The organism is Micromonospora jinlongensis (genome assembly GCF_013410645.1).
Lineage (GTDB): Bacteria > Actinomycetota > Actinomycetes > Mycobacteriales > Micromonosporaceae > Micromonospora > Micromonospora zamorensis.
This window is the reverse complement of the sequence record NZ_JACCHK010000001.1, coordinates 2,685,437-2,741,397: the sequence shown is the minus strand read 5'-3', so window position 1 is coordinate 2,741,397 and position 55,961 is coordinate 2,685,437. Positions and strand designations below refer to the sequence as shown.

Below are 55,961 nucleotides of genomic sequence, written 5' to 3'. Positions count from 1 at the left end.
CGACCGAGCAGTGGGTCGGTGAAGAGCCGGTTGTGCAGCGCCTCGTAGGCGGCCCCGGCGGCCCGGTCGGCGTCGCGGTCGCCGAGCACCCGCACCGGTGAGTAGTTGTTGGCGATCGCCACCGGGCTGGCGGTGCGCGCCCGCAGCGCGGCGACCGCGAGCCCGTGCCCGAGCAGTTGGTGGTGGGCGACCGGAAAGGCGTCGAAGAGCATCATCCGACCGGGAGCGTGCACGCCCATGCCGTACCCCATGCTCATGTGGACGAACGGCTCGTTCAGGGTGATCCAGAGCCGGACCCGGTCGCCGAGTCGGGCGGCGGCCAGGTCTGCGTACTCGGCGAATCGGGCGGCGGTTTCGCGGTGCAGCCAGCCGTCGGCGTCCTCGAGGGGTTGGGGCAGGTCCCAGTGGTAGAGGGTCGCCACCGGGTCGACGCCGGCGGCCAGCAGCTCGTCGACCAGCCGGTCGTAGAAGTCCAGGCCGGCCGGGTTGGCCGGACCGGTGCCGGTGGGCTGCACCCGGGGCCAGGCGATCGAGAACCGGTACGCGGAAACGCCCAGCCCGGCCAGCAACGCGACGTCCTCGGTGTGCCGGTGGTAGTGGTCGCAGGCCACCTCGCCGGTGCTGCCGTCGCCGATCCGGCCGGGGGAGCGCGCGAACGTGTCCCAGATGGACGGACCGCGCCCGTCGACCGCTGTGGCGCCCTCGATCTGATGGGCCGATGTGGAGACACCCCAACGGAAGCCGGTGGGGAACTGGGGCATCGGTGCGGTCGACATGCGCCCTCCCGGTCAACGTGAAACGTGCTCGGGACTTTAGGGCGCTCTCGATGAATGCGCCATAGGCCGGCTTGGCGCAATCCGCAATGGTTGATCGGCGTGTCTTTTTCCAAACCCGTCCAGGTAAGTCCGATTTAGCGCATAGAGTGCCGATATCGTGGGATGTCCTCACCGGAGGAAGACGGAAATGATCCTCGTTGAACGCAGTGCGCACGTGGCGGCGCCAATTGAAGTGGTCTGGGATGTTGTCCAGCGGGCCGAGCAGTTGCCGGCCTGGCTGGCGGGTGTCCGCGCGGCCGAAGTGCTCTCGGGAGAGGGCTTCGGCCGGCGACAACTGGTCCAGGCGGGGCGCGGCTCGGCGCACGAGGCCGAGGTGATCGCCTACCAGGAGCCGACGCTGATCGGCTGGCGGGAACGGGCCAAGGGTGCCGGTGCTCGTGCGGAGGCGCGCACCGAGATCTACGTCCAGCTCACCACCGACGAGGAGGAGGGCGGGACCGTCGTGCGGCTCATCGTCGTCCGCTGGCCGGCCGGCCCGGTCAAGGCGGCCCTGCTGCGCCTCGGACTACGTCGGGTCGGCGCCGATCTGGAGGACTCGCTGGCCCGGCTCACCGACCTGGCCGCCGTCGGCTGACGAGCGCCCATCCTCCCGGCGTCACCCGCGACGGCGGTGGTCCGGATCCCCGCCAGGGACCCCGGACCGCCGCCGCTTCCGGCTCCCGGGGGTGGGTCGTACCGAAAGAAGGGCCCGGCGCGTGTGCGCCGGGCCCTTCCTCGATCGTGCTGGATCAGCTGTCGCCGCCGGTCTCGCCGACCGGGGCGGCGTTGACGTCGTCGATCGCGTACTTCTTGGCGGCCTCGGCCGGCACGGTGGCCGCCACCGCGCCGCTGCGGACAAGCTGCCGCAGCGTGGCCACCACGATCGACTCCGCGTCGACGTGGAAGTGCCGACGCAGCGCGTGCCGGGTGTCCGACATGCCGAAGCCGTCGGTCCCGAGCGACGTGTAGTCGCCGGGCACCCAGCGGGCGATCAGATCCGGCACCGCCCGCATCCAGTCGCTGACCGCGACCTTCGGCCCGTCCGCGTCGGCCAGCTTCTGCTGGATGTACGGAACCTTCGCCTCGGCGCCCGGGTTGAGGAGGTTGTACTCCTCGGTCTCCACAGCGTCGCGGCGCAGCTCGGTCCAGGAGGTCACCGACCAGACGTCGGCGGCCACCCCCCAGTCCTGGGCGAGCAGCTGCTGGGCCTTGAGCGCCCACTGCATGCCGGTGCCCGAGGCGAGCACGTTGGCCTTCGGGCCGTCGACCTGCGGCGCGGGGGAGTAGCGGTAGATGCCCTTGAGCAGGCCCTCCACGTCCACCCCGGCCGGCTCGGCCGGCTGCAGGATCGGCTCGTTGTAGACCGTCAGGTAGTAGAAGACGTTCTCCTGCGCGTCCCCGTACATCCGGTGCAGGCCGGCTTCCATGATGTGCGCGATCTCGAACGAGAACGCCGGGTCGTACGCGACCACCGCCGGGTTGGTGGCGGCGATCAGCATCGAGTGGCCGTCCTCGTGCTGGAGACCCTCACCGTTGAGCGTGGTGCGACCGGCGGTGGCGCCGAGCAGGAAGCCCCGCGCCATCTGGTCCGCCGCCGCCCACAGCCCGTCGGCGGTCCGCTGGAACCCGAACATCGAGTAGAAGATGTACATCGGGATCATCGGCTCGTCGTGCGTGGCGTACGCCGAACCGGCCGCCGTGAACGAGGCCACCGAGCCGGCCTCGTTGATCCCCTCGTGCAGGATCTGACCGGTGGTCGACTCCTTGTACGACAGGAACAGCTCCCGGTCGACCGAGGTGTAGCGCTGGCCGTGCGGCGAGTAGATCTTCGCGGTGGGGAAGATCGAGTCGAGACCGAAGGTACGGGCCTCGTCCGGGATGATCGGCACCCAGCGCTTGCCGAACTCCTTGTCCTTCATGATGTCCTTGAGCAGGCGGACGAAGGCCATCGTGGTGGCCACCTTCTGCTTGCCCGAGCCGCGCTTGACGTCGGCGAACCGCTCCGGACCGGGGATGGTCAGCCGCTTGGTGCTGGTCCGCCGGGACGGCAGGTAGCCGCCGAGCTGCTCGCGCCGCTCCTTCAGGTATTGAATCTCCTCGGACTTCTCACCCGGGTTGTAGTACGGCGGCAGGTAGGGGTTGTCCTCCAGCGCCTTGTCCGGGATGTCCAGGTAGAGCCGGTCGCGGAAGGTCTTCAGGTCCTCCAGCGTCAGCTTCTTCATCTGGTGGGTCGCGTTGCGGCCCTCGAAGTGCGACCCGAGCGTCCAGCCCTTGATCGTCTTCGCCAGGATGACGGTGGGCTGACCGGTGTGCTCGGTGGCCGCCTTGTAGGCCGCGTAGAGCTTGCGGTAGTCGTGCCCACCTCGCTTGAGGTTCCAGATCTCGTCGTCGCTGAGCGGGTCGACCATCTTGCGGGTCCGCGCGTCGCGCCCGAAGAAGTGCTCCCGCACGTACGCGCCCGACTCCGCCTTGTAGGTCTGGTAGTCGCCGTCGGTCGTGGTGTTCATGAGGTTGACCAGCGCGCCATCGGTGTCCGCGGCGAGCAGCGGGTCCCACTCACGGCCCCAGACGACCTTGATCACGTTCCAGCCGGCGCCCCGGAAGAACGACTCCAGCTCCTGCATGACCTTGCCGTTGCCCCGGACCGGGCCGTCCAGCCGCTGGAGGTTGCAGTTGATCACGAAGGTGAGGTTGTCCAGCTCCTCGCGGGCGGCCACACCGATGGCGCCCAGCGTCTCCGGCTCGTCCATCTCACCGTCACCCAGGAACGCCCACACGTGCTGCTGCGAGGTGTCCTTGATGCCGCGGTGCTGCAGGTAGCGGTTGAACCGGGCCTGGTAGATCGCGTTCAGACCGCCGAGACCCATCGAGACGGTGGGGAACTCCCAGAAGTCCGGCATCAGCCGCGGGTGCGGGTACGACGGCAGCCCGCCGCCGGGGTGCGACAACTCCTGGCGGAACCCGTCGAGCTGGTGCTCGCTGAGCCGCCCCTCCAGGAACGCCCGCGCGTACATGCCGGGGGAGGCGTGGCCCTGGTAGAAGATGTGGTCGCCGCCGCCCGGGTGGTTCTTGCCCCGGAAGAAGTGGTTGAAGCCCACCTCGTAGAGCGAAGCCGAGCTGGCGAAGGTCGAGATGTGCCCGCCGACGCCGATCTCCGGGCGCTGCGCCCGGTGCACCAGCATCGCGGCGTTCCACCGGACGTACGCCCGGATCCGCCGCTCGACGTGCTCGTCACCCGGGAACCACGGTTCGCGTTCCGACGGGATGGTGTTGATGTAGTCGGTGGTGGTCAGGGGCGGAACCCCGACCTGGCGCTCACGGGCCCGCTCCAGCAGGCGCAGCATCACGTAGCGGGCGCGTTTGGCGCCGCGTTCGTCGATGACACCGTCAAGCGACTCGACCCATTCGCTGGTCTCTTCAGGGTCGATGTCCGGAAGCTGGCTCGGTAGGCCGTCGCTGATCACCGGGCGCTTGCGTTCCGTAGCCACAGGCGTTCCCTCGGTTGTGTGTGGGATAGGTCTCTAGCGCCATCCTGCCCCCTGGTGGCACCTGTCGTCACGTCTAGGGGCCCCTGACGCGACGCTCAACACAGGTACCCGTCGGTAACTTAGCGCGACGGTCCGTCAAACCGCCCTCTTGTCCGGCCCCGCTACCGTGCAGGACATGAACGGGCGACGGGTGGTGGCCGGCGGCACACTCCTGGCGGTTGGCACGCTCGCGGCAGCCCTCGCCGCGCCGGTGCTGCTGGCCGGGGGCCTCGCCACACTGCCGATCATGATTTTCGGGGGTGGGGCCGCCGTGTTCGGTGCGGTCTGGTTACGCGACGGGCTCCGGGCTCCGGCGTCACCCCGGGGAGCACGCGCCGTGCCCGGCCCACGTCGAGGGCACGCCGACACCAGCATCCCGTCGACGTACTACGGCGACTCGAACGGCTGGGACTGGTCCGGCGGCGACTCCGGTGGCGGCTCGTCCGGTGGAGGCGGCGACTCTGGTGGCGGTGGCGGCGGGTCCTGACCCGCTCCGGCAGAATGCGACGTATGCGCAGCGACGTCATCACCGTCCGAACCGGGTCCCGCCCGAGCGTCCACGACATCACCGCAGAGGCCCAGCAGTTCGTCTCCGGTGAGGGCGACGGCCTCCTGCACGTCTTCGTGCCACACGCCACCGCCGGCCTCGCGATCATCGAGACTGGCTCCGGCTCCGACGACGACCTGCTGACCGCCATCGACGCGCTGCTGCCCACCGACGACCGCTGGCGGCACCGGCACGGCTCGCCCGGCCACGGCCGGGACCACGTGCTTCCGGCGTTCATTCCGCCGTACGCCACGCTGCCGGTGCTCGGCGGCCGGCTGGCCCTCGGCACCTGGCAGTCCGTCTGCCTTGTCGACACCAACGGTGACAACCCCACCCGCCAGGTCCGCTTCTCCTTCCTCCCCGGCTGACCGCGCCCCGCGCCCCGCGCCCCGCGCCCCGCGCCCCCGCGCCCCCGCGCCCCCGCGCCCCCGCGCCCCCGCGCCCCCGCGCCCCCGCGCCAAGATCGTGCTCGATCCTGGTTGTAGTGGTGTCGGTCGCGCGGGATGCCACTACAACCAGGATGTTGCGCGAGGCGGAGGCCCATCGCCCCGTCCCTGCCGGCGGATCGCCTCTTCCGCCGCCGTCACGCCCTCACGATCCGCGCAACTTCCCTGAAGGTGCTGCCTCGACGCGCGCCGAGGTAGCACTCTCCCTGATGTTGCGCGGATCTTGACGCTTCGGTCGGGGTCGGCGAAGGGCTTGCCTCCTCCGGCCGGGATTCAGTCCATGCCGAGTAGTCGGCGCAGCTCGCCGGGCGGGTGGCCGAGGTGGGCGCAGCGTTCGGGTCAGGCGTCGGCCCGGTGGGGGCGTGCCCGATCCTGATCGCTGACCTCGACGACCGGCGCCGTGCGTACGATGTGGCCGTGACGCAGAAGGTGGGTTCCGCAGCAGGTGGGCCGGTGGATCGGGCTGGTCTCGCCGCCGATGTGCTGCGCCGGATGGCCCACGTGAGCGACGCTCTGCGGCACCGGCAGGGCTCCGCGTTCGCCGAGTTGGGACTCACCCCGGCGGCGGCCCGGGCGTTGCGCGAACTGGACCCGGACCACCCGCTGCCCGCCCGTGACCTCGCCGGCCAACTGGGCTGCGACCGGTCGAACGTGACGGTGCTGGTCGACAAGCTGGAGCAGGCCGGGTTGGTCGAGCGCCGCACCGACCCGGCGGACCGCCGGCAGAAGACGTTGGTGGTGACCGAGAAGGGGCGCGTCGAACGGGACCGGGTGACCGAGGTGATGTCCGACTCCCGACTCCTGTCGGGGCTGACCGACCGGGAGCTGAGCACCCTTCGTGACCTGGTGTGGAAGGTGTCCGACGGTGGCTTCCCGGAGCCCTGCGGGCCGGAGTGAGCCGACCCGCCCCAGCCGTGTCCCACTGGGCGAGGCGGCCTCCCGTCGGTAATGCTGTCCGACGTGACCACCCCGCAAGACCTCGACGACCGATTCCGGGAGACGCTGGCGGCGCTGCCCGCCGCACAGCGACGGCGTGATCCCGCTGACCCGGTCACCGACGACGCCCCACTGACCGGCGCGCAGGTGCTGGACCTGTTCGAAGCGCAGGTGACCAGCCGGCAGCTCGACCTGGCCGGCCGCTGGCTGCGTAGCTTCGGGGAGGGCTTCTACACGATCGGCTCGGCCGGGCACGAGGGCAACGCCGCGGTCGCCGCCGCGCTACGTCCCACCGATCCGGCGCTGCTGCACTACCGCTCCGGCGCGTTCTACTGCCAGCGTGCCGCGCAGGTCGCCGCCGAGGCGACGCCGGCCGACCAGGCACAGCCGGCCGACCACACACAGCCCGCCGCCGGCACGCAACCAGTCACCGGCACGCAGCCCGCCGTGGACCCGCAGCCCGCCGTGGACCCACGGCCCGCCGCCGAAACCGAGGCCGCCGACCAGCCCGAGCCGTCCGAGCCGTCCGGGACCGAGCCGCCCACGGGTGGGTTCGCGGCGTACGCGGACGCGGCCCGGGACGTGCTGCGTGGCATGGTCGCCTCCAGTCAGGAGCCGATCGCCGGCGGCCGGCACAAGGTGTTCGGCCGGGCCGACCTGGCCATCGTGCCGACCACCTCCACCATCGCCTCGCACCTGCCCCGCGCGGTCGGCATGGGACTGGCCGTGGAACGGCTGCGCCGGCTGGACAGCGCCGGGAGGCGTACCGGGGCGGGGGTCCGGGTCGGCAGCGGCGCCGGCGCCGAGCACGCCCCCTGGCCACCGGACGCGATAGTGGTGTGCTCGTTCGGCGACGCCTCGGTCAACCACGCCAGCGCCACCGCCGCCTTCAACACCGCCGGCTGGTACGACCACGCCAAGCTGCGCATCCCGGTGCTCTTCGTCTGCGAGGACAACGGGCTGGGCATCAGCGTCCGTTCACCGGAGGGCTGGGTCGAGGCGACCCTGCGGGCCAAGCCGGGCATCCGCTACTTCAGCGCGGACGGGGCCGACCCGGTGCAGACGTACGCGGTGGCGGCGGAGGCCGCGGCCTGGGTTCGCCGTACCCGGCGGCCGGCCGTGCTGCACCTGCGCACCGTACGGCTGATGGGGCACGCCGGGGCGGACGCCGAGTCGGCGTACCGCAGCCCGGCCGAGCTGGCCGAGGACCTGGACCGGGACCCGGTGGCCGCCACCGCGCGGCTGCTCGTCGATGCCGGTGTGGCGACCGGCGAGGAGCTGCTGGCCCGGTACGACGAGATCGGCTGGCAGGTACGCCGGCTGGCCGAGGAGGTGCTGGGCGAGCCGAAGCTGGCCTCCGCGGCCGACGTGGTGTCGGCGTTGGCGCCCCGCCGCCCGGTGCGGGTGGCGCGGGCGGTGGCCGACGCCGCGGCGCGGGCCAGCGGCCCGGGCGCGGGTGCCCGGGCGGAGGCGTTCGGCGGCAAGCCGCCGGAGCTGAGCGGGCCGATGACCCTGGCGCAGAGCATCAACGCGGCGCTCGCCGACGGGATGCTCGACCACCCGCAGATGGCGATCTTCGGTGAGGACGTGGCCGCCAAGGGCGGCGTCTACGGGGTGACGAAGGGGCTGCGCGACCGTTTCGGGGCGGCCCGGGTCTTCGACACCCTGTTGGACGAGACGTCGGTGCTGGGGCTGGGCCTGGGCGCGGGACTGGCCGGGATGCTGCCGGTGCCGGAGATCCAGTACCTGGCGTACCTGCACAACGCCGAAGACCAGCTGCGCGGCGAGGCGGCCACCATGCGGTTCTTCTCGCAGGGGGCGTTCCGCAACCCGATGGTGGTGCGGGTGGCCGGGCTGGCGTACCAGGAGGGGTTCGGCGGGCACTTCCACAACGACAACTCGGTGGCCGTACTCCGGGATGTGCCTGGTCTGGTGGTCGCGGTGCCGGCGCGGCCGGACGACGCCGCGCCCATGCTGCGGACCTGCCTGGCCAGCGCGGCGGTGGACGGCAGTGTCTGCGTGTTCCTGGAGCCGATCGCGCTCTACCACACCCGCGACCTGTACGCCGATGGCGACGGGGAGTGGCTGGCGGGATACCCGGAGCCGGGGGCGTGGGTGGCCGGGCACGTGCCGATCGGCCGGGCCCGGGTCTACCGGGTCGGTTCGGCGGACGACCTGACCATCATCACCTTCGGTAACGGGGTGCGGATGTCGCTGCGGGCAGCGGCCGTCCTCGCCGAGGAGGGGGTGGGCACCCGGGTGGTGGACCTGCGCTGGCTGGCCCCCCTGCCGGTGGCCGACATCATCCGGGAGTCCTCGGCGACCGGCCGGGTGCTGGTCGTGGACGAGACACGCCGCTCCGGCGGTGTCGGCGAGGGGGTGATCGCCGCGCTGGTCGACGCCGGATATGTCGGTGCAGCGCGACGAGTGGCGGCAGTTGACTCGTTTGTACCATTAGGTCCGGCAGCACGTCACGTACTGGTCTCCGCGGAAGCCATTACCGACGGTGCCCGTACGCTGCTGGCACGGTAAATTCCGTTCCACCCGGTGCGCCACTTGCGCGCAGCCCAACAACTGTGTGGACTTTGCCTGACGGCGTCGCACCGACGCCGCGAGCAGGGACGAGATGAGGAGGCACGCGACAGTGAGCGCGACCGCTGGTCAGGCCGCCGACGGGGTACGCAGCCTGGCGGACCGGTTCGGAATCGAACCGGGGATGGTCGTCATGGAGATGGGGTACGACGACGACGTCGACCAGGATCTCCGAGACGCCCTGACCGACCGCTGTGGAGATCTGGTCGACGAGGACACCGACGAGGTGGTCGACGCCGTGCTCGTTTGGTACCGCGACGGCGACGGTGACCTTTTCGAGCTTCTCGTCGACGCCCTCGGCCCGCTGGCCGACAACGGGGTCGTGTGGCTCCTCACCCCGAAGGCGGGGCGTGACGGGCACGTCGAGCCGAGTGAGGTCGCGGAGTCCGCGCCCACCGCCGGCCTTCAGCAGACCTCGACCGTCAACGCCGGCCGGGACTGGAGCGGCGCGCGTCTGGTGCTGCGCCGAGGGGCCAAGGCCAAGAAGTAGCCCGTGCCGCTTCGCACGCCCGGCGGTCCGCACCGCCGGGTGGGCAAGCCGGTGCCGTTTTCGTGACCCGACCCGAGGAGAGTTCGCATGCCCATCGAGGTTGGTGCCGAGGCACCGGACTTCGTGCTCAAGGACCAGAACAACCAGGAGGTCCGGCTCTCGGACTTCCGGGGCAGGCGCGTCGTCCTGCTGGTCTTCTACCCGCTCGCCTTCACCGGCACCTGCCAGGGTGAGCTGTCCGAGATACGGGACAACCTCGACGAGTACGTGAACGACGACGTCCAGGTGCTGACCATCAGCGTCGACTCGGCCTACAGCCACAAGATCTGGGCTGACCGCGAGGGCTACCAGTTCCCCATGCTGGCCGACTTCTGGCCGCACGGCGGCGTCGCCCAGGCGTACGGGGTCTTCAACGACGTCGCCGGGTTCGCCAACCGGGGCACCTTCGTCATCGACAAGACCGGCGTGGTCCGCTTCGCCGAGATGAACGGCCCTGGCGAGGCTCGCGACCAGCAGGGCTGGCGCAAGGCCATCACCGAAGCGACCATCTGACCGGGGTACGCCGTGCGCCCGGGCCGGTGGCGAGCAAGGTAAGCTTGCCCACCACCGGCCCGCCGCCTAGGCGATCCGGGCGCGTAGCTCAGTGGGAGAGCACCCGCCTTACAAGCGGGGGGTCGCAGGTTCGAAACCTGCCGCGCCCACACTCCGACCAGTAAGCGAAGAGGGCCACCGGATCACCGGTGGCCCTCTTCGTCTCAGTTGTCGTCTCAGTCGGCCTTCCAGAGCAGTCCGGCGACCTGTCCGGCGATGCCCTCGATGAGTTGCGGCGCTAGGTGCTGGTACCTCGTCGTCATGGCCATCTGGGACCAGCCCATCACTTCCATGACGGCGCGGGTTGGCACGCCGAGAACTAGGAGCATGGTCGCCGCTGTGTGTCGGGCGTCGTGCAGCCGTGCGTCCCGCACGCCTGCTTCCGTAAGCAGCGCCTTCCAGGAGTCGTGGTCGGCGCGCGGGTCGATTGGCTTGCCGTTCGGTTGGGCGAACACCCAATCGCCTTCCTGCCAGAGTTGGGCCGCCGTCTCTCGTTCTTTCGTCTGCGCCTCACGATGCTGTTTCAGTGCCTCGACTAGCGGAACCGGAATGCCGACGGCGCGTCGACCAGCGCGGGACTTCACGTCCACCTCCCGCAAACCGCCGGCCTGACGCTTTGGGCACTTGCTCGCGTGCTGTTGGCAGTCGGACGGGCACGGCGGGGGGCACACGCGTTGGTGACGTTTACAGCCTGGAGAGCAAGCGGATGTTTTGTGCAGGCGCGCGCCGCAGCGGTGCGGGTCGTCGCAGCCGTGCTGCCATTTGTGCCGCTGCAATTGTCGAGGCGTGCGCAACATGCCTTTTTCCAGGTCAACTCGACGCCACTTCAACCCAAGCGCTTCGCCCTTGCGTAGCCCTAGTGCGAGAGCCAGCGCGAAACGCACGCCGTTTCGCTTGGTCGCTGCTACCTCAAGGATTCGTTGCGCCTCTGCAAGGGTGAACGGCTCAATCTCCTGTTCATCGATCCGAGGTGCCTTTGCGAGCTGGGCAACGTTGCGGGACAGGTGGCCACGCCGGACCGCGACGTTGAGCGCCGTCTTGACGGTGCGGTGTGTCTGGTGGGCAGTGCCGGCCGCGCTCCCGCCTCGGATCATCTTCGCGTAGAGCCGTTCAAGGTGCTCCGGTTCAAGGCGATCCAGCCGGTGAGCGCCGATACCGGGAATCAGGTGTCTGTAGACAGCGGTGCGATATCCGACCAGCGTGTTTTCGCGGACGGACGGCGCGGCGATCGTCTCGACCCAGTGAGTCAGCCATTTTTCGACGGTCCACCGTGGTCCGGTCTTGCGGACCGTTCCACTGTCGCGCTCACGTTCGAGCGCCCGCACTTTCTTGGTTACCTCTGCCTGTGTCGTCGCCTGGACGTGGCGACGATCCGGCTTGCCGTTGTCCTTGGCACCGATCGTCACACGGCCGTGCCAGTAGCCGTCACCGCCCTTGTAGATACTTGATGCGCCATTTGGCTTTCGTCCCATTGTCTTGATTCCTTAGGCTGCGTTTTCGAGTGAGGTTGGTTGGATCAAGAGCCTTTGCACGTACTCGTCAAGGCAGAAGGAGGGCACTCGCCGCAGCCGGCCGATGGTGACCGTTCGGATCTGGCCGGATTTGACGAGGGCGTACATGGTGGTTCGACCGATGCCGAGGCGCTGTGCAGCTTCTTCGATGGTCAGGACGACGCGGTGGTCGGTGGTGGTCACGGTGTCCTCCCCGTTGCGGTGCGGCGGTGGGGTGTCTTCGGAGCGCTGAGGGCCACGGTGAGTGGCGCGCAGGGCATCCGAGGCTGTTTCGGTGGGTCGGGTAGGCGTATCGACGGAAGCCGCTACAACAGCCCGTTGAGAGCGCCGTACAGCCAAGATCTCCGATGGGTTGGGGTAAGGCCATGCGCGACTCTGGCTGTGCGGCTCTCAGCGGGTCGCGGTCGCGGGTCGGCGGCGGGCGGCCGGTGGTTCTGCGTGAGAGGGGCTGAACCATCTCCGCATCTCCGCATCTCCGCAAACATGGCTCTGAGCTGAGCAAATGCTCGCGGAGATGGTCGGAGGTGGTGAGGGGTCATCTCCGCAAAGAGGTGGGATCTCCGCAGTGGGTTGCGGAGATGCGGAGATTGATGATCCTCTTGGTTCTGATCTCCGCAGGGTGTTTTCCCTGGTGGTAGGGGGGTTGGTGCGGCGTTGCGGAGATGCGGGGATGGTTCAGCGGGTTTCACCCCTCGTGCCGCTCGACCCAGAACACGGACCGGTCGCCTCGGTCGTTGCGACCGGCACGGATGACGTGCTCACCGCGCCACCGTCCGGCCTGCCCGGTGAGCAACCGGCCGAGTTGCAGCGGGTTGGGTAGGCGGCCGTTGTGGGTGGTGATGAACTGCCCGTCCCACGGGTCGTGGGCGTCGCTGCCGAGGTGCATCGGCTCGCCGTCTTGCCGCAGTTCGGCGGCGGTCATCGCACGGCCGCCGTGGCGGTCGTGCCAGCAGGTGAGGAACGCGCGCCAGCGCGTTTCGTCTTCATCGATCTCACGGATATCGGCCGCGTTGGTCAGGAACCCGTCGATGCCGTGATGCGCCAGGAACCCGCCGAGGGCTTGCGCCCACGGGGTGAACTGCCGCATCGACAACCCCGACACCCGAGGTGCGCCCCGCCGAGTCCAGTCGAGCACCAGCACGAGCAGGTGCCACAGCACGGTGAGCTGGTTGGCCGGGTCGGTGATCCACTGGTCGAGGTGGGGAATGCCGAACCCGCGCTGGTCGCGCAGCTCGGGGCGGGGCATGTCCGGGTCGAGGCGCACCCGCACGGTGCGGGAGGCCATGTCCCCGCCGACCTGGAGGTTGTTGCCGGTGGCCATCCACAGCCGATCGTTGACGGTGGCGACGTTGCGCGACGCGCCCAACTGCCGGTCGGACCAGACGCCGGAAGTGACGAGCTGGGCGAGCACGGCGGAGTCGATGACGGTTCCCTCGGCCAGGTTGTCCCAGATCACCACACCGACCTGCTCGGCCAGCACCGCCGTGATGGACTTGCGCAGCTCTTCGTCCGAGTAGGCCCAGGTCATGACCCGCTGCCCGTAGAGCATCCCCGGCCCAGCGGTGAGGATCGTCTTACCCGATGACGGCATGGTCGCGTCGATCAACGCGAACGGCGTCAAGCTGCGGGTGAAGTGCCGCAGGATCGGCGTCGCCAGCAGCGCCACGTAGTTCGCCCGGTCAGCGGCGGATGCCCATGGGAAGTCGCGCAGGAACCGGCCGAGCAGGAACGTGCGCGCCTCGTCGACCTGCTCCGCGGTGGGTTCGTCCGGCACGGGCGGCAGCGCCACCTTGGACGCCAGGTACAGGCCGGTCGCCGGGTCGTAGCCGGGCTGCTGCAACAGGGTGCCGTCACGGCGCAGCACCGGAGCGCCGATGATCCCGCGCAGCGGCGGCACGCCCGGCCACGTCTTCCCGGCCAGCACCGACGACAGGATGTCCCGAGGTGGGGTCACCTCGTCTTCGTAGACCTCGGGGTCGCCGGTATCGCTCTTGCGGGTCTTGAGCCGGTACACGTAGGCGTGCTCGGCCAGCAGCCCGGCCAGCCCGGCGGGGTTGACCATGCTGGCCGACACCGGCAGCGGCGAGTCCTCATCGGCGGCGGTGGCCAGGCCACCGGAGACGGCTTCCATGTGCACGAGCGCCCCGGCGGACACGTAGGTGTCGGGGAGCAAACCGTCGACCAGCGCCGCTTTGAGCACGCGGATCGTTTCGGGGCCAGAGCCGATCTGCAACCGGGTGCTCATGCCGCAGCCCTCCCCACCCCGGCGAGAGTGCGCGGGTTGTTCGCCCCGGTCCGCAGGCCGGATGCGATCGTGCGGGCGACTTCCCCGGCTGGCAGGCCGAGCGACAGCGCGGCGGGTTCCAGGACGGCGCTCACGTCGGCGTCAGTGAGCGCGCCCCCGGCCACGAGCTGGCCGAGCGCCACCGCCGAGGCGAACAGGGCGTGATTGCGCTGCCCCTCCGGGGCGGCGGTGAGGTGGCTGACCTGCCGCCGGATCGCCGCTGCCAGGTACGCGCCGCGCCGATCCGGCGGCAGTGCCGCCGGGGCGGGCCGGTACGCGGTGCGCGGGGCCGGGGCGAGCAACCCGCCCACCCACGCGGGCAGCGGTGCTGCATCGCAGTCCAGCGCCACCGCGTAGGGATGACCGGCGGCGGTGCTTGCGGCGCCCACGACGTAGCCGCCGTGGGCGCGGGTGTCGACCTTCCAGCCCAGCCCGCCCCGGTCGCCCGTGGTGTTGCGCAGCCGCGGACCGGCGGGGTGGCGGTAGTAGAGGTGACTGCCGCCGCTGGCCGTGGTCACGGTGTACGTGGCGTCGATGCCGCCGTGCCGGTTGGCGAGGGTGGCGAACACGTCCAGGCCGTCACAGGCCCCGGCCCACTGTGGCGGCGGGGTGTCGTCGGCGTGCTTGGGCACATCGAGGTCGACCACGACCAGCCCGGAGGGGCCGCAGGCGATGCCAATGCCGTAAGGGCGGGTCGACCACGCTCGGCGGATACGGTCGGGGTCGGTGGTGGCGCGTTCCTCCCAGCCGACGTGACGGCCGGCGGCGCGGCAGCGCGGGTCGGTGCGGGGGCAGTGCTCGGCGGTGCAGCGGTTGGGAAACGCGGGCCGTTTGGCGTGGTCGGGGTTGTCGGGTCGGTCGTCGGGACGCAGGGGGAAGACGTGCCAGCCGCGCGCGGCGTGCGCGAGCGCGGCGGTCAACAGGTCAGACATGGGGCATCTCCCAAGGTTCGCGGGGATGGGTTAGGCCGGGCGGCGCTGGGCGCGGGCGGCGGCGAGGTCGATCAGCGCGCCACCGGAGGCGTCCGGGGTGCCGATGGGCCGCTGCCGGCCAGCGGTGACGCTGAGGCGCAGATAGAGCCGGTAGCGGCCGGCGTCGCTGCCGGTCAGCGGCCGGCGGGTGCCGCGCTGGGTGAGGTGCCCGGCGTCGACCAGCGCGGCGGTGGCGGCGTCTAGCTCGGCGGGCGTGCCGGTGAGCCACACCTCCAACCCGGACAGCCGGGCGTCACGCGGGGATGGGCCGTCGCGGCGCGCGGCGGGCATCAGGCGGCCCGCCTCGGTCGGGGCCGACCCGCGATGGCGGCGCGGGTCACGGCCTGGCGCAGGTCACCGAGCAACCCGACCAACTGCCGCCGCGCCGCCAGCTCGGACGGCGCGAGCGCAACCCTGACGCGCACCTCGGCGTGCTCCCGCCCGGTGGCGGTGCGCACCCGCACCAGCACCGCACGGGAGCGGCCAGCAACGTCGACCAAGATTTCGTCGGATCGGTGCTCACCGAGGTTGCAGCGGTGGTCCATGCCGCACCACTCGGTGTGTCCGGCGGCGCGGCGCTTCATGGGTGGCCGTCGCGATACTCGGCACGGATGAAGTCGATCAGCCGTCGACCGGCGCGGACGCGGATGCCGGTGCCGTCGCAGCGGCGGCAGTCGCGGCGGGTGCCGATCGTGGTGCGGTGGTAGCGGGCACCGTGGCAGCGTCGGCAGCGGCCCCACGGGGACGCGGCACACACCGCCAGGTAGCACGCTGCGTAACCGAGCATGGTGAGGCTAGCGAGCAGCAGGATGGGGGTCATGGAATGCCTCCACAGGCCGGAATGTGGGCGCGTAGCGCTGACGCCGCTAGGAACTAGGGCGCTGGCCAGGATTGGGAATGGTTGCTAGCGGGGCCGCTAGGTCTAGCGGAGGGTGGTGCTAGACCTAGCGGCCGATCGCTGTCCGCCTTAGGCGGCTTTGTCGCCCCGACGCTTGTTACGCTCCGCAACCGCGTCGGTGATGTCGGTCCGGTCGATGCCGCGCCGGTTCGCGCCCTTGCCGGTGGCCGGGTCGGTGCCCCACACCTGCCCGGTGGTGATGCCGTAGGGCTTGAGCGCGGCGGTGAGCTGATCGCGGGTCAGCTCCCCGTACGCCTCGGCGTTCAGCTCGGCCAAGCGCTCCGTCAGCGTCTCGGCCCACACCTTCGCCTCCGTCGCCGGCAGCACGGTCAGAATGTCGTCGAGCAAGGTGTCTCGCCGCGCCGCCGGGGTGGCCGGGGTCTGCCCGATCGCGTGCCCGGTCAGGGTTCCGGCCGCTTCCCGCAGGGCACGTGCCCGGTCGGTGATCTTCTCGGCGGTCGGTCCGTCTACGTAGAACGTGCGCACGATCTGCGCGTCGTCGGCCGCGCCAACGAGGTACCCGACGCCCTTGTCCTTCTTAGCGAACATGGTCGCCCGGATGCCGTTCTTGTACGCCGAGGTGCCGAGGATCATGTCGTTCTCGATCTGGCCCATGACCCGCAGGCAGAACCGCGTCCCGGCGTTCGCGCTGACCCCGGTGGGCAGGCTCTTGGCGTCCGGCCGCTGCGTGGCCACGACGAGGATCACGCCCAGGGCGCGGCCGAGCTTGATGATTTTCTCGGCCAGCTCGCCGGCTTCCTTGCCGAAATCCGGGTGGCTGAACAACTCTTGCACCTCGTCGAGGGCCACCACCAGCCAGTGAAGTCCCAACTTCTTGCGCCGGGCCAGCTCGGGGGTGACCTTGTTGTCCGGGCACACCGCCTTGGGTAGGCCTTTGATGATCGCGGCGCGGCGCTGGCACTCCTTGCGCAGCTCCCGCAACGCCATCAAGCCCTCTTCGGCGGTGTCGTCGTCCTGCCCCGACGCGTACCGGGCCGATACCTTCTCCAAGGGATCGAGGCCGCCGGTGCCCTTGAAGTCGAAGCACCACAGCTCCGCGTACGGATCGAGCGCGGCGGCCAGCATCGGGACCTGCGTCGCGGCCGTCTTCCCGTAGCCGGGAATCGACCCGATCAGCACGTTGGTGTAGGGCAGCTCGAAGGAGATGACCCGGCCGCGCGGGTCGGTGCCGAACGGCACCGGCCGACCGAGGTCGAACCCGCCGGATGCCTTGAGCAGCGGCCACGCGGCCGGCTTCGTCGCGGCCATGTCCTGATCGCCCACCCAGAGCAGCAACCGTCCGGGGTGTACCTCCGGCTGCCCCTCGGGCCATACGCACCCGAGGGGGCGGGTGAGGCCGGCGGCGAGCCGGTCGCGGCGCTCGATCACGTCCCCGGCCGTGACGCCGGGGGGCAGGTCGATGTCCGCCCGCCAGCCGGGGCCATCGCGCACGATCGGCGCGGTGAAGCCGATCGCCCGGTGGCCCTGCTTCGCGATGGCCTGGCTGATACCGGAGATGCCCAGCACGGCCAGGGCTCGCACCACCACATCGGAGGTAAGCCGTGCCACGCGTGGGACGACCACGGCGGTGTCCAACAGCGGCTTGTCGGCCGGCTGCCCGAGCAGCCCGCACACCGTGACCAACATCGCCAGCACCGCCCACCGCGCCCACAACGGCGCGAGCGCCACCGCAACCCCACCAGCCAGCATGACCGCGAGGGAGAATGTGACCACGATGCCGCGCCACCGCACCCGCCGGTCCCGCTGCTTGGACAGCTTCAAATACAGCTCCCCATCCTTGGCCGGGGAGGTGGCCTGCCGGTGCGGTTCACCCTCCCAGTCGAACAGCCACCGGGTAGCCCCGGACACCAACCGCCACGCCCCGCCCGGGGCGCGGAACGCCAGCTTGGCGGCGTACTTCGGCAGCCGCGTCGCGTGGTAGCCGGTGGTGTGCAGCAGATGCCCGACCGCCCAGCGCATCACGTCGCGCAGCTCGGCGCGCGAGCGCATCCACGCTGGCAGGATCGGACGCCGCTGGCCGGCGCGAACGCCGTCGAGGGTGAACCGCGGGGAGCGCTGCGCGTCCGGCGAGTCGACCAGCAGCGGCCCGCCGTCGTCGTCGGGGTCGGGGGTGCGGGCGGCGCGGGCGGCGTCGAGGTCGAGCACCTCGGCGTCCGGCGCGGCCGGGTCGGTCAGGTCACGCTCGGCGGCGTGCCAGTCGAACCGGTCGTCTCCGTTGGGGGAGGTCATGATGGTGTTCCTCCATCTGATCCGTATGGGTCGGGGTTGAGGGCCGGCGGCGCGGCCGGGTTGTCGAGGCCGTGAGGCCGCGCCGCCGGGCGGGGCTAGGTGTCGGTTGCGCCGCAGCAGCGGCAGGTCTTGCCACGGTTGACCGGCGTGCAGGCGCAGCCGCAGGAGAGGCAGCCGCGTCCCGGGATGCCGCCGGAGTGGGCGTGCATGCACCCGCAGGCGGGGCAACGGGCCGCCATCAGCGGCCCTTCTTGCCCTTGCGGCCGATCGCGGTCGCGCCGTTGCCGATCGCGGATTGACCCTTGACCTTGACGCTGCCGGTGTTGATCGATCCGTTGTCGGAGCGGCTGCCGGGGTCGAAGTTGTAGTGACCGGCGGTGCATATCGCGAGGGTGCCGGTGCTGTCGATGGAAACGTTCTTGAAGCCCTTGCCGCAGGTGGTGCAGGACGACATCGCCACGGGGTTTCCTCCTTGCCGTGGCTGCCAGCAGGTCTGGCAACCTCCGCACCTCACCGGGCCGCCGCGTGGAGGTCGGGCCGGTGGGGGCGGGGGTGGTCAGACCGCGCAGAACAACGCGGCGACGAACAGGAACCCGATGTGCCAGGACTGGTCTAGGGCGTAGGCCCCGGTGCCGAGTGAGGGGTTGTCGTCGTGGCCGGGGCGGGGTGCGCCGAGGGTGTAGAAGCGGCCCGCGCCGAGGGTGTTTGCGATGCGCCGCAAGGGGGTGCGCCGGTCAGCGATGTAGTGCGACACCGCCGAGACGGTCAGTCCGACCGTCACGCCCCACGGGTCCAGTCGCAGGCCCGTTGCCAGCAGCATGGCGGCCAGCGCAACGGCGGCGGTCAGGGTGTAGGTGGCGACGTGGGCGGCGCAAGCGAGCCGGCCGAGCCAGCCGGGCTGGCCTTTGGCATCGGCCTGCCACTGGGTTTGCACCCAGTGGTCGGCGATCTGGTGGGCGACGTAGAGGGCGGCGAACACGGCAGCGAACGCGCCAGCGTGCGCGCCGGTCGGGTCTGCGAACATGGGTGGTCTCTCCCGGAAGTCGATGGCTGAGGGGTTGAGGGCCGGCGGCACGGCACGGGTTTCCAGGCCACTAGGGCCGTGCCGCCGGGCGGCGCTAGTCGTGAGTGCGGACGAGGTGCGCGAGTGCGGCGCCCATGCCGAGCACCGCCACCGGCAGGCACGCCACGGCGGTGGTGATCCACCACGGGGCCGAGGTGACTCCGGCGGCCTCCAACAGGTGGTAGGCGACCTGGCCGAGTGCGCCGATGGCGAGGGAACCGAGGGCGGACCACTTGGCGAACCGGCGTGCCCGCTCGGGTACCCGACCGGACAGCCACACGTAGAGCGCGTACGCGCCGTAGGTCTCCACCCCGATCGGCAGGGTGATCGCCGAGTTGATGGAGAAGCTGTCCCAGATCCCCGGTAGCGGGTGCACGATGCCGAACCCGGTGAGTCCGCCGAGGCCAACCCACCCGGACCAAATCGCGACGAACGCCGGCAGGGCCAGCAGCACCACCGGCCACACCACCGCCGAACGGACCGGCGCGGCCGGCGCGGGCGTGTCCGGGCGACTGACCGGCGCGACCTGCTCGACCGGCTCGGGCGGCGTGATCTCCGGCTCGGGCGTCGGGCCCGGCTCGACCGGCGGCACGGGCTCGGGTGCGGCCGGGGCGGGTGCCGGGTCCGGGGCGGCCGGGTCGGTGGTGTCGGTCGGCGGGGCGGCGGGCGTGGTCTTGAGCAGCGCGAGCAGTTCGCCAGCCTTGGGTGCGCCGATGCGGAACTCCCGCATGAGCCGATTCCGCGAGGGGAACACCTCCCCGTCCGGCAGATCCAGCGTGCGGGCGGCGGCCAACAGGTCCTCAATGGGCTGCGGGTAGCGGGTGCCGTTGATGGTGGGGGCGGTCATGCTGCGTCCTCCTGGGGGTAGGCACAGTCGACGCACTCGCCGAGCGAGCGCGGGATGAAGTAGGGCCGAACCGTGTGGCAGGTCGGGCAGGTCCGGCGGGCCGTGAGTGCCTTGCCGATCGCGGCGCGCTGCGCGGGGGTCGCGGTGCGCTTCGGCGCGGCCAGGTCGACCCGGTACAGGTAAGCGGTGCGGGTGCCGCCGACGCCGCGCCAGAGCACCTGAGCGGCGACCGGCTGACCACCGGGGCGCAGGTCGGCGGCGGTCAGTTGGCGGCGGGTGGCGTAGCCGGGCGGGGCGCCCTTCCACCAGTAGGTAGGGATGCCGTACCGCGTGCCGTCCGGGTCGTGAAAGGCGGCGCGGATGCGGGCCATCAGGCCGCGCGGCGTGGGTCGGTGCGGGCGGTCGTCTCGGTGGCGGCGCGGGTGACGCGGGCCTCGGCCCGGCGCAGCCGCCGCCAGTCCAGCGGAGACGGTCCGCCGTGGTCTTCGGCGTAGAGAAGCGTGATCTCGGCGTCCAACACGTCCAGTTCGGCCGCGATCAGCGGCCACTCAGCGTCGATCGCGGCGAGTTCGGCGGTTGTCGGTTCGGTGGTGACGGGGGCATGGTGCATGCGCACGGGGGAACCTCCGGTAGTCGATGAAGTGGGGGAAAGCCCGGGGCGCGACCAGATCGGCCGCACCCCGGGCGAACAGGTTCAAGTGGCAGAAGCAACCGCGCGCCAGACCCGGCCCGCTCGCCCCGCTCGCCCGGGATCTACCGGGGTCGGCCACCGTGTGGCTCAAGGCGGGGATGCCGCAGACGGATCTACGCGGCGCTTCTGCTGTGAAGTTCTCAATGAACGACCACACGACCGGCTCGTGAGCGCGCAGCGCAAAGCGCCGCCTTCCCCGGGTTCCGCTCGGCTTGTCGTACCTGGCTAGCCAAGTCCGACGAGATGAACGTAGGCCGGCTTGGCTAGTCAGGTCAAGGGGGCGCGGCGAACTTTCCTAACTTGGCTAGTCAGCGCTACCGTGAGCGGGTGAGCGAGAACCTTGACTTCCTCGGCGAGCTGGATCCCGACGACCCCAAACAGGCCTCGCAGCAGATCGCAAACAAGCTGCGGGCGGCCATCCTCACGCGCCGACTCGCGCCCGGCGACAAGCTGCCGTCACAGCCCGACCTGGCCACCCGCTACGGGGTGGCGCGAGAGACGGTCAAACGAGCGTTGGACCTGCTCCGGGCCGAGCGGCTGATCGTGTCGCGGCAGGGCAGCGGCGCGTTTGTTCGCGCGCAGACACAACGAGCGGTTGAGCTGCGACCGCACATCGAAGCCTCGTTCGACCGACCCCACGTCACTATCGACTTCGCCGGATTCTCCGGTGAGACGCTGCGCGACGCGCTCGCCGAAGCACTCGACAAAGTACGCGTCGGCCGGCTTGCGCCCGAGACGATCGCGGTACGGGTTCTGATCTCCGACATGGCCGTGCCGATGGCGCTGCCGTCGCGGGCAGAGACACAGGCAGACGACCCAGCAGTACGTGAACGCGCGGAGCGGATCACCCGCCGGTCGGCAGACGGCATCATCGACCAGGTCGCCGAGCTGGGCGACCTCGGACTAATCCGGTCAGCCACTGTTGATGTGCGGCTGCATCGGGCGTCTCCGCTGTTCAAGCTCTACATCCTGAACGGCGAAGAGGTCTTCTACGGCTTCTACCCGGTTGTTGAGCGCACCGTCTCGATCAAGGGTGAGCCGATGGCGATCTACGACCTGATGGGGAAGGACGTTCCGCTGTTCCACTACGCGGTGACCGACGACGACGCCTCGCACGGCACGCAGTTCGTGGAGGCTTCCCGCCAGTGGTTTGACTCGGTGTGGTCGACCATCGCCTACCGGTACGACGGATGACCGCCGACCTTGCCCGGCTCCTTGCCGGTGCCGCGGCGGTGCTGCTCGACTTTGATGGCCCGGTGTGCAGCATCTTCGCCGGCTACCCAGCCCCGCAGATTGCCGCCGAGCTGGTTGAGGTGCTAAGGCGGCATGGCGCCGACGTGCCGCCGGATCTCGCCAGCGAGCCGGACCCGCTTGAGGTGCTGCGCCGCACCGGTGCGGCCGGCGACCAACGCAGGACTCGGGCAGTGGAGGATGCGCTCTGCGCCGCCGAGGTTCGGGCCGTCGAGACCGCCGAGCCGACGCCCTACGGCCGGGAGGTCATCGTGGCTGCCCGGCAAGCCGGGATGCCGGTGGCCGTGGTCAGCAACAACTCGGCCGGCGCGGTGACCGCCTACCTGACAGCACACCGGCTTGCCGGGTACGTCTCGCCGGTGGTCGGCCGGGCGTACGCCGATCCGGAACGCATGAAGCCCAACCCGGAACCGATCCTGCAAGCCGTGCGGAGTCTTGGTGAGTTGCCGGCTCGGTGCGTGCTGGTTGGCGACTCGATCTCGGATATCGAGGGCGCGCGGGCCGCTGGGGTCATCGTGATCGGCTACGCGAAGCAGCCGGCGAAGGTCGAGGCGCTTCGGCTCGCCGGGGCGGGCGCGGTGGTCACCAGCATGAGCGCGATAGCCGACGGGCTGATCGAACGGGGGAGCGGCTGACCTGGGGCGGGGTCGCCTCCGTGGCCGCGCTGCGGCTGAATCGCGGAGGCAGAGCACCGATGCGGCGCGCTTTCTATCCGCCGTCGTTGCCCAGAGGCTTGCCTGGTGTCCACCGGGACCAGGCCGCCGGGTTTCAATCGATCGACGCGGTTTTAGATAAATGATGTTTGCCCCGAGAGGGCGTTGCAGCTTCGGTCCGCCAAAGCCTGGCTACCTAACGGGCTGGCGTTGTTTCCGCAGTGATTGTCACCAGAGTCGCTAAGGTTTATGCGTCGGATGTCCGTCGCTCTATTGCTCCGGGTGCTGACAGTCTGACAGCATGTCTCGATGCCTGTTGGATCGGTGTCAGCGATGCTTGCAAAAATTGCCCTAGCCGAGCTGTCAGTCCTGACGACAGTAGGGCTTGCGATCTATATAGTGCAAGGCCAAGGGTTTTCGGCTTTCGCGGAAGCGCTCCGGTACCCTCGCCTACTCATGCGCAAAAAACTGCGGTCCATCCCGTTCATTCTGGCGAGGCTACCCGATTTAGAGAAGGCCCAAATAATCGCCATTCCTCTTTCTCCCATTTTGTTCGTCGGAGGGTTCCTTGGCTATGGCGTTGACCGAGGCCTCCGCTATATCGGCTACTCACCGATCATTCCGCTATGGGTCGCCTTGCCGTGTATCTTGGCCTTCTCCTTGGCCGTGGCCGTCCGGGCAGAGGCGCTGCGCCTGTCGCGGCTAATTCGTTTCTGGCTCGAATCATTGCACGGAGGGCCCCGGAGCGCCAAGCGTCGAGAGGTTGGCTGGCGACTCACGGCGCTCGTGTGTACAGACGCATTCGTCGTATCCGCAGGCCTTGGGACGATTATTGTTCTGATTGGCCCGATGAGTTCTCTCTATCCACGTCTTCTTCCCACAGGCGAACCCTCCAACCTGCAAATCGCCGCTGTCGTCGGGGCCACATGCGCGGTCACCATATCTGCTATTTGGGTGCTATCTATAGTAGAGCGTCTCTTGCTGAGCCGTGCCCCTTATCTGCAAGCTCTCCGTACACTGGACTCGCTGGCATATCGTGCCGAATTCCATTCGGTGGCATCGCCTGACCCGCTAGGCCCAATGCGACGGTCACTGATAGGCGCGGCCCATCAGTTAGAAAGGTGTGCAAGGCAGCTTGAGCTTGATCTGCCCGACGGAAATCCTAGTGCTGTCGGAGCCCTGTTCTATGGTAGCGCTGCACGGTTGCGTCGTTTCGTCGGCTCTCGTGAATCCTTATCGCTTTACGTACCTATCGAGGTCACTAGGACGGTCGAACTATCCGTACTTCTTCTTCTGGAGACCCAGCGGGAAGAAATTTATGAAGAAGCGGCCGACTTGTGGGAAGTATTCGACAAGGATGGACTTCCTAACTTTCCGAGACGGCACGTTCGCTTTGCGAGGCTTCGATCAAGGCTGAGTAGTCTCGGGCGAGGTATAGAACCGACTGGCAAGAGTGTTCAGACCTTGGCTCAGGTTGGAGTGGTCCTGCTTGTGATCTTCCTCTTCGTGTCCGGGGAGATTGACCTCGTTGCAGTAATCAAGAAACTGATTCAGTAGGGTTCGCCTTGCCCTAAAGTGCAATCCGCCGGAAGCTCTACGGCAGGGGAGCTGCACCAGCGCGGCCATGGTGGTCAAACGCGACGAGGAGCGCCAAGACGGGTCGGCGGTTCGGCTGCATGAAGTGGATTTGCGGTGTCATCGCCGACCAAGAGGAGGTCGATTTCGGCGGCCTCGACTTTACGTTGAAGATTTTCGTACGCTACATCCCTGTCAGCCAATCGCTCTTCAAATTCCACTATAAGGGCCTGGATCCTGCCCTTTTCGAAGAACGACTTGTTGGCCTGCGCAGGAGGTAGGCCTCCTTCAAGCTGTTTATTCAAATACGCGAATTGGTTTTTCAGCTTGGAGATTTGATCGCGAACGTACATGCGTTCTGCGGACGTAAAATGCAACTCCTGACGCAACTCATTCCGACGGAACCTCAGTCCCACAATCTCGTCGTCAAGCGCCTCGCTTGCAGGCAGTTCGCCTGCCTGCCGGATCGTCTCGGTGCTAACGTCGGCATTGAGATATTGCTTTGCGTGGTACAAGAGGGTTTGGGTGGTCATCATCACTAGTTGCACGCCGCACAGTCTCTGTGCTTCCTCTGCCAACTCTGGATGGGCTGCAACAATCTTGCCTCTAACCTTTAAGTACCAGTCGTCCTTCTGGTCCCCGGTCACGAACACTAGGTGCGAAGTCGATCGGTGCTTTGCTTCGTCCAATGTCTGGCGCCAAACGAAGTAGTCGCCGTGCTTAGTAGTCTTGTCTGCATCCTTGAAGCCTGGCGGGATCTTCTCCTTGATCCTTCGCTCCGCTTCCTTGATCGCTTCGTCCCCTTCTGCCTCCTGAAATGGAGACCCAATGTGGTCGCCAATTATGACCTGGAGCAGCGCAAGGATTCCGTCCTGCATTTCCTTGTCCGCAGGAGCATGGTCGTTGCTCAAGCGCAGCAAGGAGTCTTCTAGTGGATCGAAGATGCCGGATAGTTGTTGCAGGAGTTGGTCACGTTCGACGTCGGTAAGCGCCGCTCTATTGGAAAGACTCCTAATCTTGCTTTCTAAATCCGCCTCGGCTGCTGCCTTATGCGTGGCGATGGCGCTCAGGACGGTGTCGTATGTAGCGCGCCGGCCGGCCATCACTTCAAGTCTGTTGCGATGAAACTCTAGGCCGACTTGATGCGGAATCCAGAGGCGGTCCTGTAGACGTTCCAGCGTGGACAGGAGTTCTTCACGCGCTTTGGGAGCGAACCTGTAAGCCGAGAGAAGGACATTCGTGTCGAGAACTATCATTCCGGTTGTAAGGGCCGTTCGAACCGTCTCGTCGGTTGGAGCGAGGAAGTGGGCGAACCCGCTGCTGAAGTTCTTGGTCAACCTGACTCCCTCGATCGGTCCCTTAAGGCCGGTGCGTCGAGGCCAGCGTACGTGCTCCACCATCGCTCAGATCAAGGCCGGAGGTCCCCTAGGGATCGTCTCATCTTTCGTCTCGTTCAGGATCGTTCAGGGCCGGCCGTCGTCGACTGTCACGCGCTACTGGCATACGGTTTGGTCACCCGTGGACCCGGTTGGATACGGCATCATCGAACTTACAAGCGGGGGGTCGCAGGTTCGAAACCTGCCGCGCCCACCCTTCACCTCGACCTGCCTCGTTCGGCCCGCTAGCCTCGGTCACCATGGTCGACGCGGACGAGCATGGTCACCCCGCACCGCCGATCGCGGGTAACGAGACCGCCACTCTGCTGGGCTCCCTGGATCGACAACGCGCCACCCTGGCATGGAAAACCGGTGGGCTCGACGCCGCCGGCCTGCGGGCGACGCTGGGGCCGTCGTCGATCACCCTGGGTGGGTTGCTCAAGCACCTCGCCTTCGTCGAGGACTTCTACTTCTCGCTCAAACTGTCCGGGCGATCACCCGGGCCGCCGTGGGAGGCGGTCGACTGGGTCGCGAACCCCGGCTGGGACTGGCAGTCGGCCGCCGAGGACAGCCCGGAGCAGCTCAACACGCTGTGGCGGGAGGCCGTCGCCCGTTCCCGCGCCACGGTTGCCGAACTGTTGGCCGACGCCGGGCCGGAACAACTGGCCCGGGGCGAGTGGCCCGACGGCGAGGTGCCGAGCCTGCGTCGAATCCTCGTCGACCTCATCGAGGAGTACGCCCGGCACGTCGGTCACGCGGACCTCATCCGAGAGTCGGTGGACGGGCTCACCGGCGAGGATCCGCCCCGCTGAGCTGGGTACGGTTCGTGAACAGGCCCAGGTCGCTCAGGCGTGGCACCCCCGATCGTCACGTTACGGGGCAGTCTCCGATCAGAAAGTGAATTAGTGTCGGAGCGCTACAAGGGCCAGCCTTGGGCTGACATCACGGGGGATGCCTTGTCACACAAACGTTATCGCGTCGGCACTGTTCTCAAACTGCTCGGTCCGGCGCTCGCGGTCACTGTCCTGGCCGGTGCGCCGGCACAGGCGGTCGTGGGGTCCGTGCCGGATGCCGGGGCCAACCTCGGTTTCGTGGCGAAGGTCGACACGGCGGGGCGTGCCTGTACCGGTGCACTGATCAATGCGTGGTGGATCGTCACTGCTGCGTCCTGCTTTGCGGTGGACGGCCAAGCCCTCGCGCCTGGTGCCCCGGCCAAGCCCGCCACCGTCACCATCGGCCGCACCGACCTGACCACGACGGGCGGGCACGTCGTCGCGGTCACCACCCTCGTGCCACGCCCCGACCGCGACCTCGTCCTCGCCAAGCTCGCCAGGGCGGTCAGAGACATCGTCCCGGTTCCTCTTTCCACCTCTCCGGCCGCTCCTGACCAGGCACTGACCGCAGCAGGGTACGGGCGTACGGCCAGCGAGTGGGTGCCTGACTCCCTGCACACCGCGCAGTTCACCGTCGAGAGCGCCGGCACCACCACCTTCGCGGTAACGGGGCTCACCCCGGATGCGGCCCTGTGCAAGGGTGATGCGGGAGGCCCGGCATTGCGCGAGGCGGGCGGGCGTCTCGAACTCGTCGGTCTCCATCACACGTCCTGGCAAGGGGGCTGCTACGCGGAGACCGAAACCCGGCGAGGCGCTGTCGAGACCCGGGTCGACGATCTGCTCGGCTGGATCACCCAGAACGCCCCCGTGCCCAGCTCCGGTGATTTCAACGGTGACGGTAGGGCGGACGTCGCTGGTATCGACGGCAACGGTGACATGCGGTTGTACGTGGGTGATGGTGCCGGGTTGTTGTCGGGTGGTGAGTTGATGTGGACGGTTCAGCCGGGTGGTTGGGCGAGCTTCAAGGCCATCGCGGGTGGTGATTTCAACGGTGACGGTAGGGCGGACGTCGCTGGTATCGACCGCAATGGTGACATGCGGTTGTACGTGGGTGATGGTGCCGGGTTGTTGTCGGGTGGTGCGTTGATGTGGACGACTCAGCCGGGTGGTTGGGCGAGCTTCAAGGCCATCGCGGGTGGTGATTTCAACGGTGACGGTAGGGCGGACGTCGCTGGTATCGACGGCAATGGTGATTTGCGGTTGTACGCGGGTGATGGTGCTGGCTTGTTGTCCGGTGGTGCGTTGATGTGGACCGTCCCCCGAGGTGGTTGGGCGAGCTTCAAGGCCATCGCGGGTGGTGATTTCAACGGTGACGGTAGGGCGGACGTCGCTGGTATCGACCGCAATGGTGACATGCGGTTGTACGTGGGTGATGGTGCCGGGTTGTTGTCGGGTGGTGAGTTGATGTGGACGACTCAGCCGGGTGGTTGGGCGAGCTTCAAGGCCATCGCGGGTGGTGATTTCAACGGTGACGGTAGGGCGGACGTCGCTGGTATCGACGGCAACGGTGATTTGCGGTTGTACGCGGGTGATGGTGCTGGCTTGTTGTCCGGCGGTGCGTTGATGTGGACCGTCCCCCGAGGTGGCTGGGCCCGCTTCAAGGCCATTGTCTGACGACGGATGAGGAATGGCACCGTTCCGTTCATCGGGCCGGTGCCATCCCGTCCCTGGGCAGTACAGCCAGCTCGCGCGTCGCTGAGCTGTAGACCGAGGAGGGGCTGCTGGAGTACCAGACGCCCGGCAACCGGTCAGGGCTGGTAGGTGCGCGCGCCATCGACACCGCCATGATGGGCGGGTGCAGGACACCGTCGCCGTCGCGTTGATCACCTCACTGTCCACGTTGGCCGCCGCCGCCCTGACCGGGTTGGTCGGCGCGCTGAGCACCCGACGGCAACTGGCCCACCAGCTCGCCGTGGCCCGTCGGGAGAGCGTCGAACGGCGGGCGACGCGCCGGGAGGAGCTACGGCGGGACGCGTACGTCGGGTTCCTGAGCGCCTGCGACCAGGCGTACCGGCAGTTGGACCGGCGGTGGCTCGAAGACGGCGGGAGCGAGCCGGTGCCGGGCTACGACGAGGCGTACGCGGCGATGCGCGCCGTGGACGAGGCGTACAACCTGGTGTTGTTGGAAGGGCCGGCGGAGGTCGAGGCGGAGAGCCGGGCTGTGTTGACCAGCATCGGTGCGGAGCGCGCCGACCAACGTCGGTTGGGCGAGGAGCCGGGCGGCGCGACGGCGCCCTTGCGTGAGCGCCATCGGGAGCGCTGGCTCGCTGCGATCGAGGCACGGACAAATCGCCGGATCTCGTTCGTCGACGCCGTTCGCCCGGTGCTGGATCGGGAAGGGTGACGCCGACCCGTGCTGCTGTCGTTTCTCACCCACCAGACCGGCGCGCCCGCCTGACGCGATGACGGCCCGTTGGCGGGGGGGTGAGGTGGCGCAGCGCGGCGGTGAGGGTCAGTCGCAGGGCGGTGGTGTCGCTGTGGTCGCCGCCGGCTCGTTCGGTGGGTTCGGCTTCGAGCCGTTCGGCGAGGCGTCGGCGTCGCCACCAGGAGACCTGTTGGTGGTACATCACCCGGCGGACGTACGCCTCGGGATCGCCGTCGCGGATGCGTCGCCAGTGGCGGTAGGTGCGCGCCAGGGCGGTCTGCACGAGGTCTTCGGCGAGTTGATGGTCGCCGGTGAGGAGATAGGCGGTCCGGGACAGGGCCGGCGAACGCTGCACCACGAACTCGTGGAACGTCTCGGTCATGCCCACCCCCTCGGTGAGAAGAACGCCTCCCGTGCGGCGAATGGTTGAGGCTTCCTGCTGACCTGAGGACCGCACCTGCTCAGCATGCAGATCATCGCCGTCCTATCCTCGCGGTGCGAGCAACAAGAGGAGGTGGGCGTGGAACTGGCAGGCATCGGCGCGGTGCTGTTCGACATGGACGGCACCCTGGTCGACTCCGACGCCGCCGTGGAGCGGGCCTGGGAGCGGTGGGCCGTCGAGTACGCCGTCGACCCCGCCGGGGCGCTGGCGATCGCGCACGGCAGCCCCGCCGACCGGACCATCCGCCGGCTGCTGCCCGCGCTCGACGACAGCGCGGTCGCCGCGGCTGCGGCGCGGCAGCTCTCGTTGCAGTACGACGACCTGTCCGACGTGACGGCCACCGTCGGGGCGTACGACCTGCTGAGCGCGCTGGCCCGGTTGGGGTTGCCCTGGGCGGTGGTGACCAGCGCGGACGCGCGACTGGCCGAGGCTCGGCTCGGTGCCGCCGGCATCGTCGCGCCGGTGCTGGTCACCGTGGAGGACGTGCGCCTGGGCAAGCCGGACCCGGAGGGCTACCTGCGGGCCGCCGCTCTGCTGGGCGTGCCCGTGGCGCGGTGCCTGGTGGTCGAGGACGCCGAGGTGGGGCTGCGGGCCGGGCGGGCGGCCGGTGCGATGACCGCCGCGCTGAAGGGCCTCGACGGCGATCTGCGCCTTGCCGACCTGGCGCAACTGGCACGCCACCTGGAGTCGACGCCGACGGCCCCCTGACCCGCCCGCCGGGTCACCCGAGGCGGGTGGCCAGCCAGGGGAGCAGGGCGTCGGCCTGGGCCTGCTGAAAGGCGCGGACGGTGGGGATGCCCTGCGGCGGCGGACGACGAGCGCTGTCGGCGAAGAACCCGGCCAGCCCGGCGTACACCCCGGTGAGCGTCATCGGGTCGACCTCGGCGGTGATGGGCAGCCGGCGCAGCAGGGACTCGGTGTCGTGCCCGCCGTGCAGCCGGACGTTGACCAGCAGCAGCGCGGTGTCCAGCCAGGCCGGCCCCCGGCAGGCCCACGGCCAGTCGACGACGGTGACAGTGCCGGTCGCGTCGAGCAGCAGGTTGTCGGCCCGTACGTCCACGTGGCAGAGCGTGTCACCGGTCAGTGCGGCGATGCCGTGGTCGGCGGCGGCGCGCAGTTGGTCCAGGTGCTCCCGGGCCCACGGGTCCAGCACAACCGGCGGGTCGGCGGCGATCCGGTGCCAGCCGGCGAAGTCCTCGGCCAGCAGGTCGGCGGCGGTCGGCACGTGCGTGACCGGGCTCGGGGTGAGCACGGCGGCCATCACCTCCAGAGCCTTCAGGACGCGGGTCAGCTCGTCTGCCCGCCACGGGGTGGCCGGGTGTCGACCGTCCACGTCGGAGAAGACCAGCGCCACCCACTCGCCGTCGTCGTGGCAGCCCAACAGTCGGGGCGTCGGTGCCGAGGCCGGCAGGGCGGCGGCCGTGCGGGCCTCCGCCCGGTGCATTCTGGGGCTGTCCGGGTTCTGCGCCGGGCTGATCGCCTTGACGAACGCCCGCAGACCGGTCGCGGTGCGGACCCGGTCCGCGGTGCCCGGCGAGTAGCCGCCCGGCTGGGACACCGCCTCGACCACCCGATCGCCGATGATCTCCTGCACCGACGTCCGGACCCGCTCGGGCAGGTCCGTCCAGCTGATTCGGCCGGTGGTCTGCTGCGTCATCTACTCACCGTGCGCCCCGTCCGCGCCGCCGGACAACCCATTTCCCCGCCGGTGGCCACCCCCTCCGGATGTCCCGCCGTGGCGAACCCGGTGGCGTGTCCGGGTGGGTTCTGCTGCACTACCCGCTGGCAACGACGAAGGGGAGCGACTGTGGAATTGACGTTGACGCCGATGACGGCGCAGGAGCTGGCCCGACTGCTGGTGTCGCTGGAGCAGGGGTACGCCGATGACCTGGTGGCGCACCGGGGGATGACGCCGGAGGCGGCCCTGGAACGGTCGGTCAGCCAGATCCGGGAGTCGCTGCCGGCGGGCGCGGCCACCGAGGGGGCGCTGCTGCGGACGGGTCGGGTCGGTGACACCGAGGTCGGCTGGATCTGGGTGACCCTGCCGACGGTCGCCGCCCCGGAACAGGCGTGGATCCACAACATCGAGGTGCACGAGGAACACCGGGGACACGGGTACGCGCGGCGGATGATCCAGCTCATCGAGGCCGAACTCGCCCAGCTCGGCGTGCCCGAGCTGGGTCTGAACGTCTTCGGTACGAACACCGTGGCGATCGGCCTCTACCGCAGTCTGGGCTTCGAGGTCACCTCACAGCAGATGGCGAAGCGGATCGACCCGGCGGGCTGAGGTCGGAAGCGAGGCCCAGGACGGTCCCTCGGCAGGACTGTTCACCTGCCCAGCGGGAAACCGGCGCGGACCGCACCTGGGGAGGAGCGACGGATGACGCACGGTGCCGGACTGACCATCGGTGTGCTCGGCTCGTACGGTGGGCGAAACCTCGGCGACGAGGCGATCCTCACCGGCCTGCTCACCGATCTGCGTACGCAGGAACCGAATGCCCGGATCATCGTCTTCTCCCGTAACCCGGAGCACACCCGGGCCGCCCACCCGGACGTCGAGGCGGTGCCCTGGGAGGGCGTCAGCCGCACCGACTCCGCCCTGGTGCTGGCCCAACTCGACCTGCTCATCCTGGGCGGCGGCGGCATCCTCTACGACCGGGAGGCTCGCCGCTACCTGCGGGTGGTCCGGGTCGCCCAGGAGCGGGGCCTACCGCTGATCACGTACGCGGTGGGGGTCGGGCCGCTCAGCGACGGGGTGGACACCGGCATGGTCCGGGAGACGCTCTCCGGCGCCACCCAGGTGACCGTCCGGGACCAGGAGTCCCGCATGGTGCTGGAGGAGGCTGGCCTGCTCAACCCGATCACGGTCACCGCGGACCCGGCCTTCCTGTTGCAGCCGGAGGAATTCCCGGCGCACCTGCTGGCCGAGGAGGGTGTGCCGGTCGGCAAGCGCCTGGTCGGGATCAGCGTCCGGGAGCCGGGGCGGGCCGCCGAGCGGCTGGACGTGGACGGCTACCACCGGCTGCTGGCCCAGATCGGTGACTTCCTGGTGCACCGGATCGACGCGTACGTGCTGTTCGTGCCGATGGAACGCGACGACATCCGGCACGCCCACGGCGTCCTGTCCCACATGGTCGCCGCCGAGCGGGGCCGGATCCTGCACGGCACCTACTCGCCGCAGCAGGTGCTCGGGCTGATGCGCCACTTCGACCTGGCCGTCGGCATGCGCCTGCACTTCCTGATCTTCGCGGCGATGGTCGGCACACCGTTTTTGCCGCTGCCGTACGCCGGCAAGGTCTTCGACCTGGCCCAACGACTCGGCGTCCCGGCCCTGCGCGGCGTGGAGCGGGAGGTCGAAGGGCCGCTGCTGGCCGAAGTCGACCGATTGTGGGACGAGCGGGAGCAACGCGCCGAGGCCACCGCCCGCCGGGTGGCGGAGGTGTGCGAGCAGGCGAGGGGCACCTCGGAGGTCACCCGTGGCGTGTTGGAGAGCCTGCGCAGTCAGACCCTCACCCGGGTCTGACCTGGGCGGTCACACCGCCGGGCCGGTCCACCGGTAGCGCCACTCGCGGGCCTCTTCCCGGGCGGTCTCCAACTCGTAGATCTGCGCGTCGGCCAGCCCACCCGAGCCGATGTGGTGATGGGTCAGCGGCGGACGGCCGTTGCTGTCCAGCTCGACGGTGATGGTCTGCCCGTCCGCCGTGCCGCCGACGAGAAGGATCTGCACGGATGAAGCCATGCGCCCATCCTGCCCGTAGCGCCGCCCGCCCGCAGCGGATAGCGGGGCAGCGGGGAGCTCCGCTTCGTGACTAGGGTCGGCGGATGGAGCAGACCATCGATCCGACGCTCGGTCCGGTGCTCGCCCGCACCGCCGACGAACGCGCCGTCCTGGACTCGTTCCTCGACTTCCACCGAGCCGTGCTGCTGCGCAAGCTGCGCGGTCTCTCCGACGCCGACGCGCGCCGCCGGCTGGTGCCCTCGGCGACCACGCTCGCCGGTCTGGTCAAGCACCTGACCATGGTCGAGCGGAACTGGTTCCCGACCCTGCTGGCCCCCGAGCCCGGCGATGTCTACCTGACCTCGGACGAGGACGCGGCGGCGCACTTCGCGGTCGGTGACCAGGACACCGTCGCCGGGCTCACCGAAGCGTACGAGCGGGCCTGCGCCCGATCCCGGTCGGTCGCCGCGAGCCTCGACCTCGACCACGTGGTGCCCCACCCGCAGCTCGGCGAGGTGTCGCTGCGCTGGGTGCTGGTGCACATGATCGAGGAGACGGCCCGGCACGCGGGTCACGCCGACATCCTGCGGGAGCTGACCGACGGCGAGTCCGGCGCGATCTGATCATCGGGCACCCGCAGCCGCCTGATCGACACACGTTCGTTGAATTCGGGGTGTCCGGTCCGCCTGGATACCGCGATATCAATGAAGCCGTGTCGATCACGCCGGGCAGCCCTTGACGGCGACGCGGTGAGCCCTGGGTGGGATGCGCCGGACCCGCAGGCGGCCGCCTATCCTGGGCGCGGGCGGCGACGAGGGGGAGCAGGTGCTGGTCATCCACGGGCTGTGGCTGCCCGGCGACAGCCCAACCGGCGGTCTCGCCGTCTGGGCCGAGGACAGCGCCACACCATCCGCACCGACCCGTTCCGGTCGGTCGCCCCGGGAACGCCCGCACCCCTTCGCCGCCGGGCACACCGACCTGGTCGCCGTCCTCGCCGACGCCGCCGAGCCCGCCCGGCCGGACACCGCGCTGCTCACCCTGCCCACCCGGGCCGGCACGCCGACCGACTCACCCGAGCTGATCCGGACCGCCGTCGCACCCCCGGCCCGCGGCCGGCTCACCCTGGCCGGGTGGCGGGTCCCCGTGCTGGTGTACGCCCCTGACGACGCGCTGCCTCTCCTGCGTGCCCTGGACGAACTCCCGGCGGTGCCCGGGGCCACCCTGCGTCACCTCGCCGAGCTGGCCGACTTCGCCGCCGACCTGGTGACCCGTGGCCGTGTCCTCCCCGGCGTCCGCACGACGGAGCCGAGCACGCCGTCGGCCGCCGAAGCGCCGTCGGCCGCCGAAACGCGGTCGGCCGCCAATACGCCGTCGGAAGCCGGGGCGCAGGTGCCGGCGCTGGCGGTCTGGCGTCCCCTGCTGACCGGCACCGACGCCGCATGGGCCCGCTCGCTGGCACTGGCCCTGCCACCAGCCGCCCGAGCCGCCGTCGTGCCGACCGCCGTCGTGCCGACCGCCGTCGTGCCGACCGCCGGCGCGCAGCCCGTGGCCACCGCCGTTGCCTCGCGGCCCATGCCCACCGCCGCTGCTCTGCCACCGACCACGAGCACCGCCACTGACCCAGCCGCCACCACCACCTCGACCACCGGTCCGGGCGATGGTGAGCTGACTGCCGCCGAGGTGGTCGCGGATGCGCTGGACGCGCTGACCGACGCCGCCGCGCGGGCCGCTCTGGCGACCACCACCCTGGCGCGTGGGCTTCGGCCGGGTGGCCCGGTGCCGGCCTGGTTGGCCGCGCTCGCCGGCCCCCGGCGCGACTTCACCGTCGACCCGGCCGCGTTGGCCACCCTGCGCGCCGAGCTGGACCACTGGCAGCGTGACGCCGCGGGCGGGCCGGTGCGGGCCAGTTTCCGGCTGGTGGAACCGGCCCCCGACGAGGTCACCGAACCCATCCTGGCCACCCGCCCGGTGCCGACCGACGTCGTGCTGGCGTCGGTCGAGCCGGCCGGCGGTGGGCGCTGGCGGTTGGAGTTCGGGTTGCAGGCCGCCGACGAACCCGGCCTGCACGTCGACGCCGGGCAGATCTGGCGGGCGCCGCAGACCCTCGGCGGCCTGGCCGGCCGGACGACCAGCCCGCAGGAGACGCTGCTCGCCGAGCTGGGCCGGGCCAGCCGGCTCTGGCCGGATCTGGACGCCGCGCTGCGGACCGCCGCCCCCGAGGCGATGGACCTCGACGTCGAGGGGGCGCACCGGTTCCTCAGCGAGGGCGCTCCGGTGCTGCACGCGGCCGGTTTCGGGGTGCTGCTGCCGTCCTGGTGGCAGCGCCCGTCGGCGCGGCTCGGCGCCCGGTTGCGTGCCCGCAGTCGCACCGCGCCCGGCACGGTGGGTGGCACCGAAGCCGGTGTCGGTCTGGACGCCCTGGTCGACTACCGCTGGGAGGTCGCCCTCGGTGACCATCCGCTGTCCGCCGACGAGTTGGCGACGCTGGCCGAGTTGAAGACCCCGCTGGTGCGGCTGCGCGGCCGGTGGGTGGAACTGGACCCGGGGCGGCTCGCCGCCGGTCTGCGCCTGCTCCGTTCCACGGGAGAGTTGACCGTCGCCGACCTGCTCCGCCTCGGGCTGGCCGACGGCGAGGCCACCGGGGCGCTACCGGTGCTGGAGGTGAGCGCCGACGGGGCGCTCGGCGACCTGCTCGCCGGTGCGGTCGAGCGCCGACTCACCCCGCTGGACCCACCGCCGAGCTTCGTGGGCACGCTGCGGCCGTACCAGCAGCGTGGGTTGGCGTGGCTGGCCTTCCTGCGCTCGCTCGGGCTGGGTGGTGTGCTCGCCGACGACATGGGGCTGGGCAAGACCGTCCAACTGCTCGCGCTGCTCGCCGGGGACCCGCCGGAGGCCGGCCCGACCCTGCTGGTCTGTCCGATGTCACTGGTCGGCAACTGGCAGCGGGAGGCGGCACGGTTCACGCCAACGCTGCGTGTGCACGTACACCATGGGGCGGAGCGGGCGCGGGGGGCGGAGTTCACCGCGGCCGCGCACGGCGCGGACCTGGTTCTCACCACCTACTCGGTGGCGGCCCGCGACGCCGTCGACCTGGCCGGCATCGACTGGCACCGGGTGGTCGTGGACGAGGCGCAGGCGATCAAGAACGCGTCGACCCGGCAGGCCGAGGCGGTCCGCGCGCTGCCGGCCCGGCAGCGGGTGGCGGTGACCGGAACGCCGGTGGAGAACCGGCTCGCCGACCTGTGGTCGATCATGCAGTTCGCCAACCCGGGTCTGCTCGGGCCGGCAGCGACGTTCCGCAAGCGGTTCGCCGAGCCGATCGAGCGGCACGGCGACGCCGAGGCCGCCGAGCGGCTGCGCCGGATCACCGGCCCGTTCGTGTTGCGCCGACTCAAGACCGACTCGTCGATCATCTCGGATCTGCCGGAGAAGCTGGAGATGGAGGTGCTCTGCAACCTCACCGCCGAGCAGGCCGCCCTGTACCGGGTGGTGGTCGACGACATGCTCACCCGGATCGAGACCAGCGACGGCATCGAGCGACGGGGCCTGGTGCTGGCCACCATGACCCGGCTCAAGCAGGTCTGCAACCACCCGGCGCAGTTGCTCCGCGACGGTTCGACGCTGGAGGGGCGCTCCGGCAAGCTTTCCCGGCTGACCGAGATCCTGGAGGAGGTGCTGGCGGCGGGGGAGCGGGCGTTGCTGTTCACGCAGTACGCCGAGTTCGGTGCGATGTTGCGGGGTCACCTGTCGGCGCGCTTCGGCCGGGAGGTGCTGTTCCTGCACGGTGGGCTCGGGAAGGCCGAGCGGGACGCCATGGTGCAGCGCTTCCAGTCGGCGGACGGGCCGCCGCTGTTCGTCCTCTCCCTCAAGGCCGGTGGCACCGGGCTCACCCTGACCGCCGCCAACCACGTGGTGCACGTGGACCGGTGGTGGAACCCGGCGGTGGAGGACCAGGCCACCGACCGGGCGTTCCGGATCGGGCAGCGCCGACGGGTGCAGGTCCGCAAGTTCGTCTGCGCCGGCACTGTGGAGGAGAAGGTCGCGGCGATGATCGCCGACAAGCGTGCCCTCGCCCAGCGGGTGGTGGGCACCGGCGAGCAGTGGATCACCGAGCTGTCCACCGGCCAGTTGCGCGAGCTGTTCGCCCTGGAAGCCGGGGCGGTGGTGGAGTAGTGAGCGAGGACAGCGGCGGCGTGAGCACGGACCGGTTCGCCGACTACGGCCGCCCCCGCAAGGTCGACGGGGGTCTGCGGGCGCGCAGCGCCCGGGGCGCGATCGGCCGATCCTGGTGGTCCCGGCGTTTCCTGGAGGTGCTGGAGTCGTTCGCGCTCGGCACCCGGCTGACCCGCGGCCGTTCGTACGCGCGGGCCGGTCAGGTGCTCTCGCTCGACGTCACACCCGGGCTGGTCAGCGCGGTGGTGCAGGGCTCCCGGCCGCAGCCGTACCAGGTGTCCATCGCGCTACGGCCGTTCCCGGCCGCGCTCTGGTCCCGAATCGAGGAGGAGTTGGCCGGGCAGGCGTTCTTCAGCGCCCGGCTGCTCGCCGGGGACCTCCCCGACGAGCTGGAGGAGCTGTTCGTCGCCGCCGGCGCGCCGCTCTTCCCGGCCGCCGTCGACGAGCTGACCCAGCGGTGCAACTGCCCCGACTTCGCGGTGCCGTGCAAGCACCTCGCGGCGACGTTCTACCTGCTGGCTGAGGCCTTCGACGCGGACCCGTTCGAGCTGCTGCACTGGCGCGGACGGTCCCGCGCCGAGCTGCTCGCCGAGCTGCGCGCCCGTCGGGTGCAGGCCACCGGCGCCGCCCCACCGCCCCAGCCGGTCCTTGCGGCGTCCGCACCGGACACCGGCCAGTCGACAGTGGACGTCGCGGCCCCGGTCGGCGCGGCCCGCGCGCTCGCCGGGCTGTCGGCGACGCCGCTACCGGAGGCGGCAGACCGGTTCTGGCTGCCGCCGGTGCCGCTGCCCGATCGGCCGCCGCGACTGGCGACCGGTCCCGACCTGCTGCTACGCCAGCTCGGGGCGCCAGCCCCGACCATCGGCGGGCCGGGACTGCTCGAACGGCTACGCCGCGCGTACCGGGCGTTCGGCCCGGCCGAGCGGTGAGCCGTCACGTCCAGCGGCGGCGGAACCGCCACATGATCGCGGCGTTGACCACGAGCACCACCGCGCAGATCGCACCGGTCAACCGACCGGCGAACACGGCGATCGCCGGCAGCGACGCCCACAGCACGATGGTCAACAACATCAGATAGCGGCCCCTGCGGGCCCGGACCCGGTGGTCCAGCCGGGCGAAGAATGCCGGGTCGCTCTCCCGGAGCTGACGGGTGATCTGGTCGAACCTGCGCTGATCCTCTTTGCTGAGCATGGCGCTGCCTTCCCCTCACGCGTTCAGCGGTTCGGCGGCATACCCGCTGTGGTGGCGGCTCACGCTCGACCGCCGCTGCTACTTTTCCTCCACGTGAGGGCACCTCATGTCCGGCTTATCTGAACCTTAAGTTTGTCTGTGGTGGTGAACGGCGCGGAAAGTGTCGCGTACGGCCGTGTGGTCCGTTCCGTGCCCGGCTGCCGCGCGTACGCCCTGCTGGGGAGGTCCGCACCGGTGCCCGGTCAGACATTGGTCGCCAGCGTCGTACTGAGCGCTGTCTTAAGTGCCCTCACGAGGGTGTTCGGCCCACCTTGAAGGCCCCTGGGGCCTTGGTTACCTTGCCGTAGCAACCCCCTCAGGCAACAGTCGCCGCACCTGCCGCACCTGCCCGGTCGCAGCTTCCGGCGCTCATCAGAAATCGGGATTGGTACATGGCCGACCAGAATGTGCCACCACGTCGACCGCGGGACGACCGCGGTTGGGACGGACGTCAGCACCACAACGCGGACGGTTACGGCGACCCCAACACGCCCGCGCCCTACGGGTACGACTCGCCCCACCCCTACCAGGGCGGCTACCCGGCGCAGGCCGACCCGCGCGAGCAGTACGGCGAGGTTTACCCGCCGGCCGGGCACCCGGCTCCCGCCCCGCGCGGGCCGCAGTGGGTCGGCCCGGAGGGGCTCGGACGCCCGGCACCGGCGCGTCCCGCCGGCACCGGACTGCCCACCCTGGACGATGACGACGAGTCGGGCCGCAAGGTCGGCCGGCGCAAGGCCATGGTGGCTCTCGGCGGCACCGCCGCCGTCGTCGCCGGTGGCGCGGCGCTCGCCATGACCCCGCAGATCCGCGGCCTCTTCGGTGACGAGGCGGCGGCCGGTGACGCCACCGGCAGCACGGTGACCGACGGCACCGCGGCGCGGCCCAGTGGCCAGCAGCCCAGCACGGTGCGTACCTACACCGAGCAGAACGAAAGCTACATGGGCTCCCGGGCCGGCGAGGCGCTGAAGAAGAACGCGCCGGCCGGTGGACGGAGCTTCTCCGGGCCGGCCGCCGCCGCCGCGGCGACCCAGGTGACCGTGAAGACGGTGCTGGCCAAGGATCCGATCCTGCACCTGGCCCGGCGGACCACCTTCGGCCCGACACCCGCGGTGATCGCCGATATCAAGAACCAGGGCATCGACGCCTGGATCCGCGCCCAGCTGGACCCGGAGAAGATCGCGCCGAGCAAGGCCGAGCTGAAGCTCGCCGAGCTGCCCACCCAGAAGCTCACCGTGCAGCAGTTGCGCACCCAGCGGGACCAGCTCAACGAGCAGGGCGCCCAGCCGGAGCGGGAGATGATCGACGCCACCATCGCCCGGCAGATCTGGTCGAAGCGCCAGCTGTTCGAGGTGATGGTCGACTTCTGGAACGACTTCCTGCACGTCGCCGCCGACTTCGACGGTGGCGAGGTGTACCGCAACTCGTTCGACCAGGACGTGGTGCGCAAGTACGCGCTGGGCAGCTACCCGGAGATGCTGGTCGCCGCGAACAAGCACCCCGCGCTGCTGATCTACCTGAACCAGAAGGACTCGCGCAAGGACGCGATCAACGAGAACCTGGCCCGGGAGAACCTCGAGCTCTACTCGGTGGGCGTCGACGGCGGCTACAAGGAGCCGGACGTGCGCCAGGCGGCCATGCTCCAGACCGGCCGCGGCATCGACAAGGACGGCAAGTACGTCTTCAAGCCCGAGCAGCACTACGTCGGCAAGGTGAAGATCCTCGGCTTCACCCACCCGAACAACTCCGCGGACCCGAAGAAGGCCGACGCGGCGATCGACGCGTACATCACTTACATCGCGCTGCACCCGTCGACTGCGAAGTACATCGCGCAGAGCCTGGCGACCCGCTTCGTCTCGGACACCCCGCCGAAGTCCCTGGTGGACCGGCTGGCCAAGATCTACATCACCAACAACGGCCTGATCAAGCCCGTGCTGATGGCGATGTTCTGCTCCTCCGAGTTCTGGGCTGGCGTGGGCCAGAAGGTGCGCCGGCCGATGGAGTACCTGGTCGCCACGTACCGCACCCTGGGTGTCTCGCCGGACGCGTCGCCGAAGCACAACAACGGTGACAGCAAGCGCACCCCGTACGCCCGCGGCCTGCGCCAGATCCACGACAAGCTGCGCGAGCTGGGCCACTACCCGATGGGTCAGCCCACCCCGGACGGCTACCCGGACGTCTACGTCGCCTGGACGTCGGCCGGCACCATGGTCAACGGCTGGAACGAGGCGGGCGAGATCCTCGCCGGCTACCGCACCGCCTTCACGTACACGGCGCCGGAGAAGCTGGTCGCCAAGCCGCCGGCCACCGCCGGGGCGTACGTGGACGCGCTCTCCCAGCGGCTGGTGGGCCAGAAGCTGAGCACGCGAGAGAAGAACTTGATCCTCGGCGTGGCCGGCGTGCCGGCGACCGCCAAGGTCGACGCCACGTTCAACGGGGCCATCACCGCCGTCGCGCGGGCGATCCTCGCTTCCCCCCAGCACCACCTCCGGTGAGGCACCCGATGGAGAAGACTGTGTACAACTCTTTCCCCCTGCACCCCGAATGCCCCGACGTGCGCCGGCTGGCCGACAACCCGGCCGAGGCGTTGCTGCGCGCGGAGGCGGACATCGTCGCCGCCGAGAACGCCGCGGAGTTCGACCGCTACCGCACGCTGGAGAACCTGGAGGAGGCCCAGCAGGACGGTCGGGGCGTCACCCGGCGTACCTTCGTCGCCGGTGCCGCGGCCACCGCCACCGCCCTGGCCACCGCCCAGTTCGTCACCACCTCGGCGTCGTTCGCGGCGACCAAGACGGGCACCCTGATCCACGTCTTCCTCTACGGCGGGCTGGACGGGCTGAGCCTGGTCGCACCGGACAACGACCCGGTGCTCGCCAAGGCCCGCCCCGACCTGCTGCTCGGCAACGACTCGCTGGCCCTGGGCCGTGGGTTCAAGCTGACCAGCGCCTTCAAGCCGTTGGAGAAGTGGCTCGGCGCCGGCCAGTTGGGCTTCATCCCGGCGGTCTCGGACGAGCGGCTGTCGCGCAGCCACTTCCAGGCCGCGGACGCCTGCAACCTGGGCGGGCTGCCCAACGAGACCGGCGGCCGGGGTTGGCTGGACGGTCTGGTCGACAACCTGGGCAAGGGCACCGCGTTCCGCAGCGTCGGCATCGGCAGCACCCTGCCCCGCTCGCTGGTCGGCAACAACGGCGCGATCTCGCTGAACAACATCGGGTCGTTGCGGCTCAACGGTGACGAGCGGTTCCGGGCCGCCACCGAGAAGGCCATCAAGGGGCTGTTCACCGGGATCAACCACCCGGTCGAGGAAGCCGTGCAGGAGGGCATGGGCGCGCTGGCCACCGCCCAGCAGCTCGCCGCCAAGCCGTACCAGCCCGTCGAGGGCGTCAAGTACGAGGGCGTCGGCAACGCGTTCAAGCAGCTCGCCCAGCTGATCAAGGGCGGTGCCAACGTCCGGGTCGCCACTGTCGGCATGGGTGGCTACGACACCCACGAGAACCAGGGCACCAGTGCGGGCGGCCAACTGCACCGCCGGTTGAACGAGCTGGCCAGCGCCATGGCCGCGTTCTTCACCGACCTCGGCCCGCAGGCCGCCGACGTGACGATCATGGTGTCCAGCGAGTTCGGCCGTCGGGTCGGCTCCAACGGTGGCGGCACCGACCACGGCCACGGTGGCGTGGTCACCGTCCTCTCCGGCAAGAAGCTGGCCGGTTCCCTGCTCGGCACCTGGAACGGCCTGGACAAGCTCGACTCCGGTGACGTGCCGGAATACAACAACATGTTCAACGTCTACGGCTCTCTGGCCCAGGGCCGGTTCGGGCTCACCAACGCGGAGGTGCAGAAGGTGTTCCCCCGCATGAAGTACGCCCCGATGAAGCTGTACGCGTGACGTACCCGCACACCCACGCCGCCGGCCGTCGTACCGGGACCTCGTCCCGGCACGGCGGCCGGTCGGCGGTACCCGTACCCCCGCAGATCCCGGACCGGCGCGGACCCGGCGGCCGGCGGCTGCTGGGCGTGCTGCTCCTGGTCGGCCTGGTCGCCAGCGTGCTGCCGTGGTGGCTGGGCACCCCCGCCGGCTCGCTGCGGAGCACCGCGACGACCGTCACGGCGGCGGGCCGGATCACCGGTCTGATCGCCGGTTACCTGCTGCTGGTGCAGGTGCTGATGATGAGTCGGCTGCCGGTGCTGGAGCGGTGGATCGGCGGCGAGCAGATGGCCCGCTGGCACCGCGACGTCGGCGCCACCCTGCTGGTCACCGTGCTGGCGCACATGTCGCTGATCCTCGTCGGCTACGCCGACCTGCGGAACCAGTCGATCATCGCCGAGGTCGGCACGCTGCTCGGCGACTACGAGGACATGGTCTCGGCGTTCGTCGCCGCCGGCATCATGATGCTGGTCGGGTTCAGCAGCATCCGGGCGATCCGGCGGGCGCTGCCCTACGAGTTGTGGCACGCCCTGCACCTGTCCAGCTATCTGGTGCTGCTGCTCGGCTTCGGCCACCAGTTCACCCACGGCGCCCAGTTGTACAAGCCCGGTCCGGTGCGCACCGGCTGGATCGCGCTCTACCTGCTGGTGGTCGCCGCCCTGCTCTGGGGGCGCGTGATCGCGCCGCTGGCGTTCAACCTGCGCTACAAGCTGCGGGTCGCCGACGTGGTGGCCGAGAGCCCGGACACCATTTCCATCTACCTCACCGGGGAGCGGCTCGGTCGGCTGGCGATGCTCGGCGGCCAACACTTCCGGTGGCGGTTCCTCACCCGGGGCTGCTGGTGGCAGTCGCACCCGTTCTCCGTCTCCGCCGCCGCCAACGGCCGTTGGCTGCGGGTCACCGTCAAGGTGGTCGGCACCCACACCGCCGACCTGCGCGACCTGGAACCGGGCACCCGGGTCTGGGCCGAGGGGCCGTCGGGCACCTTCACCGCCGCGCACCGGGTGCGCGAACGGGCCCTGCTGATCGCCGGCGGCAGCGGCATCACGCCCATCCGGGCGATGCTGGAGGAGCTACCCCCGGGCGCGGCCCTGATCTACCGCGCGAGTACCCCGGCCGACGTGCTGCTCAGCCGTGAGCTGGACTGGCTGGCCCAGGAGCGGGACACCTCCGTCTGGTACGTCATCGGCTCCCGCGACGACCCCGGCCCCCGTCAGTTGTTGAGCCCGGACGGGCTGCGTCAGCTGGTGCCCGACGTGGCCCGGCGCGACGTCTACCTGTGCGGGCCGCCCGGGCTGGTGGACCAGTCGGTGCGCGCGCTGCGCCGAGCCGGCGTGCCCCGACGGCAGATCCACCTGGCCACGTTCGAGTTGTAGGAAAGGCATCCCATGCGTCGCGCGTTCCTCGCGATCACCGGTCTGGCCGCCAGCACCACCGCGCTGGTGGTGTTCAAGGGCTCGCCGAGCGCCACCCCGGTCGCCCAGAACCTGCCGACCGCCCAGCCGGTCAACCCCACCCCGCAGGGGGTCGACCCGAGCGCCGACCCGGCCGCGCCGGGCACCGACCCGGCGGCTGGCGCGCCGTCGCCGTCAGCGAGCGCCGACGCGCCGGTGTCGCCCAAGCCCGGCAAGACCACCGCCCGCCCGTCGGGCACCAAGGCGACCACCAAGCCCCCCAGCGCGCCGCGGACCACCAAGGCACCCCAGTCGACCACCCGCCGGGTCACCGGCACCGGCTTCGACAACGAGTACGGGTACGTGCAGGTGCAGATCGTTGTCTCCGGCACCCGGATCGTCGAGGCCGTCGCACTGTCGCTGCCCAGCGGGGGTGAGTCCGACATCCACAGCGGCGACGTCAGCAACCGCTACGACGGCACCGGCGGCGAGGTGGTGCAGAAGCAGAGCGCCAACCTCAACACCGTCTCCGGCGCCACCGAGACCAGCAACTCCTACAAGCAGTCCCTGCGGTCCGCCATCGAGCAGGCATTCTGACGTGCCGGCCGCGCTGACCCGACCCGGGCTGTGCCGGGTCGAACAGATCATGGGCACGGCGATCACCCTGGATCTCGCCGACGACCTGCCACCGGCGACCCTCCGCGAGTTGGCCGATGAGGTCTTCGCCTGGATGCGTGAGGTGGACGCCCGGTTCAGCACCTACAAGCCGGACAGCGAGGTGTGCCGCTTCGACCGGGGTGAGGTGCTGCTCTCCGAGGCGTCCGCGGACCTGCGGTTCGTGCTGGAGACCTGCGCCGACCTGTGGGGCGCCACCGACGGGTTCTTCGACGCGTACGCCACCGGACGGCTCGACCCGTCCGGCTTCGTCAAGGGCTGGGCGGCCCAGGTCGCCTCGGATCGCCTGCTCGCCGCCGGTGCCGGGAACCACTGCGTCAACGCCGGCGGTGACGTGCGCGTACGCGGTCTCTCGCCGTCGGGGGAGCCGTGGCGGATCGGCATCCGGCACCCGTGGGACGCGATGTCGACCTGCCTGGTGCTCACCGGGACCGACCTGGCCGTGGCGACGTCCGGCGTCTACGAGAGGGGCCGGCACGTGCTGGACCCGCGCCGGGGCGCGCCGGCCAGCGGGTTGCGCTCGGTGACAGTGGTCGGCACCGACCTGGGGGTGGCCGACGCGTACGCCACCGCCGCGCTGGCCATGGGGGCCACCGGTCTGGGCTGGCTGGACCGTCTGGACGATGACCACACCCACGCCGTCGTCACCGACGACGGCCGTCAGTACTACTCCGCCGCCATCCCGTCGACCGACTAGCGGACCGGGCGGTGGGTGCCGGCTGGGCGGGACCCGGTGGGGCGGGGGCGGCCGGGGCGCGAGCCGGACGGGCGGGTGCCGGCCCAGCGGTGTCCTGGGTGGTTGCGCCGGGGCGGCTCGGTGCCGCCGGGATGAGAGGCTCTGTCGTCCGTGGACATCGTTCCCCCGTTCGTGGCGCGCGTTCGCGCCGTCTCCCTGTCAACGAGGACCGGCGCTCCGGCGACGCTGTCGGGCACCGGATGGAATCGTCGGCCGGGCCTGTCTCACATGCCTCGTCGGGGCAGGGGCAGGTGACCGGGGAGCAGGTCGGGGGTGAGCGTCACCCCGGTGGCGCGCAGCGCCCCGATCAACGTGTTCTGCACGAGGTACGAATCCGGGAGTTGCCAGCGGGCCTGCTCGGGGGCGACCGCCCAGCGGACAGTGCCCTCGGGCAGCCGGGTCGGCGGCGCGGGGATCCACGAGCCCGGGCCGTGCCGGACCACGTGGAAGCAGTGCTCCAGCTCCGGCCGGAGCGGGTCGCCGGGGCGGACCAGGAACATCCACCGCCCGGTGGGAGTGACCAGCACCGGCCCGCGTACGCCGGTGCCGGCGGGGTGGATCTGCACCGCGTCGAGCACGTGCCGGCCGAGGTGGGCGGGCACCTCCAGCACGTCGAAGGCCCGGCCGGTGGGCAGCAGCACCCCGTGCGGGCGGCTGCGCCACCAGGTCGCCACCCGGGCCGGGTCGGCGCTGGCAGCCAGCTCCCAGTTTTCCAGGGCGGGGTGGCAGCCCACTGTGGGACAGCCGGCCCGGCCGCAGACGAAGCGACTGCGGGCCAGGCAGGCACCCGGGGTCACCTCCCAGCCGTGTGCGGCGTACCGCATGGCGACCCGGCGCAGTCGGACCCGTTCCAGCGGCGACAGTTCGGCGACGCGCGGTGCGACATTTCCCCACATGTGTGCCATCTCCCCTCTTCTGGCCCGGCGGTCGCCAGGTCGCATGTCGAGCACCGTCACTGCCGTAACCCACGATCGTTGAGGTTGACGAACGGCTCGTGCAACTTGCACGAAAAGTACGAGGACTGGCTGTACGGCTGACGTACATCGTGTGCGACCAGCTAAAACCTGAAAGCGAACGACAGTCGCCGCACCCACGGACATCGCCTCGACTCAATGGGTCGTGGGCGGCAGGGGAGGATGGGCAGATGGACGAGCTACCCATAGGACGGCGAGTGGCTTACTGGCGAGGGCGACGCAAGATGTCCCAGCAGGTCTTCGCCGACCGGCTCGGCAAGTCGAAGAGCTGGGTGGACAAGGTCGAACGCGGCGTCCGTCGGCTGGACAAGTTCTCCGTCCTGTACGAGATCGCCGACATCCTCCAGGTGGACGTCCAACTGCTCATGGGCAAGGACCCGGAGCGCCGCACCGACGCGCTGAACTGCATCGACCAGATAGAGGTGCAGGAGATCCGGGCGGCGCTGGAACGCTACGACTCGATGAGCGCGTACTTCGACGCGGCGCCCTCCCCGCCGCCGCTGGACGACATGCGCAAGGCCGTCAACCACGCGTGGCTCACCTACCAGTACGGCCGCTACGGGATGCTCACCCGGGCGCTGCCCAAGCTGCTGCGCGACGCACAGGCGGCCGACGCCGCGTACGGCGGTGAGCGGGCCCCCGAGGCGGCCCACCTGCTCGGGCAGGTCTACCAGATCGCCTCCTCGGTGCTGCGCAAGCTCGGCGAGTGCGAGCTGGCCTGGCTGGCCGCCGACCGGTCGATGGCGGTGGCCCAGCGCGCCAACGACCCGCTGCTGGCCGGGATCGCCACCACCCGCGTGTGCGCCGCCCTGGTCGCGATGGGCCGGGCCCGTCCCGCGCTGGAGTTGAACGTCCAGATCGCCAACCGGCTGGCACCGGGCGGCAGCAACGAGGTCTCCCCGGCCCGGCTGTCCGTCTACGGGATGCTCCTGCTCCAGGGTGCGATGGCCGCCTCCCGCATCGGTGACACGGCCAGCGTCGACGACCTGATCAACTGCGCGCAGGAGGCCGCCATCCTGCTCGGCGGCGACCACAACCACTACTGGACGTCGTTCGGCCCGACGAATGTCGAGCTGCACCGGGCCGCCGCCGCTGTGGAGCTGGGCGACGGCGGTCGGGCCGTGGAGGTGCACCAGCTGCGCATCGCGGAGCCCTCCTTCAACGCGCTGCTGCCCGAACGCCGCGCCCACCACCTGCTCGACATCGCCCGCGGGTACGCCCAGATCGGCGACGTGGCGAACGCCGGCGAGATGCTGCTGCTCGGTGATCGACTCGCTCCGTCCGAGATTCGTTGCCGTCCGATCGCGCACGAGGTGATGTCGGACATCCTGCGTCGCACACGTGGTGCGCCGCCTTCTCCGGTAGCGGAGTTGGCTGAGCACATGGGAGTAGGGGTATGAGCGCGGAGCCGGTTTGATGGCCGGTCCACCGTGCACCAGCGGGCGCCGCGAGGTGCTCTACGTCATCGCCTGCGGTTCGCCGTTGGCACGGCACGTCGGCCGTCTGGTCGACCTTGCCCAGCAGGATGGTTGGGACGTCTGCGTGGTCACCACGCCGGACGGCGCGAAGTTCGTCGACCAGTCGGCACTGGTTCGGCAGACCGGCCACCCGGTGCGGACGCACTACAAGAATCCCGGTGACCCGGACGTGCTGCCGCCCGCCGACGCCATGATCGTCTGCCCGGCCACCGTCAACACGGTCAACAAGTGGGCGGCCGGGATCACCGACACCCTCGCGCTCGGGCTGCTGATCGAGGCGCAGGGCAAGGGCGTCCCCATCGTGGCGGTGCCCTACACCAATGCGGCGATGGCCTCCCACCCGGCGTTTCGGGCCGGGGTGGCCCGGCTGGCCGAGTGGGGTGTCACGGTGCTCTTCGGTGATCACGTGATCGCCCTGCACCCGCCGGGAACGGGGGAGCAGCACCTGTCCGTATTCCCGTGGGCGAAGCCACTGGCCGCGCTGCGCGCCGTCCCGGTGAGCGCCGCCTAGCGCTCCCGGCAGGGCTCCCACTCGGCGCGGCCGGGCCGGGCGTCGCCGCCCCGCGGTCCCCACGGCGGTAAGCTGGGCCGCCGTGAGCACAAGCGGATCCGCGCCGACGGTGACCGACGTCGTGGCCGAGCTGGAACGGCGCTATCCGCCGGTCTGGGCCGAGGAGTGGGACCGGGTGGGCCTGGTGCTCGGTGAGCCCTCCGCCCCGGTGCGCCGGGTGCTCTGCGTGGTCGACGTGGTGCCCGAAACGGTCGCCGAGGCGTTGGCCGCCGAAGCCGACATGATCGTCGCGCATCACCCCCTGCTGCTGCGCGGGGTCTCGTCGGTCGCTCCGACGACCTTCAAGGGGCGGATCATCCACCAGCTGATCCGGGCCGGGGTGGCGCTCTACGCGGCGCACACCAACGCCGACGTGGCCTCCCCGGGCGTCTCGGACGCCCTCGCTGCCCGGTTCGGGCTGACCGGGCTGCGCCCGCTGCTGCGGCCCGCGCCCGGCTCACCCGCCCACGGCGACGACCGGGGCTTCGGGCGGATCGGCGAGCTGCCCCACCCGATGACCCTCGCCGAGCTGACCCGGCACGCCGCCGCCGTGCTTCCCGTCACGTCCTGGGGAGTTCGCGCCGCAGGGGATCCCGGGCGTATGGTTCGTACCCTCGCCGTCAGCGGCGGGTCGGGGGACAGCTTCCTCGGCGCCGCGACCGCCGCCGGGGTGGACGCCTTCCTCACCGCCGACCTGCGGCACCACCCGGCCGGCGAGCACCTCGCCGCCGATGGTCCCGCCCTGATCGACGCCGCCCACTGGGCGACCGAACGACCGTGGCTGGACGACCTGGCCGCCCTCCTCCGGGAGGCGCTGGGCGTCGAGACGCTGGTGTCCGACCTGGACACCGACCCGTGGACCGTGCACGCCGCCGCACCCGTTGTGGACGACAAGGAGCCCGACCGTGAAGGCTGACCCTCAGGCGCAGCGCCGCCTGCTCGACCTCCAGGCGATCGACACCAACCTCGCCCAGCTCGCCCACCGCCGGCGGACGCTGCCCGAGCGGGCCGAGCTGGAGTCGCTGGCCCGGGAGTTGTCGTCGCTGGAGGACGAGCGGGTCCGCGCCCAGGTGGCGGTCGACGACCTGGACCGGGACATCGCCCGGCTGGAGAAGGACGTCGAGCAGGTCCGGGTCCGTAAGGAGAAGGACGAGAACCGGCTGGCTGCCGGCACCGGCCCGGCCCGGGAGCTGGAGGCCCTCCAGCACGAGCTGGTCTCGCTGAACCGGCGCCAGGGTGACCTGGAGGACGCCGAGCTGGAGCTGATGGAGCAGCGGGAGACCGCGCAGGGCGTACTGGAGGGCGTGGAGCAGCGGCTGGCCGACACCCGCGACAAGCGGGCCGCCACCGAGCAACGCCGCGACGAGGCGATGGCCGAGATCGCCAAGGAGGAGGAGTTCAAGCGCGGGGCCCGTCAGCCACTCGCCGCTGACCTCCCGAGCGACCTGGTCAACCTCTACGACAAGATCCGCGCGGACACCGGGCTGGGTGCCGCCCTGCTCACCGCGGGCCGCTGCGGCGGGTGTCGGTTGGATCTCTCCGGTGCCGACCTGGCCCGGATCCGCAAGGCCGCCCCGGACGACGTGGTCCGCTGCGAGGACTGCCGGCGGATCATGGTCCGCACCAACGAGTCGGGTCTGTAGGTCGTGGCACCGCGGGTGGTCAGCGTCGAGGCCGACGGCGGGTCCCGGGGCAATCCCGGCCCCGCCGGCTACGGCGCGGTGGTGCGTGACGCGGAGACCGGCGCGGTGCTCGCCGAGCGCTCCGAGTCGCTTGGCACGGCGACCAACAACGTCGCCGAGTACCAGGGGCTGATCGCCGGGCTGACCGCCGCAGCCGAGCTGGGAGCCGCAGAGGTGGACGTCCGGATGGACTCCAAGCTGGTGGTCGAGCAGATGTGCGGCCGGTGGCAGATCAAGCACCCCGGCCTGCGGCCCCTCGCCGCCCAGGCGGCCGGGCTGGTGGGCCGCTTCGCCGCGGTCCGGTTCACCTGGATCCCCCGCGAGCAGAACCGGCACGCCGACGCGCTCGCCAACGCCGCCATGGACGCCGCCGCGGGCCGACCCCCGTCGGCCCCGACGACGGGCCAACCGCCGGCGACGCCCGCGACCGGCAGTGACCCGGCGACAGCGCCCGCGTCCTGGGAGCCTCGGCCGAGCTTCACGGCCACCCGGCTCATCCTGGTCCGGCACGGCGAGACCGAGTACACCGAGCAGCGGCGCTACTCCGGCCGCGGCGACGTGCCGCTCTCCGAGAAGGGCCGCGCCCAGGTCCGCGCCACCGGCGCCCGGGTGGCCGAGCTGGCCCCGTCCGTCGGGGCCGTGCTCAGCTCACCGCTGTCCCGGTGTACGGCCACCGCGGCGTCGATCGCCGAAGCGCTCGGCGGCGACGTGCCGGTGCGCACCGAGGACGACCTGATCGAGTGCGACTTCGGCCAGTGGGAGGGTCGCACCTTCACCGAGGTCCGCGAGCGGTGGCCGGGGGAGATGGACGCCTGGCTCGCCTCACCCCGGATCGCCCCGCCGGGCGGGGAGTCGTTCACCCACGTCGCCGAACGCGCGCACCGCGTCGTCACCGGGCTGCTCAGCGCGTACCCCGGGGAGACCGTGGTGGTCGTCTCGCACGTCTCGCCGATCAAGCTGGTGCTGCGCGACGCGCTCGCCGCAGGCGACGGCTTCCTGCACCGGCTCTTCCTGGACGCGGCCGGCATCTCGGTGCTCGACATGTGGCCCGACGGCGGCGTCGCCGTCCGTACGGTCAACGACACCGCCCACCTCGCGAAGATCGATTAATTCCCATCTGTCGGGAGGGTTCTGGGTCGAGGCCCGAACATGTGGGGAACCTGTTGACAGTGGATGGACCCCGCTTCAAGATCGGTTCGTGCGAAGCGTTCACCTGACGAAGCGGGGTCACATCGACCTCCTGCGCGTCGCCAGCGCGGCCTGTCGACGCTCCACCTGACGCCGGGTTCCTCCCTCCCTCGCACGCTGCAGGCGTTTCCCATCCCCGCTGGTCTCCGGCCCGGTGGCGCGTTCGCCTGCGCGTACCCTCCGACAGGAGATCCGTTCATGCTGTCCGCAAGACCTCTCGCCCGCCTCACCGCGACCGCGGTGAGCACCGCACTGCTCGCGACCATGGCCCTGACCGGGCCGGTGTCCGCCAGCGCGCTGCCCACGGTGCCGTCGGTCCCCGTCGACCTCTCCGACGTACGGGGCTATCCCCGGCAGAGCACCCTCCCGGTCTGGCCGGACAACCCGGCCGACGCTTCCATTCCGATCGGCGTGATTCCGTACGACGAGATCGCACCGAAGCTGAACGCGCTCCAGCGGGCCAGCAACCGGGTCTCCGCCCGGGTCGCGGGGAAGTCCGCTGGTGGTTACGACCTGTACGCGGTCACCGTGACCGCGCCGGAGAGTCGCGCCGAGGCACGGCAGCAGGAGACCTGGAAGCGGCTCATCGAGGACGAACCCGCCCGGGCGCAGCGGGACCGCAGGCTGCTCGCCGGCTACAAGACGCCGCTCTTCGTCAACGCCAACATCCACGGCAACGAGTGGGAGGGCACCGACGCGGCGCTGCGGGTCATCGAGGAGTTCGCCACCGACCGCAGCCCGGAGGTCGCCGAGCTGCTGCGGCGCAACCGGCTGGTCTTCAACATCACGTCGAACCCGGACGGTCGGGTTGCCGGCACCCGGGCCAACTCGGCGGGCTACGACCTCAACCGCGACCTGACCATCGTCGCGCAGCCCGAGACCAACCTCATCCGTGACCTGATCATCGACACCAAACCGATCATCACGCTGGACCTGCACGGGTACGTCAACCCGACCCTTCTGCACCCCAGCACCCCGCCGCACAACGTCAACAACGAGTACGACCTGTACATCAAGCACGGCCTGCCCAACGCGTTGGCGATCGAGGAGGGCCTGCGCGGTCTCGGGTACGCCGAGACCCAGCGGGCACGGATCCCCTTCCGCGACGACGAACCGGGCGTCTGGGACGACTTCCCACCGATCTACGTACCGTCCTTCGCCATGTTGCAGAGCAGCATCCCGTACACGATCGAGGCCCCGCTGAACCCGCGCGGCAGCACGCTCACCCCCGCCGAACGGGTCCGTCGCTCCGGTATCAACACCGACGTGCACGAGGTGGCCATCCGCACCTCGCTGCGTTACATCCAGGACCACCGGGCCGAGGTGCTGCACGACCAGGCCGAGGTCTACCGGCGGGGTCTGGCCGGTGAGCCGCTGCGCGACATCCCCGACGGCTATGTGCCGGGCTGGGGTCCGGAGGACAACTACAACACCACCTTCCCCCGGGCGTACGTCATCCCGAGCGGCGCCGGGCAGCGCTCCGAGCCGGCCGCGGCCCGCCTGGTCGACCTGCTGATCGACAGCGGTGGCCGGGTGTGGCGGGCCAATACGGACTTCACCGCTGGCGGCAACCGCTACCAGGCCGGCTCGTACGTCGTCGACCTGCACCAGCCCAAGCGCGGCCTGGTCAACTCGCTGCTCGAACCGGGTGCCGACATCACCGACCGGGTGAACGACCTGTACGCGGGCCCGGCCGCCTGGAGCCAGGGGCTCACCTGGGGCGCCACAGTGGACACCGTGTGGGACAACCTGCCCCGGGTACGCCTGGAGCGGACCTACGACGGGCGGGCCGAGGGCACGCTGCCCGCCGGTCGGTCCGACCTGCGCCTGGACCTGCGCGACGCGGCCGACCTGCTCGCCGTGAACTCGCTGCTCGCGAAGGGCGTCAAGGTCCACCGCCTCGCGGACGGGTCGGTGGTCGTCCCCGGCACCCCGGCCAACCGGAAGCTGGCCGCTGCCGAGGTCCGCGCCCACGCGGTCAGCTTCGAACGCGCGCCGGCCCGTTGGCAGGGCACCCCACTGGACCGGGTCGTGGTCGGCTACCTCGGCATGGTCGAGGAGCGCGACACCCTCGCCGACCTCGGTTTCGAGGGCCGGGAGTTGACCGCCGCGACGCTGGTCGGCACGCTGACCGACGACGTCGACGTGCTGCTGGTCGCCAACAACGTCAACCTGGCGACCCTGACCGCCGAGAACCGGGCGGCCCTGGACCGGTTCCTGGCCCGGGGCGGCGGCGTGGTCGGCCTGGGCACCGCCGGGGCGTCCCTCAGCAACGACGCAGGGCTGCTGACCGTGACCGCCACCGCGGCGCCGAGCCTGGCGAGTGGGGTGGCCAACATCGTCAACAACGGGGGACCGGTCACCACCTCCGCCATCCCGCACGCGTTCATCAGCCAGCCCGTCTGGTTCACCGACCTGGGCGCAGGCGTCGAGGTCGAGCAGTCGTACGCCGCCGACCCGCTGCTCTCCGGCTGGTGGGCCACCGAGGGCGCCAACGGTCAGGTGGCGGCGGCCAACCAGGCCAGCATCGTGCGGGGCGTCTCCGCTGCCGGAAACGGCGTGGTGCTGTTCGGCACCGACCCGACGTTCCGCCTGCACCCGAAGGGTTTGCAGTCGCAGCTCGGCCGGGCCGTGCTCTGGGCGGCACAGCGGTGACCCCGACCGGGTGAGCCGACGATCGGCAGATGTGGGGCCCGGGTGCCGAGCGCACCCGGGCCCCACGCCGTCGTCGGCCAGGTGCACCCGCTCATCCGCCAGATCGCCCGGCCCGCCGTTCGGCGCAGCCGGTCGGCCGTTCGGCGCAGCACCCTCCGGGCGGGTCGGGTGACCGCCGTCACAGAGTCGTAGCCTCCGGCCGTTACATCGAGAGCCACGACTCCCCGGAGGTGTGTCAGATGGCTGCACCGGAACCGGAGGCGCCGACCACGGCGCCAACCAGGGCGAAGGACCACAGTCCCTGGAACTGGTTGCTCTTCATTCCCATCGTGGTGCCGCTGATCCCGGTCTTCTTCAATGGCGACTCGCCCCGGGTCTTCGGCTTCCCACGCTTCTACTGGCTGCAACTGGCGTTCATCCTGCTTGGCGTCAGCACCACGACGCTGGTCTACCAGATGACGAAGAAGCGGGGAGACCGGTGAGCGCGAGGAGTGAGCCGGGTTTGCGAGCCCCGCAGTCGCGAACGAAGGAGGTCCAGTGATGTGGCGTGACCATCTCACCGAGATCATCGTCTTCTCGTTCCTCTTCCTGCTGGTGAGCGTGATGGGCTTCGTGGCCGCGCGCTGGCGGGCACCGAAGGACATGGCGCACCTGGACGAGTGGGGGTTGGGCGGGCGCAGCTTCGGCGGCTGGATCACCTGGTTCCTCGTCGGCGGTGACCTCTACACGGCGTACACCTTCGTGGCGGTGCCGGCGCTGATGTTCGGTGCCGGAGCGGCCGGGTTCTTCGCCGTGCCGTACACCATCGTGATCTACCCGCTGGTCTTCCTGGTGCTGGTCCGGCTCTGGTCGGTGTCGCACCGGCACGGGTTCGTCACGCCGGCCGACTTCGTCCGCAACCGGTTCGACTCGCCGGTGCTGGCGCTGCTGATCGCGATCACCGGAATCGTCGCCACCATGCCGTACATCGCGTTGCAGCTGGTCGGCATCGAGGCGGTGCTCAAGACGATGGGGGTCACCGGCGACAACGCGCTGGCCCGGCACCTGCCGATCATCATCGCGTTCGCCATCCTGGCCGCGTACACCTACCAGTCGGGGCTGCGCGCGCCGGCGCTGATCGCGTTCGTCAAGGACAGCCTGATCTACATCGTCATCCTGGTGGCGGTCGTCTACCTGCCCTACAAGCTGGGCGGCTGGGGTGACATCTTCGCCGCCGCGGACGCGAAGTTCGACGCCTCGCCCAACCCGAACGACGGCATCCTGCTCAACGGCAACAACCAGCTTCAGTACGTGACGTTGGCGCTCGGCTCGGCGTTGGCGCTCTTCCTCTACCCGCACAGCATCACCGGTGTGCTGGCCAGCCGGAACCGCGACGTGATCAAGCGGAACATGTCGGCGCTGCCGGCGTACAGCCTGCTGCTCGGGCTGATCGCGCTGCTGGGCTACATGGCCATCGCGGCCGGGGTGAAGCCGTTGCCCGGGGCTTCTGCCGGCAGCGTGGACAACAACACGGTCGTGCCGCTGCTGTTCGACCAGCAGTTCCCGGACTGGTTCGCCGGTGTCGCGTACGCGGCGATCGGCATCGGCGCGCTGGTGCCCGCAGCGATCATGTCGATTGCGGCGGCGAACCTGTTCACCCGCAACATCTACAAGGAGTACCTGAAGCGGGACGCCTCCCCGGCCCAGGAGGCCAACGTCTCGAAGATCACCTCACTGGTCGTGAAGGTCGGTGCGGTGGCCTGCATCGTCTTCCTCGACCCGCAGTTCTCCATCGACCTTCAGCTGATCGGTGGCGTGATCATCCTTCAGACGCTGCCGGCGGTGGCGCTGGGTCTCTACACCCGCTGGTTCCACCGCACCGGCCTGATCGTCGGCTGGGCGGTCGGCATGGGGTTGGGCATGTGGATGCTCTACCAGGTGGCCAGCCCGACCAGGAAGCACTTCGGTGGCTCGGCGTTCCCGCTGTCGGAGTTCGGGTTCGACACCACCAGGACGATCTACGTCGGCATCGTGGCGGTGGCGGTCAACCTGGCCGTCGCGGCACTGGTGACACTGGCGCTGCGGGCCGCGAAGGTGGACGAGGGAGTCGACGGCACCACGCCGGACGACTACTTCGCCGACGAGGGCGACCCGCGCATCACCCCCGGCACCGATCGCGACGCCGACTCCGCCCGGGAGCCGGTCGCCTGAGATCGGGTACGCGCCCGGGTGCCGACGTGGTCGGTGCCCGGGCGCACCTGTTCCGCCGCGATCGTGCGGGGTGTCGTCCGGCCGCTGCGGGTGTTGCTCGGACGCTGTGGAGCTGATGTCGCAGACGAATCAGGGGCGTTTCCCGCCGCTCAGGCGCATTTCGGCTCAGGCGCGTTTCGGCAGTCAGCGGGGGCGGCTGCGGGAGACCAGGGCCTGGTTGAGGCGGCCCAGCAGGGTTGCCAGGGTGGTGCGGTCCTCGGCGCTCCAGTCGGCCAGCATGTCGCCGTAGAGCCGGGTGCGGGCGTTCTGCACGGCGGCCATCCGCTGGAGCCCGGCCGGGGTGGGGGAGATGACCGTGCCGCGGCCGTCCGTCGGGTCGGGG

The 55,961-nt window shown here is 70.4% G+C and carries 54 protein-coding genes, 1 tRNA gene and 2 pseudogenes (2 of these 57 running past the window's edge); 35 read left to right on the top strand and 22 right to left on the bottom strand.

The window, feature by feature from the left end:
• Positions 1 to 776, bottom strand: partial view of a GH1 family beta-glucosidase gene (locus tag HNR22_RS11710; RefSeq protein WP_179780393.1) — the 5' portion only. It extends 574 nt beyond the left edge of the window; only the first 776 of its 1,350 coding nucleotides appear in the window; its start codon is at positions 774 to 776; the stop codon falls past the left edge of the window.
• 187 nt (positions 777 to 963) lie between these two features.
• Between HNR22_RS11710 and HNR22_RS11705 the strand changes: the two genes are divergently transcribed.
• Positions 964 to 1,410, top strand: coding sequence for an SRPBCC family protein (locus HNR22_RS11705; protein WP_088949558.1), 447 nt, complete (start codon positions 964 to 966; stop codon positions 1,408 to 1,410).
• A gap of 154 nt (positions 1,411 to 1,564) precedes the next feature.
• Here the strand turns inward: HNR22_RS11705 and aceE are convergent, their stop codons facing one another.
• Positions 1,565 to 4,303, bottom strand: a complete 2,739-nt coding sequence (gene aceE, locus HNR22_RS11700; protein WP_179780392.1) for a pyruvate dehydrogenase (acetyl-transferring), homodimeric type — start codon at positions 4,301 to 4,303, stop codon at positions 1,565 to 1,567.
• A gap of 175 nt (positions 4,304 to 4,478) precedes the next feature.
• Between aceE and HNR22_RS11695 the strand changes: the two genes are divergently transcribed.
• The 7 genes from HNR22_RS11695 to HNR22_RS11665 all read left to right on the top strand — a co-directional run bounded on the left by HNR22_RS11695 (position 4,479) and on the right by HNR22_RS11665 (position 10,054).
• A complete protein-coding gene (locus HNR22_RS11695) occupies positions 4,479 to 4,829 on the top strand; it encodes a hypothetical protein (protein ID WP_179780391.1) in 351 nt (116 codons plus the stop codon).
• 23 nt (positions 4,830 to 4,852) lie between these two features.
• A complete protein-coding gene (locus HNR22_RS11690) occupies positions 4,853 to 5,257 on the top strand; it encodes a YjbQ family protein (RefSeq protein WP_179780390.1) in 405 nt (134 codons plus the stop codon).
• A gap of 570 nt (positions 5,258 to 5,827) precedes the next feature.
• Entirely contained in the window at positions 5,828 to 6,232 is a 405-nt protein-coding gene (locus tag HNR22_RS11685; RefSeq protein WP_179783512.1) for a MarR family winged helix-turn-helix transcriptional regulator, read from the top strand.
• A gap of 51 nt (positions 6,233 to 6,283) precedes the next feature.
• Positions 6,284 to 8,803 (top strand): thiamine pyrophosphate-dependent enzyme, encoded by a 2,520-nt coding sequence (locus HNR22_RS11680; protein ID WP_179780389.1) that lies wholly within the window; start codon positions 6,284 to 6,286, stop codon positions 8,801 to 8,803.
• 112 nt (positions 8,804 to 8,915) lie between these two features.
• Complete coding sequence (locus tag HNR22_RS11675; protein ID WP_007463483.1) at positions 8,916 to 9,353, top strand: DUF3052 domain-containing protein; 438 nt, start codon at positions 8,916 to 8,918, stop codon at positions 9,351 to 9,353.
• Positions 9,354 to 9,440: 87 nt separating this feature from the next.
• Positions 9,441 to 9,905 carry a peroxiredoxin gene (locus HNR22_RS11670; protein WP_179780388.1) on the top strand — a complete coding sequence of 155 codons (465 nt, stop codon included), beginning with the start codon at positions 9,441 to 9,443 and terminating at the stop codon, positions 9,903 to 9,905.
• Between the two features lie 77 nt (positions 9,906 to 9,982).
• Positions 9,983 to 10,054 (top strand) — tRNA-Val (locus HNR22_RS11665).
• A gap of 66 nt (positions 10,055 to 10,120) precedes the next feature.
• On the opposite strand, the gene HNR22_RS11660 is transcribed toward HNR22_RS11665, so the two are convergent.
• The 13 genes from HNR22_RS11660 to HNR22_RS11600 form a co-directional block, all read right to left on the bottom strand.
• Positions 10,121 to 11,416: a tyrosine-type recombinase/integrase gene (locus tag HNR22_RS11660; protein WP_179780387.1), complete on the bottom strand. Its 1,296-nt coding sequence runs from the start codon at positions 11,414 to 11,416 to the stop codon at positions 10,121 to 10,123.
• Positions 11,417 to 11,428: 12 nt separating this feature from the next.
• A complete protein-coding gene (locus HNR22_RS31360; RefSeq protein WP_179780386.1) occupies positions 11,429 to 11,638 on the bottom strand; it encodes a helix-turn-helix domain-containing protein in 210 nt (69 codons plus the stop codon).
• Between the two features lie 502 nt (positions 11,639 to 12,140).
• Positions 12,141 to 13,700: a hypothetical protein gene (locus HNR22_RS11650; protein WP_179780385.1), complete on the bottom strand. Its 1,560-nt coding sequence runs from the start codon at positions 13,698 to 13,700 to the stop codon at positions 12,141 to 12,143.
• Positions 13,697 to 14,671, bottom strand: a complete 975-nt coding sequence (locus HNR22_RS11645; RefSeq protein WP_179780384.1) for a bifunctional DNA primase/polymerase — start codon at positions 14,669 to 14,671, stop codon at positions 13,697 to 13,699. Before HNR22_RS11645 ends, HNR22_RS11650 begins: the two co-directional genes overlap by 4 nt.
• 30 nt (positions 14,672 to 14,701) lie before the next feature.
• The gene (locus tag HNR22_RS11640) at positions 14,702 to 15,001 is read right to left on the bottom strand and encodes a hypothetical protein (RefSeq protein ID WP_179780383.1); all 300 of its coding nucleotides are present in this window, start codon (positions 14,999 to 15,001) and stop codon (positions 14,702 to 14,704) included.
• Positions 15,001 to 15,294, bottom strand: a complete 294-nt coding sequence (locus tag HNR22_RS11635) for a hypothetical protein (RefSeq protein WP_179780382.1) — start codon at positions 15,292 to 15,294, stop codon at positions 15,001 to 15,003. Before HNR22_RS11635 ends, HNR22_RS11640 begins: the two co-directional genes overlap by 1 nt.
• The gene (locus tag HNR22_RS11630; protein WP_179780381.1) at positions 15,291 to 15,530 is read right to left on the bottom strand and encodes a hypothetical protein; all 240 of its coding nucleotides are present in this window, start codon (positions 15,528 to 15,530) and stop codon (positions 15,291 to 15,293) included. The genes HNR22_RS11635 and HNR22_RS11630 overlap by 4 nt, the downstream gene beginning before the upstream one ends.
• Before the next feature lie 147 nt (positions 15,531 to 15,677).
• Complete coding sequence (locus HNR22_RS11625; protein ID WP_179780380.1) at positions 15,678 to 17,858, bottom strand: P-loop NTPase family protein; 2,181 nt, start codon at positions 17,856 to 17,858, stop codon at positions 15,678 to 15,680.
• A gap of 238 nt (positions 17,859 to 18,096) precedes the next feature.
• Positions 18,097 to 18,318, bottom strand: coding sequence for a hypothetical protein (locus tag HNR22_RS11620; RefSeq protein WP_179780379.1), 222 nt, complete (start codon positions 18,316 to 18,318; stop codon positions 18,097 to 18,099).
• Positions 18,319 to 18,414: 96 nt separating this feature from the next.
• Positions 18,415 to 18,882 carry a DUF3307 domain-containing protein gene (locus HNR22_RS11615; protein ID WP_179780378.1) on the bottom strand — a complete coding sequence of 156 codons (468 nt, stop codon included), beginning with the start codon at positions 18,880 to 18,882 and terminating at the stop codon, positions 18,415 to 18,417.
• 94 nt (positions 18,883 to 18,976) lie between these two features.
• A complete protein-coding gene (locus tag HNR22_RS11610; protein WP_179780377.1) occupies positions 18,977 to 19,768 on the bottom strand; it encodes an ABC transporter permease in 792 nt (263 codons plus the stop codon).
• Positions 19,765 to 20,139, bottom strand: coding sequence for an RRQRL motif-containing zinc-binding protein (locus HNR22_RS11605; protein ID WP_179780376.1), 375 nt, complete (start codon positions 20,137 to 20,139; stop codon positions 19,765 to 19,767). The genes HNR22_RS11610 and HNR22_RS11605 overlap by 4 nt, the downstream gene beginning before the upstream one ends.
• Positions 20,139 to 20,384 carry a DUF6284 family protein gene (locus HNR22_RS11600; protein ID WP_425488050.1) on the bottom strand — a complete coding sequence of 82 codons (246 nt, stop codon included), beginning with the start codon at positions 20,382 to 20,384 and terminating at the stop codon, positions 20,139 to 20,141. The genes HNR22_RS11605 and HNR22_RS11600 overlap by 1 nt, the downstream gene beginning before the upstream one ends.
• A gap of 402 nt (positions 20,385 to 20,786) precedes the next feature.
• On the opposite strand from HNR22_RS11600, the gene HNR22_RS11595 reads away from it, so the two are divergent.
• From HNR22_RS11595 to HNR22_RS11585, 3 genes are all read left to right on the top strand, one after another.
• The gene (locus HNR22_RS11595) at positions 20,787 to 21,653 is read left to right on the top strand and encodes a GntR family transcriptional regulator (RefSeq protein ID WP_179780375.1); all 867 of its coding nucleotides are present in this window, start codon (positions 20,787 to 20,789) and stop codon (positions 21,651 to 21,653) included.
• Positions 21,650 to 22,345 (top strand): HAD family hydrolase, encoded by a 696-nt coding sequence (locus HNR22_RS11590; protein ID WP_179780374.1) that lies wholly within the window; start codon positions 21,650 to 21,652, stop codon positions 22,343 to 22,345. The genes HNR22_RS11595 and HNR22_RS11590 overlap by 4 nt, the downstream gene beginning before the upstream one ends.
• Before the next feature lie 474 nt (positions 22,346 to 22,819).
• Positions 22,820 to 23,920 (top strand): hypothetical protein, encoded by a 1,101-nt coding sequence (locus tag HNR22_RS11585; RefSeq protein WP_179780373.1) that lies wholly within the window; start codon positions 22,820 to 22,822, stop codon positions 23,918 to 23,920.
• Between the two features lie 74 nt (positions 23,921 to 23,994).
• Here HNR22_RS11585 and HNR22_RS11580 read toward each other — a convergent pair whose 3' ends face one another.
• Entirely contained in the window at positions 23,995 to 25,275 is a 1,281-nt protein-coding gene (locus HNR22_RS11580; RefSeq protein ID WP_179780372.1) for a PIN-like domain-containing protein, read from the bottom strand.
• A 299-nt stretch (positions 25,276 to 25,574) separates the two neighbouring features.
• Between HNR22_RS11580 and HNR22_RS11575 the strand changes: the two genes are divergently transcribed.
• The 3 genes from HNR22_RS11575 (at position 25,575) to HNR22_RS11565 (ending at position 28,551) form a co-directional block, all read left to right on the top strand.
• Positions 25,575 to 26,126, top strand: coding sequence for a DinB family protein (locus HNR22_RS11575; protein ID WP_179780371.1), 552 nt, complete (start codon positions 25,575 to 25,577; stop codon positions 26,124 to 26,126).
• A 93-nt stretch (positions 26,127 to 26,219) separates the two neighbouring features.
• Positions 26,220 to 27,821, top strand: coding sequence for an FG-GAP-like repeat-containing protein (locus HNR22_RS11570; RefSeq protein WP_179780370.1), 1,602 nt, complete (start codon positions 26,220 to 26,222; stop codon positions 27,819 to 27,821).
• A 181-nt stretch (positions 27,822 to 28,002) separates the two neighbouring features.
• Entirely contained in the window at positions 28,003 to 28,551 is a 549-nt protein-coding gene (locus HNR22_RS11565) for a hypothetical protein (RefSeq protein ID WP_179780369.1), read from the top strand.
• Positions 28,552 to 28,576: 25 nt separating this feature from the next.
• Here the strand turns inward: HNR22_RS11565 and HNR22_RS11560 are convergent, their stop codons facing one another.
• On the bottom strand, positions 28,577 to 28,954 hold the full coding sequence (locus HNR22_RS11560; RefSeq protein ID WP_179780368.1) for a sigma factor: 378 nt from the start codon (positions 28,952 to 28,954) through the stop codon (positions 28,577 to 28,579).
• 138 nt (positions 28,955 to 29,092) lie between these two features.
• Here HNR22_RS11560 and HNR22_RS11555 point away from each other — a divergent pair, with 138 nt between their 5' ends.
• Complete coding sequence (locus tag HNR22_RS11555; RefSeq protein ID WP_179780367.1) at positions 29,093 to 29,722, top strand: HAD-IA family hydrolase; 630 nt, start codon at positions 29,093 to 29,095, stop codon at positions 29,720 to 29,722.
• Between the two features lie 13 nt (positions 29,723 to 29,735).
• Here the strand turns inward: HNR22_RS11555 and HNR22_RS11550 are convergent, their stop codons facing one another.
• Positions 29,736 to 30,671 (bottom strand): phosphotransferase family protein, encoded by a 936-nt coding sequence (locus HNR22_RS11550; protein WP_179780366.1) that lies wholly within the window; start codon positions 30,669 to 30,671, stop codon positions 29,736 to 29,738.
• A gap of 150 nt (positions 30,672 to 30,821) precedes the next feature.
• Here HNR22_RS11550 and HNR22_RS11545 point away from each other — a divergent pair, with 150 nt between their 5' ends.
• On the top strand, positions 30,822 to 31,301 hold the full coding sequence (locus HNR22_RS11545) for a GNAT family N-acetyltransferase (RefSeq protein WP_179780365.1): 480 nt from the start codon (positions 30,822 to 30,824) through the stop codon (positions 31,299 to 31,301).
• Between the two features lie 93 nt (positions 31,302 to 31,394).
• Entirely contained in the window at positions 31,395 to 32,537 is a 1,143-nt protein-coding gene (locus HNR22_RS11540) for a polysaccharide pyruvyl transferase family protein (protein WP_179780364.1), read from the top strand.
• Between the two features lie 9 nt (positions 32,538 to 32,546).
• Here HNR22_RS11540 and HNR22_RS11535 read toward each other — a convergent pair whose 3' ends face one another.
• Positions 32,547 to 32,753 (bottom strand): hypothetical protein, encoded by a 207-nt coding sequence (locus tag HNR22_RS11535; protein ID WP_088949546.1) that lies wholly within the window; start codon positions 32,751 to 32,753, stop codon positions 32,547 to 32,549.
• Positions 32,754 to 32,836: 83 nt separating this feature from the next.
• Here HNR22_RS11535 and HNR22_RS11530 point away from each other — a divergent pair, with 83 nt between their 5' ends.
• From HNR22_RS11530 to HNR22_RS11520, 4 genes and pseudogenes are all read left to right on the top strand, one after another.
• Complete coding sequence (locus tag HNR22_RS11530) at positions 32,837 to 33,355, top strand: DinB family protein (RefSeq protein ID WP_179780363.1); 519 nt, start codon at positions 32,837 to 32,839, stop codon at positions 33,353 to 33,355.
• A gap of 202 nt (positions 33,356 to 33,557) precedes the next feature.
• Positions 33,558 to 34,028, top strand: a pseudogene (locus HNR22_RS32015) (ATP-dependent helicase); the annotation flags it as partial.
• Positions 34,029 to 34,133: 105 nt separating this feature from the next.
• A pseudogene (locus HNR22_RS11525) lies at positions 34,134 to 36,905 on the top strand (DEAD/DEAH box helicase); the annotation flags it as partial.
• Positions 36,905 to 37,834 (top strand): SWIM zinc finger family protein, encoded by a 930-nt coding sequence (locus tag HNR22_RS11520; protein ID WP_343059786.1) that lies wholly within the window; start codon positions 36,905 to 36,907, stop codon positions 37,832 to 37,834. The pseudogene HNR22_RS11525 and the gene HNR22_RS11520, both read left to right, overlap by 1 nt.
• Positions 37,835 to 37,838: 4 nt before the next feature.
• Here HNR22_RS11520 and HNR22_RS11515 read toward each other — a convergent pair whose 3' ends face one another.
• Positions 37,839 to 38,096, bottom strand: coding sequence for a DUF3040 domain-containing protein (locus HNR22_RS11515; protein ID WP_179780361.1), 258 nt, complete (start codon positions 38,094 to 38,096; stop codon positions 37,839 to 37,841).
• Positions 38,097 to 38,527: 431 nt separating this feature from the next.
• On the opposite strand from HNR22_RS11515, the gene HNR22_RS11510 reads away from it, so the two are divergent.
• From HNR22_RS11510 to HNR22_RS11490, 5 genes are read left to right on the top strand one after another with little or no spacing between them, the layout of a single operon-like run.
• Positions 38,528 to 40,627 carry a DUF1800 domain-containing protein gene (locus HNR22_RS11510; RefSeq protein ID WP_179780360.1) on the top strand — a complete coding sequence of 700 codons (2,100 nt, stop codon included), beginning with the start codon at positions 38,528 to 38,530 and terminating at the stop codon, positions 40,625 to 40,627.
• Positions 40,628 to 40,635: 8 nt separating this feature from the next.
• Positions 40,636 to 42,018 carry a DUF1501 domain-containing protein gene (locus HNR22_RS11505; protein WP_179780359.1) on the top strand — a complete coding sequence of 461 codons (1,383 nt, stop codon included), beginning with the start codon at positions 40,636 to 40,638 and terminating at the stop codon, positions 42,016 to 42,018.
• Positions 42,015 to 43,433, top strand: a complete 1,419-nt coding sequence (locus HNR22_RS11500; protein WP_179780358.1) for a ferric reductase-like transmembrane domain-containing protein — start codon at positions 42,015 to 42,017, stop codon at positions 43,431 to 43,433. The genes HNR22_RS11505 and HNR22_RS11500 overlap by 4 nt, the downstream gene beginning before the upstream one ends.
• A gap of 12 nt (positions 43,434 to 43,445) precedes the next feature.
• The gene (locus HNR22_RS11495; protein WP_179780357.1) at positions 43,446 to 44,048 is read left to right on the top strand and encodes an FMN-binding protein; all 603 of its coding nucleotides are present in this window, start codon (positions 43,446 to 43,448) and stop codon (positions 44,046 to 44,048) included.
• Positions 44,049 to 44,097: 49 nt separating this feature from the next.
• The gene (locus HNR22_RS11490; RefSeq protein WP_179783509.1) at positions 44,098 to 44,823 is read left to right on the top strand and encodes an FAD:protein FMN transferase; all 726 of its coding nucleotides are present in this window, start codon (positions 44,098 to 44,100) and stop codon (positions 44,821 to 44,823) included.
• 263 nt (positions 44,824 to 45,086) lie between these two features.
• On the opposite strand, the gene HNR22_RS11485 is transcribed toward HNR22_RS11490, so the two are convergent.
• Complete coding sequence (locus tag HNR22_RS11485) at positions 45,087 to 45,758, bottom strand: bifunctional DNA primase/polymerase (protein ID WP_088949537.1); 672 nt, start codon at positions 45,756 to 45,758, stop codon at positions 45,087 to 45,089.
• A gap of 248 nt (positions 45,759 to 46,006) precedes the next feature.
• On the opposite strand from HNR22_RS11485, the gene HNR22_RS11480 reads away from it, so the two are divergent.
• The 9 genes from HNR22_RS11480 to mctP all read left to right on the top strand — a co-directional run bounded on the left by HNR22_RS11480 (position 46,007) and on the right by mctP (position 55,579).
• Positions 46,007 to 47,236 carry a helix-turn-helix domain-containing protein gene (locus tag HNR22_RS11480; RefSeq protein WP_088949536.1) on the top strand — a complete coding sequence of 410 codons (1,230 nt, stop codon included), beginning with the start codon at positions 46,007 to 46,009 and terminating at the stop codon, positions 47,234 to 47,236.
• A 16-nt stretch (positions 47,237 to 47,252) separates the two neighbouring features.
• Positions 47,253 to 47,825: a flavoprotein gene (locus HNR22_RS11475; RefSeq protein WP_179780356.1), complete on the top strand. Its 573-nt coding sequence runs from the start codon at positions 47,253 to 47,255 to the stop codon at positions 47,823 to 47,825.
• Between the two features lie 82 nt (positions 47,826 to 47,907).
• Positions 47,908 to 48,780: a Nif3-like dinuclear metal center hexameric protein gene (locus HNR22_RS11470; protein WP_179780355.1), complete on the top strand. Its 873-nt coding sequence runs from the start codon at positions 47,908 to 47,910 to the stop codon at positions 48,778 to 48,780.
• Positions 48,770 to 49,507, top strand: a complete 738-nt coding sequence (locus tag HNR22_RS11465; RefSeq protein WP_179780354.1) for a CT398-like coiled coil hairpin domain-containing protein — start codon at positions 48,770 to 48,772, stop codon at positions 49,505 to 49,507. The genes HNR22_RS11470 and HNR22_RS11465 overlap by 11 nt, the downstream gene beginning before the upstream one ends.
• A gap of 3 nt (positions 49,508 to 49,510) precedes the next feature.
• Positions 49,511 to 50,656 (top strand): bifunctional RNase H/acid phosphatase, encoded by a 1,146-nt coding sequence (locus tag HNR22_RS11460; RefSeq protein ID WP_179780353.1) that lies wholly within the window; start codon positions 49,511 to 49,513, stop codon positions 50,654 to 50,656.
• An 88-nt stretch (positions 50,657 to 50,744) separates the two neighbouring features.
• Positions 50,745 to 50,825 (top strand): putative leader peptide, encoded by an 81-nt coding sequence (locus HNR22_RS32010; protein ID WP_425488099.1) that lies wholly within the window; start codon positions 50,745 to 50,747, stop codon positions 50,823 to 50,825.
• A 107-nt stretch (positions 50,826 to 50,932) separates the two neighbouring features.
• Positions 50,933 to 53,389 (top strand): M14 family zinc carboxypeptidase, encoded by a 2,457-nt coding sequence (locus HNR22_RS11455; protein WP_179780352.1) that lies wholly within the window; start codon positions 50,933 to 50,935, stop codon positions 53,387 to 53,389.
• A 239-nt stretch (positions 53,390 to 53,628) separates the two neighbouring features.
• Positions 53,629 to 53,871 carry a DUF3311 domain-containing protein gene (locus HNR22_RS11450; protein WP_088949530.1) on the top strand — a complete coding sequence of 81 codons (243 nt, stop codon included), beginning with the start codon at positions 53,629 to 53,631 and terminating at the stop codon, positions 53,869 to 53,871.
• A gap of 58 nt (positions 53,872 to 53,929) precedes the next feature.
• The gene (gene mctP / locus HNR22_RS11445; RefSeq protein ID WP_179780351.1) at positions 53,930 to 55,579 is read left to right on the top strand and encodes a monocarboxylate uptake permease MctP; all 1,650 of its coding nucleotides are present in this window, start codon (positions 53,930 to 53,932) and stop codon (positions 55,577 to 55,579) included.
• A gap of 183 nt (positions 55,580 to 55,762) precedes the next feature.
• Here the strand turns inward: mctP and HNR22_RS11440 are convergent, their stop codons facing one another.
• Positions 55,763 to 55,961 carry the 3' end of a MarR family winged helix-turn-helix transcriptional regulator gene (locus HNR22_RS11440; RefSeq protein WP_179780350.1) on the bottom strand. It continues 260 nt past the right edge of the window, so the window shows 199 of its 459 coding nt (coding positions 261–459); its start codon lies beyond the right edge, outside the window — the gene reads right to left on this strand; it ends in the stop codon at positions 55,763 to 55,765.

Excerpts from the sequence above, each read along its gene's own strand:
- HNR22_RS11480 (WP_088949536.1), top strand. The coding sequence starts at position 46,007 with ATGGACGAGCTACCCATAGGACGGCGAGTGGCTTACTGGCGAGGGCGA.
- HNR22_RS11610 (WP_179780377.1), bottom strand. The coding sequence starts at position 19,768 with ATGACCGCCCCCACCATCAACGGCACCCGCTACCCGCAGCCCATTGAG.
- HNR22_RS11705 (WP_088949558.1), top strand. The coding sequence starts at position 964 with ATGATCCTCGTTGAACGCAGTGCGCACGTGGCGGCGCCAATTGAAGTG.
- HNR22_RS11510 (WP_179780360.1), top strand. The coding sequence starts at position 38,528 with ATGGCCGACCAGAATGTGCCACCACGTCGACCGCGGGACGACCGCGGT.
- HNR22_RS11630 (WP_179780381.1), bottom strand. The coding sequence starts at position 15,530 with ATGACCCCCATCCTGCTGCTCGCTAGCCTCACCATGCTCGGTTACGCA.
- HNR22_RS11625 (WP_179780380.1), bottom strand. The coding sequence starts at position 17,858 with ATGACCTCCCCCAACGGAGACGACCGGTTCGACTGGCACGCCGCCGAG.
- HNR22_RS11490 (WP_179783509.1), top strand. The coding sequence starts at position 44,098 with ATGGGCACGGCGATCACCCTGGATCTCGCCGACGACCTGCCACCGGCG.
- HNR22_RS11530 (WP_179780363.1), top strand. The coding sequence starts at position 32,837 with ATGGAGCAGACCATCGATCCGACGCTCGGTCCGGTGCTCGCCCGCACC.
- mctP (WP_179780351.1), top strand. The coding sequence starts at position 53,930 with ATGTGGCGTGACCATCTCACCGAGATCATCGTCTTCTCGTTCCTCTTC.
- HNR22_RS11645 (WP_179780384.1), bottom strand. The coding sequence starts at position 14,671 with ATGTCTGACCTGTTGACCGCCGCGCTCGCGCACGCCGCGCGCGGCTGG.
- HNR22_RS11575 (WP_179780371.1), top strand. The coding sequence starts at position 25,575 with ATGGTCGACGCGGACGAGCATGGTCACCCCGCACCGCCGATCGCGGGT.
- HNR22_RS11680 (WP_179780389.1), top strand. The coding sequence starts at position 6,284 with ATGCTGTCCGACGTGACCACCCCGCAAGACCTCGACGACCGATTCCGG.
- HNR22_RS11660 (WP_179780387.1), bottom strand. The coding sequence starts at position 11,416 with ATGGGACGAAAGCCAAATGGCGCATCAAGTATCTACAAGGGCGGTGAC.
- HNR22_RS11635 (WP_179780382.1), bottom strand. The coding sequence starts at position 15,294 with ATGAAGCGCCGCGCCGCCGGACACACCGAGTGGTGCGGCATGGACCAC.
- HNR22_RS11590 (WP_179780374.1), top strand. The coding sequence starts at position 21,650 with ATGACCGCCGACCTTGCCCGGCTCCTTGCCGGTGCCGCGGCGGTGCTG.
- HNR22_RS11585 (WP_179780373.1), top strand. The coding sequence starts at position 22,820 with ATGCGCAAAAAACTGCGGTCCATCCCGTTCATTCTGGCGAGGCTACCC.
- HNR22_RS11535 (WP_088949546.1), bottom strand. The coding sequence starts at position 32,753 with ATGGCTTCATCCGTGCAGATCCTTCTCGTCGGCGGCACGGCGGACGGG.
- HNR22_RS11505 (WP_179780359.1), top strand. The coding sequence starts at position 40,636 with ATGGAGAAGACTGTGTACAACTCTTTCCCCCTGCACCCCGAATGCCCC.
- HNR22_RS11485 (WP_088949537.1), bottom strand. The coding sequence starts at position 45,758 with ATGTGGGGAAATGTCGCACCGCGCGTCGCCGAACTGTCGCCGCTGGAA.
- HNR22_RS11540 (WP_179780364.1), top strand. The coding sequence starts at position 31,395 with ATGACGCACGGTGCCGGACTGACCATCGGTGTGCTCGGCTCGTACGGT.
- HNR22_RS11550 (WP_179780366.1), bottom strand. The coding sequence starts at position 30,671 with ATGACGCAGCAGACCACCGGCCGAATCAGCTGGACGGACCTGCCCGAG.
- HNR22_RS11560 (WP_179780368.1), bottom strand. The coding sequence starts at position 28,954 with ATGACCGAGACGTTCCACGAGTTCGTGGTGCAGCGTTCGCCGGCCCTG.
- HNR22_RS11695 (WP_179780391.1), top strand. The coding sequence starts at position 4,479 with ATGAACGGGCGACGGGTGGTGGCCGGCGGCACACTCCTGGCGGTTGGC.
- HNR22_RS11640 (WP_179780383.1), bottom strand. The coding sequence starts at position 15,001 with ATGCCCGCCGCGCGCCGCGACGGCCCATCCCCGCGTGACGCCCGGCTG.
- HNR22_RS11685 (WP_179783512.1), top strand. The coding sequence starts at position 5,828 with ATGGCCCACGTGAGCGACGCTCTGCGGCACCGGCAGGGCTCCGCGTTC.
- HNR22_RS11475 (WP_179780356.1), top strand. The coding sequence starts at position 47,253 with ATGGCCGGTCCACCGTGCACCAGCGGGCGCCGCGAGGTGCTCTACGTC.
- HNR22_RS11670 (WP_179780388.1), top strand. The coding sequence starts at position 9,441 with ATGCCCATCGAGGTTGGTGCCGAGGCACCGGACTTCGTGCTCAAGGAC.
- HNR22_RS11495 (WP_179780357.1), top strand. The coding sequence starts at position 43,446 with ATGCGTCGCGCGTTCCTCGCGATCACCGGTCTGGCCGCCAGCACCACC.
- HNR22_RS11605 (WP_179780376.1), bottom strand. The coding sequence starts at position 20,139 with ATGGCCCGCATCCGCGCCGCCTTTCACGACCCGGACGGCACGCGGTAC.
- HNR22_RS11515 (WP_179780361.1), bottom strand. The coding sequence starts at position 38,096 with ATGCTCAGCAAAGAGGATCAGCGCAGGTTCGACCAGATCACCCGTCAG.
- HNR22_RS11615 (WP_179780378.1), bottom strand. The coding sequence starts at position 18,882 with ATGTTCGCAGACCCGACCGGCGCGCACGCTGGCGCGTTCGCTGCCGTG.
- HNR22_RS11455 (WP_179780352.1), top strand. The coding sequence starts at position 50,933 with ATGCTGTCCGCAAGACCTCTCGCCCGCCTCACCGCGACCGCGGTGAGC.
- HNR22_RS11650 (WP_179780385.1), bottom strand. The coding sequence starts at position 13,700 with ATGAGCACCCGGTTGCAGATCGGCTCTGGCCCCGAAACGATCCGCGTG.
- HNR22_RS11690 (WP_179780390.1), top strand. The coding sequence starts at position 4,853 with ATGCGCAGCGACGTCATCACCGTCCGAACCGGGTCCCGCCCGAGCGTC.
- HNR22_RS11450 (WP_088949530.1), top strand. The coding sequence starts at position 53,629 with ATGGCTGCACCGGAACCGGAGGCGCCGACCACGGCGCCAACCAGGGCG.